Here is a 57671-nt window from a genome sequence, read left to right as displayed (position 1 = left end):
TGCAACCTGGCGGCGCACCTGCTGCGTCAACTGCCAAATTTCGACCTCATCTCGTGGTGAACTGTGCTTACCTAAGCGCTCGCAGTATAGACGGTATAACTCAGGGATGCTGTGGTCATCCAGCGCATCCATTTTAGAGAATAGCGTTGCCAGATTATGCTTTTGCTTACCTGACGCAAATAAACGTGGCAACCTGCGAATGCCATCACCATCCAAGGTGAATATCTTCGCATTTTGCTCATCAACCGAGCCATCTATTTGCAGTAAAAAGTTCTTCAGATACAAGTCTGTTTGCACCAGTCCCGCTTGGTGGTGCGCGGCAACTTCAAGCACTAACTTCTTGGCTAACTGGATGCGCGCAGATGCATCTAACGCCAATTCATTCCAACAAACTTCTGCATTTTTTGCTGACGTAATCGCCTGCAATATCAACACATGCTGCTGACTATCAGACGACAAACCAACGAACAATATCGGCGGTGTAGCTATATCAGCATATAGTAGCAACTCTATGCCTTGCTTATCACGCGCCAGATACTTGGCAGCGCCTTGGCCAAAAAAGAGTTTGGCATAGACTAATTGCCCACACCATAGCCCCTGACACACCAAGCGCTTGGCAGGCACAACACGCACAACATCCAAAACCTCCAACACGGCGCCATCGGCAAGTGTGATTGAAGGATTATTGATGCCAAATTGTTTTAACTTTAAAGCAGTTGCGGTTGTATTCATTAAAAATTAATACGCTAAGGCTTAATTACTTGAACAAACCGAGCAAGCTGTTTTTGATGCTGAGCAACTTTTGTTTAAAGGACTGCTGCTCATGGGCTTTAAACAGTTTTTTTGCGCGTTTCTCTCGTTTTTTTGCGAGCTTTTTAACGTCAGCTTTCACTTGCTCACTATCATTTGGCCTGGCCACGTACAGAGTATGTCTGGACTCTCCAGAATCATTGCCAATCGGGACGGCAGTATAGTAATAAAGCGCGATTGACCTGCGGCTAACGCCATCAGGCAGAGTCAACGGGTCTGGATGCCCATGAAAGCTGTCTTCATCTGTATTAAAAATCACGCAGCGGTTAAATATAGGGGCGACACTTTTCACCATAGACTTCATGTCTCTATCCCACAGTTCCAGCATACCGCCGTATGAGTCTTGCCAATCTTTATTGAGATAAATCAGCAGATTTACACGTCTTAAGGTTTGTAGCGACTCATTCACTCTAAAGTCGGCATGAATACCAAGCAAGCCGCCGTTGCTAGTCTCATGCAAACCGCCTCCAGAAAAATAAGGGTCTGGCAGCAAACCGCGAATATTGGTCACGCCTTCTAAAAACTGGAGCATTGGTGCCGAGTTGAAAAATGCAAACGCATTACGCATGTAAATATCGCAATCGTAAGGCAGTATCTGGCGCTTATGTGTACCACCATAACCTTTTTGATAGGTCTTATCGTGTGCTTTAGCATCCTCTGGGAAATGCGCTAACAATTGCTCCGCCATCTCGGCTGGCAGGAAGTTATCAATCACGATATGTGGGTACGGCTCTGCAAAGGCGTACTCGCCCATTAAATCTTCGCCTATCGAGCGCGATACCGCATGATCCAGCACAAAGCCATCATCAGTTTCAATTGGTAACAGTGATTTCACATCGCTCATCATTAACTCTCAAACTTTTTCAAAATTGATTTTTTTCTTTTCACGCGACGATTCATATCGCTATAAAGCGCTCGCAACCCAACCGTGCCAGCTTCAATATGATCCAAAAACTTAAACAACTTCATCGGTGACACAACTTTCAGTTTGTATCCGTCCTGCTTCAATTTATCTTGCAATGCATAACCCGGAATGCGATTTTCCATTAAAAATACGTAGCCCTGCTGCTTCATCAACTTAACATTCCACAAGGCAAAAAAGCTTTTCAAATATGCCTCAACATAAGGCTTAGGCTGCCTTGCATTCAAGCCCAAAAACAATCTAAATCTTCTTGTGTAATGCTTACAGAATCTTGAACTAATGCGCCATGCAGTACGTAAATATCCGCGATTCAATTGCTCCAGGCAACCGACTGCCGCGACTTTTTCATCAGCCAGACAAAACTTCAGCGCCCATTCAAAAACGCTGGCGTCATACACAAAAGTGTCCGTATGCATTAAAAACAAATAATCTGATTTGATTTGCTGCAAAATCAGATCTAAACCCCTGCCATGCGCAACAAAGCCCTCTTCATGCTCAGTGGGCGCTCTTTCAATCAAATGAATCCAATCCAGCGTGCGCAAGTACTCAACACTCTCATCTTGCGAATGATTGTCCACCACCCAAACATCCACGCTATTCGGGTCAAGGTCAGCGCTATCCAAATGCTTTTTTAACAACTCCAGGCAAATCTTAGTGAGTTCTAAAGTCTTGTAGTTAACAAGAGCGATGCTGAATTTAGGCAAAGGATGAGTAGGGGTAATGTTCAATTTAATTCCATGAATAGAATAGGTTTAATCTTATCTTCTTGAGCGCTTAATAATCAATCGACACAATACTTTGCTCAAAAAATTCAGTTTTTCAATATGCATATAGTGCTTGAAAAAAGCCAGCCTTTGCGTGAGTCGCCACCCCTCGGCATGGCGGTTTAATGCTGCCAAATCAAAGAAAGCTCGAAAAAAGAACCAGCGGCTGACTCTTGCCTTTTCCAAATCAATCAAGGCAATTTCTGGAGCGCCTTCTGCATTTTTAACAAAAATATGCTTAGGATACAAGGCTCTATGTACCAAGCCAAAGTCGTGAAAACGCCGAATCTCCTCAGCTACTTTTCGTATCAACACCATTTGCTGTTGGCGGCCAACTTTGGCACGAAAATCATCAGACAAAACATCCAGCGGTTGATATTCAGTTAATGCCTCAGTCATTAACACCGCACGCTGATTTTCACCGGTGCCGCGCTCTGCATAAAAAGCCACTTTAGGCGCATGAAAATGATGCGCCTCTAAAAACTGCAGCCATGCAAATTCTCGCCTAAAGGTTGGCTCACCGTTTAAAGGGTGTAATAAGGTTTTGCGGCCATGATTTTGCTGTTTTTTTACAAATAAGAATAGTGGCGTAGCACTGTCATTCTCAAGCGCGATGCGCCCCACGCCACTCCAGCCACCACGGCGCTGATTTGGTTCTTCAAACCATTGAATTTCAAAATCCCAAACTGCATCAAAGCTATTAAGCTGATGGCGCTTTAAAATGGGAGCATGCCGAGTTGAAGAAAATGGCGAAGTAAATGATGTTGTCATGAATGAAAATTTAGCTAATAATTCTTTTGCGTAGACCACTCTTTTGTGCGTACTCTTTAAATGTGCTAACTGGGCGATTATATCAGTTAATCCAGATTCACTCCTCTAGCCTTTACCCTCTGCTATGCTATGATTTCAACAATGTTTAAACTCCTACTCAAACCCCTCACTTTACTCCCGCTTCCAACTATCCATAAATTAGGTACCGCACTTGGTAACATCCTGTATTTATTGATGCCTCAAGCCAAGGCTGTCATTACAGAAAATTTAACGCAAAGCGGTTTAGTGCCCCAAGGCACCGAGATGAGTACGCTAATTAAACTGAACATGGCAGAGGCTGGGAAATCCCTACTTGAGAGCTTAGCACTATGGCAAAAAGATGAGCAGGAAGTATTATCATGGGTAAAACCTTGTACAGACTGGCATGTGGTTGAAGAAGCCATTGCAAAGAAAAAAGGGATTATTTTCCTCACGCCGCATATGGGCTGCTTTGAAATCACCTCGATTTTTTACGGTGCGCACCACCCTATTACCGTGCTGTATCGCCGCCCTAAACTACACTGGCTACACGCACTAACAGTGACTGGCCGTACCCGCCGACAGGTAAAGTTAGCGCCAGCCAACCTACAAGGCGTACGTAACCTAATACAAGCGCTAAAGCGTGGCGAGGCGGTTGGCATTTTGCCTGACCAAGTACCAGGCAGAGGTGAAGGCGAATGGGCGCCCTTTTTCGGCAAGCCTGCATACACCATGACATTGGTAGGCAAACTGGCAGAAAAAACTGGTGCTACTGTGATTATGGTGTTTGGCGAGCGCCTCAGTAACGGCGAGGGTTTTCAGGTACATATGACCAAACTTGAGGACGGTGCCATTGCCACCCCCGCATTGTTAAACCAAGCAATAGAGCAGCAAGTGAGCAAGAATATTACGCAGTACTTATGGCAATATCCTCGCTATAGAGTGAGAAACCGCGTACTAAAACGAGAACAGAAAAAGGCAGAAACCGAACTTTAAAACGCTAAGCTTAAAGCGACAGCTAGCTTAATGACATAGCCTGACTGCATGCAATCGCAACCAACGCCTTAATCTACTGAGGCATGCTCTTTTTGTAATCTCTTTTGAAATTTATCACTGTGAAATTTGGCGTATAACTTATCCGCTCTTGTTGCTACATTTTGCCAAAAGCCCAAGGTCACGCCATCAAAATTAGTTGCATAATGTCGCTTGAAGCGCAGGTAATCACGCGCAGTTAACCCAACATCCATACTAGAGAAATACAATCCAGCAATATCTTTCATCACCGCTTTCAGTGCGGGCTGCGCGCGAATCTGCATGCGATGCAAATCAATTAAGTACAACTTAATTTGGTTTTTCTGCAACGCCTGTGCATCTAAGCACAAATGGCAAAGGTAGAAGTCCCGATGATTCAGCCCACTTTTATGTAGATTTCTCGACAACTCAGCCACAGCAATGATTAAGCGTTTTTTAAACTCAGCATTCGGCGGGTTGCTTTTCCAAGCTGCACATAAATCTTCCAGAGAAATAATGTCGCCTAAATCTTTAGTGATGATAAAAGATTGCTGGGTCGCCGGATTGCAGCCACGCACTCCGTAACCAACCAAAGGTGTGGTGTCGATGCCAATTTCATTGAGTTTCCGAATCGCACTCACTTCTGTAAGTGCACCTAAAATTGGCACTTTAAAACTTAAAAAACTCTTAAAAATCTCGTTCCAGCCTACGCCAAAGTGCTGCTTAACAAAATAGCTTTCGTCACCAAACTGCACCTGCACAGTACGCCTGCCCGTGACGTTACGATACACCCGCCCCTGCAATTGCATGACTTGAGCAAAAGCATCCGCGCCTAAAAACTTACTGATAAAAGCCGGCAATTCTAGTTTAGTCAAGTGAGCTACCTCTGGTTTGCGCAAGCGCGATAATGTAATCCGCCTCAGCACTGTCTGACGATGTATTCTTGATATTGTTCGTGTAGTGCATACCGTTATCACGCCACTGTGCTTGCTGCGACGATTGCAGCATTTGCACTAATGCATGATTCATCTCAGTTTGGCTATACGGCGCAGGCAGCATCACGCCTGCATCCGCCTGTGCAATGTGCGGCGCATAACCGCAAACATCTGTCACCAACACCGGCAAACCAGCGGTCATCGCCTCAATCAACACCAGCCCAGCCAGCTCAGAGCGTGCAGGGTGCGCAAACACATCTGCGCCCACCATTAAATCCGCAACATCGGCACGGCCGCCTACATGCAGACATCGGTGTGCGATTCCTCGCTTTTCACAATAAGCCGCGATATTACTATTTGACTCATACTCCCCTATCGCAACCAGCCAGGTTTTACCTTGCAGCGCCTGAGGTAAAGCCGCCATAGCGTCGATTACCCGGTCCACTCCTTTGCGCATAAATGCAGAACCCACTGTCAGTACGATATTGGCATCTGACGGTAAGCCAAACTGCTGACGTGCGTAACTGCGGCACTGTTCACGATTTTTATTGGCAAATTTGTCCGATGGAATGCTGGGAGGGAGTAAATGAAATCTCGCATCAGGTGTGGCATACCACTGTTGAAAGCTAAGTTTCTCGCGCTCAGTGAGTAAGAGAATTTGGCAAGTACTTTGCGCCCCCATCACCGCTTTTTCTGCCGCTGCAAAAAAACGATAACGGCCGGTCAGGCGATAAAACCAGGATCGCTCTTCATACGCACGCTGAATGTAGCAAGGGTCTGCCGCGTAATACACATCCAAGCCCGCCATGCGATTAAAGCCGACGACTAAGTCCACAGGCTGCTGTTGCAACTTATGCTGCATTGCATCAATAAGCGACTGATGGCGCTGATGGTTTAACCAACCGCGGCTTGGCAAAATCTCCACGCGGATGCGTGCATCCGGCATATCGCCACGCCACTCACCTGTGTAAATAGTGACTTCGTGCCCAGCCCGCACACAGTCATGGGCGATACGCAACATATCGCGCTGTACGCCGCCATATGGAAACACTTTAAAAATGAGAAATGCAAACTTCAATGGGCTAACAGACTTTACACAGGTGATGAAAAAATCTAATTGTATGCGAAAATATCACATATGCTGAAACTGCTTATCGTTAAAACTTCGTCATTAGGCGATGTTATCCACAATCTACCTATTATCCATGACATCCGCACGCACTATCCGGATGCAGAGATTGACTGGGTGGTGGAAGAAAGCTTTGCTGACATTCCCAAACTGCACCCTGGGGTAAATCATGTGATTCCAGTTGCACTGCGCAGATGGCGCAAAGCAATTTTTAGCAAAAACACCTGGTCAGAAATTAATGCAGCAAAGCGCAGCATAGCCCAACAATCCTATGATGTAATTTTAGATACGCAAGGGCTGATAAAAAGCGGCTTGATTACATCAATCAGCCATGGGCACAAACATGGCTTTGATAAAAACTCCGCCCGCGAACCACTCGCCAGCCACTTTTACAACACTCGCCATCCAGTAGCGAGCAACCAACACGCAGTGGCCAGAGTTCGCGCATTAGCCGCCCTCAGCTTTGGCTACACAATACCTACTGACCTACCTAGTTACAGCATAATCGCGTCAGCGCAACCTAGCCTGAGCCTCAACGCTCCTTACGTAGTGGGTCTGCATGGCACTAGCCGCGACAGTAAACTATGGCCAGTCACGCATTGGATTAAACTAGGCACGGAATTAGCCAAACTAAATTTACAGCTCGTGCTGCCTTGGGCCAGCGCCGCTGAGTTTCAACGTGCACAGCAAATTGCAGGTGCGCTTAACAACGCCTCAGTATTGCCTAAGCAAAGCATTGCACAGCTAGCCACTATTATCAGCCAAGCCCAAGCTGCTGTCGGCGTTGATACCGGTTTATCACATTTAAGTGTTGCACTGAGCATTCCAACCGTTGCCATTTATACCGACACCAACCCTGCGCTTACTGGCGTCTATGCAGGCGCTCACGCCCCTGCCATTAACCTTGGCAACATCAATATAATTCCTGAACCGATACAGGTAACGGACGCCCTAAAAAATATTCTATAAAAATTTTGCAAGTTGGCTTGAATTTCAATTCGGCATCCCCACATTCACAGAAGTGTTAATAATGAACCGGGGACAAACATGCAAGACGAACAAGCTACGCCGCAACCTGAGCTAGAAACAACAACAGAAAATGTACAATCACCAGAGGCAAAAATTGCTGAACTGGAAGCTGCACTTGAAGAGGCAAAAGCCAGCGTACTTTATGTAAAAGCTGAAGGTGAAAACATCCGCCGCCGCGCGGTTGACGATATCGACAAAGCGCGTAAATTTGCTTTAGAGAAATTTTCAGGCGAGTTACTGGCAGTTAAAGATAGCTTAGATGCCGCGTTAGCAATTGAGGCGACTGAAGTGCAGAGCTACAAAGACGGCGTTGAACTGACCGCAAAACAATTATCCAGCGTATTTGAGAAATTCAACATTGCTGAAATCAGCCCATTGGGTGAAAAATTCGACCCAAATAAACATCAGGCAATTTCAATGTTAGAAAACAGCGGCGAGCCAAACACCGTGACTAGCGTACTACAAAAAGGCTACACCTTGAATGATCGCGTATTACGCCCTGCATTAGTGATGGTGGCCAAGTAATTCGTTTTTTCTAGATAAAAAGCACTTGAATTTAAAAAAACAATCTCCATCTAGCAAACAAGGTTATCAATTAAACTGCTTTTAAGCTTTAGCGCTAAAAGCAGTTGGAACAAATTTAAAGTAAAAGGAAATAAAATGGGAAAAATTATTGGTATTGACTTAGGTACAACGAACTCTTGCGTAGCCGTAATGGAAGGTGGCAAACCACGCGTGATTGAGAACGCTGAAGGCGCACGTACTACGCCTTCTATCATTGCATATCAAGAAGATGGCGAAATTTTAGCGGGCGCACCTGCAAAACGCCAAGCCGTGACTAACCCAAAAAACACGCTATACGCAGTAAAACGTTTGATTGGTCGCCGTTTTGAAGAAAAAGAAGTGCAAAAAGACATCGGCTTAATGCCTTACACTATTGCTAAAGCTGACAACGGCGATGCATGGGTAGAGGTGCGCGGTAGCAAAATGGCACCTCCACAAATCTCAGCTGAAGTTTTACGCAAAATGAAAAAAACAGCGGAAGACTACTTGGGTGAAGAAGTAACTGAGGCCGTGATTACAGTGCCTGCTTACTTTAACGACAGCCAACGTCAAGCGACTAAAGATGCTGGCCGTATCGCTGGTTTAGAAGTTAAACGTATCATCAACGAGCCTACAGCCGCGGCATTGGCTTTCGGTTTAGACAAACAAGAAGGTGACCGTAAAATCGCGGTATACGACTTGGGCGGCGGTACATTTGACGTGTCTATCATTGAAATTTCAAGCATTGATGGCGAGCATCAATTTGAAGTGCTTTCAACTAACGGCGATACTTTCTTAGGTGGTGAAGACTTTGATAATCGCTTAATCGACTTTTTGGCTGATGAGTTCAAAAAAGAAAATGGCTTAGATCTACGTAACGACTTATTGGCAAAACAACGTTTGAAAGAAGCGGCTGAGAAGGCAAAAATTGAGCTTTCTGGCGCACAACAAACGGAAGTGAACTTGCCTTACATCACTGCTGACGCAACTGGCCCTAAACACTTAGTGGTAAAAATCACTCGTGCAAAATTAGAATCATTAGTAGATGACTTGATCGAGCGCACCATGGCACCATGTAAAATGGCGATTAAAGACGCAGGCGTTTCAATCGACGAAATTACCGACGTGATTTTGGTTGGTGGTCAAAGCCGTATGCCAAAAGTGCAAGAAAAAGTAAAAGAAATCTTTGGTAAAGAGCCACGTAAAGACGTGAACCCAGATGAAGCTGTTGCAGTTGGCGCGGCGATTCAAGGTGGCGTATTGCAAGGTGACGTAAAAGACGTATTGTTGCTAGACGTGACACCATTGTCATTAGGTATTGAAACACTAGGTGGCGTGATGACTAAACTTATCAAGAAAAACACCACGATCCCTACCAAGGCATCACAAGTGTTCTCAACTGCTGATGACAACCAAAATGCAGTAACGATTCAAGTGTTGCAAGGCGAGCGTGAAATGGCGTCTGCTAACAAATCACTTGGTCAATTCAACTTGAGCGACATTCCACCAGCACCACGTGGTATGCCACAAATTGAAGTGACTTTTGATATTGATGCTAACGGTATTTTGCATGTTTCAGCAAAAGACAAAGCCACTGGCAAAGAAAACAAAATCACCATCAAGGCGAACTCCGGCCTTTCTGAAGAAGAAATCAAGAAGATGGAAGAAGATGCAATCAAGTACGCTGATGAAGACCGCAAGTTACGCGAACTTGTAGATGCACGCAACGCTGCTGATGGCGCTGTGCACTCTGTGAAAAAATCATTAACAGAACACGGCGATAAATTAGAAGCCGCAGAAAAAGAAGCAATTGAAACTGCAATTAAAGATCTGGAAGAAGCATTGAAATCAGATGACAAAGCTGAAATCGAAGCAAAAACAGAGGCTTTAACGACAGCGTCACAAAAACTAGGTGAGAAGGTTTACGCAGAGCAACAAGCGCAAGCAAACACTCAAAGTGCTCAACCTAGCCCAGAAGGTGAAAAAACCGTAGATGGCGACGTTGTAGATGCAGAGTTTGAAGAAGTGAAGAAAGACTAATTTTAGCGCTAGCTTATGGTCAATAGTCGTTAGCGTCAAAAGATGCTAACGACTTTTCCATTTAACCAGCAAGTCACAACTAACTACTACAGACTACATATATGGCAGCTAAAAAAGATTACTACGAGGTTCTAGGCGTTAATAAGGATGCCTCTGAAGAAGAGATTAAAAAGGCTTATCGCAAACTTGCGATGAAGTACCATCCTGACCGCAACCCAGACAACCCGAAAGCAGAAGATCAGTTTAAAGAGGCAAAAGAAGCCTATGAGATGCTCTCTGATGACCAAAAACGTGCAGCTTATGATCAATACGGCCATGCCGGTGTTGACCAAAGCATGGGTGGCGGTGCAGGCGGCTTTGGTGGCGCAGGCTTCGGCGATGCGTTCGGCGATATCTTCGGTGACATTTTTGGTGGCGGCGCGCGCGGCCAACGCAGCAACGTGTATCGCGGTGCAGATTTGCGCTACAACATGGAAATTTCGCTGGAAGACGCAGCCAAAGGCACTGAAACCAAAATTCGCATTCCAGTACAAGCCAAATGCGACCCTTGCAATGGCACTGGCGCAAAATCAGGCAAATCACCTGTCACTTGCTCAACCTGTGGCGGTCACGGCCAAGTACGTATGCAACAAGGCTTTTTCTCAGTACAGCAAACTTGTCCTAAGTGCCACGGCACAGGTAAAGTCATTAAAGACGAAGACAAGTGCCCTAGCTGCCACGGTGCTGGCCGCGTTAAACAAAACAAAACGCTCTCCGTTAAGATTCCAGCAGGTGTGGATGAAGGCGATAGAATTCGTTTAAGTGGTGAAGGTGAAGCCGGTGTTAACGGCGGCCCAACCGGTGATTTATATGTTGTGATCCACCTGAAAACTCACGAGATTTTCCAACGTGACGGTGGCAACTTGCACTGCGAAATGCCTATCAGCTTCAGCACCGCAGCACTCGGTGGCGAAATTGAAGTACCTACACTGGATGGTTCAGCAAAAATGAAGATTCCTGCTGAAACCCAAACCGGTGGCGTATTCAGATTACGCGGCAAAGGCATTAAACCACTACGCTCTAGTGAGTATGGTGACTTAATGGTGCATGTAGTGGTAGAAACTCCGGTAAAACTAACTACACGCCAAAAAGAACTGTTACGCGAGTTTGAAGAAAGCACGCAGGCAGACGCTGGCAAGCACAGCCCAAAAAATAAAAGCTGGGTAGATAAAGCTAAAGACTTTTTTGGATAATTAATGTTTAGATAAGTTGTTTAGCTAAACAAAATCTTTATGCTCAAATAAAAAGGCCTGCAATTGCAGGCCTTTTTATTTGACTCATGGCACGCTCTCAGCTTTATAGACAATCCTACCAACATAACAAAAAGGCGCTTCTAAAAACTCTTTAATTGATGTCGACTTTGGGCCGTTAGCAGTTATTAATGACCAATCCTACGCTTTAATTAAAACATGACCGCCATAACTTGGTAGTCCACGATTTCAAATTTCTATGTCCATAAAAAAGCCTGAATTATCAGGCTTTTCTACTAGTGCTTTATGCGGTTGGTGCTAGCTGTTTATGGGGTAAAACTAGTCGCTTATGGAGTGTCGCACAGGTGCCAAGAAGCTTTAGTTTAATCAATCTACTCTTAGTAATTAATATTCACTTACTTTCCCATCATGATTAGGCTATTATTTTTATAAAATATAAAAAGGATAACCAATGAAAGCCATTCAGGATGTTATTAATAATATTGAAAAAGTTATTATTGGTAAGCGGGAGGTTGTTGAGTTAGCCGTTATTTCATTGATCTCCCAAGGTCATGTTCTTATAGAGGATGTGCCAGGTACAGGTAAGACCATGATGGCACGTGCACTGGCCAAATCAATCGATGTCGACATGAAGCGATTGCAGTGCACTCCAGACCTGCTTCCTTCCGACATTACTGGAGTACCAATATATAACCAAAAGACCAGCGAGTTTGTCTTTCGTCCTGGCCCAGTATTCACAAACTTCCTGCTTGCTGACGAAGTAAACCGTGCAACCCCTAGAGCTCAATCGGCACTTCTAGAATGTATGGAGGAGTTTCGCGTCAGTGTAGATGGCGAAACACACGTTCTACCACCGTTGTTCATGGTGCTTGCCACTCAAAACCCCATTGATATGGCGGGAACGCATGTGCTACCAGAAGCACAACTTGATAGATTCTTTGTGCGCTTAAGCGTAGGGTATCCATCACTAGATGGCGAAATCAGCATCATGAATGCACAGACCTCTAAACATCCCATAGATGACCTTAAAGCGGTTGCCACTGAGGCATCTATACTTGAAGCCCGTGCAGAGGTAAGAAAGATTCATTTAAATGCAGACGTTGCTAGATATATAGCTGAAATAACTTCCGCAACTCGAAGCCATCCAGACTTAAGATTGGGAGCAAGCCCTCGAGGAACGCTTGCATTAGCTAGAGGTGCTAGAGCTTATGCGTATTTACGTGGGCGAGATTACGTTACGCCTGACATGGTGAAATCAATGGCTCATGCAGTCCTGGAGCATAGATTGATTATCCGCCCACAAGCTGCATCCTTAGGGAAAACAAGCAAAATTATTCTCAAGGAAGTGCTTAATCAGGTTACTCCGCCAATTTGATTTAGGATCAAAAAATGATTCTGAGTTCTATTAAAGAGCATCCAGTTTTACGTCACAAAAAGATTCTAATCATTACGGGGCTAACACTGGTCGCTTACTATATTGCTTTAAACCGAGAGCAAGCGTTTCCATGGCTCATCGCATCCCTGTTGCTATCCTCACTGATTGCTAGTTATTTTTTTCCACGCTTGCTTATTCGAAATGTATCAGTGTCTCGCACCGGGCCGGATAGAGCCAAAGAGAACGAACATATCTTTTTTGATATTAAAATCAGCAACCATGGAACCATCCCGCGATTCATGATTCAAGCTATAGATAAGCTACCTTTTATTCACAGTTTAGATGGCATTAAATCAAACGCTCAAATACTTGGTGTGGTGGCATATATTGGTAGCGGTGCAACGCATAGTTTTAAGGTCTCAGTGGGCTGTGAAAAGAGAGGGCTCTATCAATTAGGGCCTGTTGGCATATCTACGAGCTTTCCTTTTGGCTTACTAGAGGCCCATCAAAACAAAAATGGAGGAACCCAAACCCTCACGATATATCCCGACCTCTTTCCTATTGTACGTCTACCACTTTTAGGTACCCCCAGTGAGATTCACCGTGGTGGCTTTTTGTTACCGAAAGGTGCAGGCTCTGCCGAGTTTTCAGGACTGCGAGAATATCGTCAAGGCGATAATCCACGTCATATCCATTGGCCAACTACAGCGAGAACTAATGAGCTTATGCTCAAAGAATTTGAGCCCCTAGCTTCAGCCAATCTTCATATCATTTTGGATCAATCTAAAATCTCGAATGTAGGCACAGGTAAGCATTCTAGCTTTGAATATGCGGTCCGCATTGCTGCGTCAATCGCTAGATATGCAACTAACAACGGTATGTCTATCAATGTTTCACCGTATCAGGGAGAAGACTCGATAGGTTTGGGCTCGGGCGAAATGCATTTTCGAGAAATTATGGACTATCTCGCTATTATTGATGCCAATAGTGATGTCACTTATTCGACTGTCATACAAGAAGTAGCGATGTCAATGACTGAGGGGCAGACCGCTATCGTATTTCTCTCAGAACCAAGCGCTCGGGCTTCAGAGACACTCCAGTCGCTTGCCTTATTGAAAGCCAGAGGGGCAAATATTATTGCCATTCATTTAGATAGAGCTAGTTTCATGGGAACACACTCTGAGTCCCATTCGCTATGGACGGGTATATTTGATTTGGACATTGGCTATTTTTCGATTAGAAAAGATGACAACCTCACCAGTGCTTTTAACTCATGAGTATTGAACTAAAACATAAGTCCATTTACGTTGGATTACTTATTAGTCAGCTTTTAGCGGTGACTTGTAATGCATTTCTTGATATTCGGTATGGGTATTTTTCTTTCGAAATGTCTTTTTGGATTTTATTATATGGATATTCAATAAGAGTTGCGATAAAGCAGAATGGGGTCTTAACTGAATACGGCACGACAAGAATGCGCCGACTTGTCATTTTTGGCGCGGTTATCAGCATCTTTATCTTTATTCCCACATGGGGCATCTTTCGCGCCGTTGTTTACATCTTAGCTATATTGCAGGTTGCTTATAACTGCACCACGACAACGCGTAGGCAACTGTATCTTAGTATTTTAGTATCTTTGGTGATGGTCGTTTTTGCATCGTCTCACTATCGTGCAGATTGGACGATGTTGTTTTATTTGATTCCCTATGTCATTTTTGTGGTTGCTACTATCGTTGCAGAACAAATCAATAGCAAATCAGACGAGTTACGCACACGGAGCTTGTCAGCTCCAATACTAGTGGGGCAAACAATAGCAATAATCACAGCTACTTTATCGATTCTACTGCTGGGTTTTTTACTTTATTTAATCACACCTCAAAAAACGATTGACCAACTCAATCATACATTTGGCAACCCTACAGCCATTGGTGCTAGCCTCCATACATTGGAGGCAGGAGCAGGCAACCAGTCATACTTGCCCATTCAAGAGCCTGGCATGAAAAACTTACTATCAAATTGGCCGAGTCCAGATGAGATGCGTTTGGCAGCTAAGCGTGAAGGAATGCCTAAATGGCAGGCAGATGCAATCAACTCGCTCGCGGACATTTCAGGTAATTTAAGCAAAGGCTTTACGCAAACGAAAAAGCGTTTCGACAGCTTATGGGGTGCTTTTAAAAAGTGGATTGAAGAAAATCTACGACAGATAATTCAAGTAATGATTCTTTGCCTTCTGTTATGTTTGGCGATTGCTTTTATTTTTTTTACGCGGGAGTTAAAAGTAACCACTTGGATTAGATCGAGATTTGATTATCTATACTTAGGCATTTTTAAGATTCATTGCAAGCAAGGATATGCAATATCAAACTACTACTATGCAACCGAACGTTTATTTGAATTGCAGGACATACCACGACATCGCCGCATGACGGTTAAAGAGTATTTTGAGGAGGCTAGTAATTTCAATACTGAAATTAAAGCGGAGTTGAAGATGATAGCAAGAAGCTTTGAGGATTATCGTTATGGAGAAAAGCCATACAATAAAAGTGAATTAGAGACTCTCAACTCACTTTACAAAAAAGTCTATCGTACTTTATCTAAGTAACTAGACCTAAAGTAAAGCACAACTTCTAACGTCTGCTTGGGGCTGCTCTAAGTGGCTATCTAGCTCAGCCCTACGCGAGCTAGCTACACAGCAAAACATATCAATTTAAGAACAGATGTGCTTGCATCTGTTCAACAACAGCGTGACGTGATAGTTTTCGTATTGCCTTAGTTTCAATATAAATAAGAAGTAAACCGTTTCTACTAATTAAAAAGGAAAATGTGATGGTGACTACGACAACGAATAGTAATTGTGCTGATACAGGTAAACTCATACTACGTGCAACGCTGGCAATCCTGATTCTGTTACACGGCATTAGCAAGCTAATGAATGGCGCCGACTTTGTGACCGGTTTGGTAGCGCAGGCCGGCCTGCCCGCAGCGGTAGGTAATCTGGTTTATGTGGGTGAGGTGCTGGCTCCCTTGCTGGTACTGTTCGGCCTATGGGCGCGTATAGGCGGCCTTATCATCGCCATCAATATGGTAATGGCGATTCTGTTGGTGCATACCGGTGATCTTCTGCATCTTAACCAAACTGGCGGCTGGGCGCTGGAGTTACAAGGCATGTTCCTTGCCACGGCTTTAGCTGTGTTTTTCCTTGGTGCTGGCCGCTTCAGCATTCAAGGTAATGGCAATCGCTGGAATTAACAGAATAAATTGATGATGAAAGCGGGTTACTCGTTTCTGTAAGAGTGACTACGCTTTTACTTACATCAAACTTATATATTTAGCCCCTGAGGCACTAAGCCATGGGGGCTAAATATAGCAATACCAATCGCTGATATGCTTAGTTGGCTGCTCTGTGTTATTGATATGTGTAAGTAATTAAATATATTGAGATACCTAAAAACTTAGGTATCTAAGCGCAGCATTTAATTAATCAGTTTCAAGCTTCATTAGAACCTCTTCATCAGCAACCATATCCAAGACTTCCTCGGTAAACTCATCGGGACATTCGCTCGACCACTCAGCACCTGCTTTAAAGTCTGATGTCATCATAGGCAAGAAGCTCATGTGCATATACTGCCCATTATCCATCTTAATTGCTTGTACTTGGTCGGGATGCTCTACCAAGTCCCATGTGTCAGGAATGTCTAGCTCTAATTGGATTGTTACTAATAGTTTTTTCATGCGGTGTCCTTGTGTTAAGTTTTCTGTATTGATTTGGTCATAAAGATAGGGGGCGCCTGAAACATTGGCACATGCGCAGGCAATACGGTCTTAATGTTTATTAAATGTACCACTTAACTATATAAGTCATTCCTACCCCAAAAAACATAGATATAACAAAATAAATAAAGCTTTCGATTAATTCTTTCCTTAACTTTTGGCCATCTTCATTTAAATACACATTCGTTAAAACAATGAATGAGCCAATTGGTGGCATGTCTTGCAAGTTAAGGTTCGCATTTTTACACTTTATCATTTCAGTAAAAAATAATTGGTTGTTTCACTAAAAATGCCAAAACAATTAACCAACTACAAAAAAGAGAAGCAATCAAAAAACTAGCAATCATTCGTGATGCTCCTACAATTGATGGAAGGGAAGAGCTTGAATAAAACCTATAAAAAAATAATAAAGCTGTCATTTTTAGCCATAAATACTCTCTTTAAACTCGATTGATCAGTAACAAATGGGGTGATTCAGTTGTTGAAGTGGCGATGTGCAGCCACTCTGCCGATTATTTAAATATAAATGAGAGGAAGCATGTCAGAGCAGCCTATTAATGGAAACATATCTCTGGCTTCTTGATTTGGAAGCATAAAGCTGCCTTTAGGACAAAGTTATGCTTCCACAATTTGTCACTGAGATAAATTCCGCAGACTCTTCTGGAACCAATATATTGCCTTGAGACGTAGATTCCCACTAGATTTTCGAATTAATTTTTATTAATCAGAAAGCATTATTTTGCCATGGGACGATAGCGGTAGCATTACTTTGCCACGGGACGAAATTTAATATCGTAATACCCGCTTGTTTCAATCTTCATTTAGATAGACCCCCACTAACTTCTAGTTTTTTCTCAATTATTTTTGGAGTAATAAAATACGAGAGACTAGTTTCGGCCCAAAGCTGACATTCACGCCCTAGTTAGCCGGCGCTGGAGCGCGAAGCGCGTAGGCTAATTCTGTAAATATAACCTTGAACTGACTTGGTTTGAGTGCGCACTAAACTCTTGTAAGCACCCTTGGTAGTCCAGCTGAAATGTTTGGCTGCTATTCCCATAGTGCCTCTGGTAGGCGAGTTCCAGTGGACTTTGCTAGTTGATTGAGGCTCAAATTTATTGCTTCGTAGTCTTTTCTTCCCGCCATCAGAGCCCATGCAGCCTTAAGCTCCTTAACTTGTTGGTCTGATATTTTTGGCGCCAAAACAGTAACTCTCTGATTGAATGAGGCGTTAAGTTGAAGTTCAATGAAGTTGCTTGTTATGGAGCTGATCCCAGAAAGGAAAAATACGAATAGCAGTATGGCGCTTATGACCCTCTTATATCGTGCGGGCTGGGTGATTTTTTGGGCGTTCTTGTGTATAAATCTTGCGGACATGACTCCGGCCATGACGCCTGTTATTCCTGAAAGCAGGAATAGGAGTGTCATGAATGAGTATTTTTCTCGCAACCCCAGTGCGGCACTCATGTAGAGGGATTTTGTGAAGCTCTCTGATAAGTTCGCTCCAAGCCACATAATGCTGTTCGCTGACCATTTAAGTAATGGCTCTATGAATATAAGTACTAGAACTGATGTAATAATACTTACGATGAGATTTTTTTGGAAATTGGGGTCGTTGATCATATTTTTGGAAATTGCTGATACTGGAAGTATAACGTTTGAATTAAGGAGCGCCGTTAGGCGTCCCGCTTGAATGATGGGTTAGCAATCACCGAAATACTCGCTGAATAACCCCATCTCCATCTGTTTTGGCGGAATACCTGGGTCAAGGTAGGTGCTGATGTGACTGAAGACTTCATCAAGGTCTTTCAAGTCTGTATCGGTGAAATGAAGGACTGGGATCTTGTATTTCTTAAAATAAGCCCGAGCCTTATGTACCTCAGCTTCAAAATTTTCGCGCGCCTCCTTGTTTAATTCTATTAGAGTTTTATGTTTCCCAGAGAGGGCTCCATGCGTAGACCATGGTGAAATTTCGAAGCCTACCTTTTCCATTGTGAATGGATTGATGATGAGGAAATCTAGCCGATGCCTGTGCTTTCGCCCGCTACCGTCGTAACGAAGCTCAGGGATAAGAAGAGGAATATCGAGAGGGTGCTCAGATGACTCAACGAACTCGATGTATTTATCGACTATGCCGATCTGATACTGCGACTTCGTTAGTCGCGCCTGCGCCTTAAGAAATGCCAAGTAGTCCTCTTTCTTCGAGAATTCATACTTGTCGTCTTCGTCTGGATAACACAGACCAGTTTGAAGTACATGGCCGATTGTCCAGTATTTGAAGCGCACGGCCCTTATCTCGGATTTGTCATTTTCCCAAGCTGAACCATTCCATCGAGGAGTCACAAAGAGTCCATAGTGCGCGTCGTTGACGCCAAACCAAATCTCCGCATCTCCAGTCTCAGGACGTTTCTTACAAAGCTCGTTGTAGTGCTTCAGGAAACTTCTTCGCAAGAACATAAAGACGTATTTCTTGAAGCTCTTGTTCTTTTTGTTCTGAAGCAGCGTCTGAATTTCAACAGACGCTGACTTGGCTTGCTTTTCCATGCCAGCAATCCATTTATGTACGTAGTCTTCTGGCGTAGTAATGACCTCATGTTTCAAGTCAATGAAGTCGTCAGCCTTTGATCCAATGAAGGCATTTAAAGACGCTTCGTCTCTACGCCCTGACTCCTTGAAGCAAGCAGGTTGGAGAGGTTTCATCTCTTCAGTAATTTGTGCAATGGCCTTGTTTCGGGCTGTTACGTTTGGGTCGCGTTTTGCCATGGAGGAGCCTTGAGTTGAGAGTGCTTGTGATTGCTAACGTTTGAATTAAGGGGCGCCGTTAGGCGTCCCGCTTGAATGATGGGTTAGCGATGGCTGAATACTTTCTCGTAGCCACTGAACCAGATTATTGGGAATCGCGAACGCTCCATCTTCAAGACCACCGATAAGGACACCTAATTCTGGACGTAGCAACTCGACAAGTTGTGCGCCAGTGACCTTTATTGCTTCACCGCTTTGTACATTATCGAGACGCTCCAAGTGCTCAGAGATAAGAACATAGGGCTGGTTGTCGACAGGATTGTTGAAAACGGAGAATCTAAAATCTTTCGTTTTTGGCTCACTGTCATGACGAATAATAACTACAAAGAATTGTGTATTCACAAACTGTTCCCAAACCGGCATTAGCTCGTTGGTTTTCTTCGATGCATAAAGTACGGATTCGAAGATAGTTTGTGCTGCTTGTGTCGTGGGCGTGGCAATCGCCATAAGACCCAGGGCTGCACCGATAGTAGAGAAGAGTTTTTTCATGATCGCTAACAGTTAATATAGAGACCCATGGGTCCGTATATTAATAATTGAAAATTCGTGGCACATGGCTGGAATCCCTTGTCTTTTCTTAGTTTTATTGTTTCTCGGTCTCTATATTGAAATATTAATATAGAGACGCAGCATGATCGAATTGATTGTAATTGAATTTGAACAATTATTAAATAAATGACTGACCGCTTTGGGCCGAAATTAGTCACTCAGGTTTAATCACTTTAAAAATAATCTAATTTTTTGAGAAAAACCTACACTGCTATTTAGGCGCGAACTGGTTCACGACAAATTTAGACATGCCAATCGCCAACTCCTCTTCCCCATAAAACACTGTACCTAATTTATCTTTGCGCAATAATTCGGACTCATCTTCATTATGTGTCCGTAACACAATCTCAATTTCAGGTCTAAGCGCTTTCGCAGTATCCACCATCTTGCGCACGTCAATCGGCTCTGGCGTTGCTACGACTAACATAGAGGCATTCGCAATATGCGCCTGGATTAACACCCCAGGTTCAGACGCATTACCTGAAACGGCAGGAATGCCTTTTTTCCTCAAGCTTTCCACAATGGCACGATTTTGCTCGGCAACCACAAAAGGGATATTATGCTCTTTTAGCTCGTTGGCAATCCGGCTACCAACCCGTCCATAGCCCACAAGCACTACCTGCCCTTCTAAATATTTACGCTCAGTACTCATGGGTAGTTCAGCAAATGGGTCTACCCTTTGCTCTAACTCTCTCGCCAAGCTGGAGAGGCCTACCAGCCACTTTCTAAATGGCTTAATGGCTGAGAACAACAAAGGATTAATCGCGATAGAAATTAATGCACCAGCCAGAATCAGGCTCATGCCTTCGGCTGGCAAAATACCGAGCGACACACCTAGGCCAGCCAAGATAAAAGAGAACTCACCGATTTGCGCAAGGCTTGCAGCTACGACTAGCGCTGTATTAAGCGGGTAACGGAATGCTAGTGTAATCGCCATCGCTGCTATTGACTTACCAACAACAATTACCGCAACTACCGCAAGCACGCTCAATGGCTTAGTTAGCAGAATTGACGGCTGAAACAGCATTCCCACTGAAACAAAGAAAAGCACCGCGAATGCATCTCTTAGCGGCAATGACTCCTGCGCGGCACGATGGCTAAACTCAGACTCACGCATCACCATGCCCGCAAAGAATGCGCCTAACGCAAACGAAACACTAAACAGCACTGCGGCACCGTAGGCAATACCAATAGCGGCCGAGATCACAGATAGCGTAAAAAGCTCACGTGAGCCTGTTTTAGCTACGTGCCATAGCAGCCATGGCAACAAACGCTTACCAACCACTAACATAATCACGATGAATGCCACTACCTGCAATAGTGTCAGGCCGAGGGTTTGCCAAATCGAGGTTGCTCCGCCATCCACCGCCGTACCACCTAATAAACTTGCCAACGGAGGTAACAGCACAAGCACCAGTACCGTCAGCAGGTCCTCCACCACTAACCAGCCTATCGTAATTTTAGCGTTGATGCTTTGCATCAAGTTTCTGGATTCCAACGCTCTTAGCAGCACCACTGTACTGGCGCAAGACAATGCTAGGCCAAATACCAGCCCTTCACCAAACGTCCATCCCCAAGCGTTGGCAACGTACATGCCAAGTACAGTAGCGATACTCATTTGCACAATTGCACCCGGTATTGCGATACGCTTAACCGACATTAAATCATCAACGGAAAAGTGCAGCCCCACGCCAAACATGAGCAACATGACGCCGATTTCTGATAATTGAGAGGCAATATGGGCATCGGCCACAAACCCAGGGGTCGCAGGTCCAATCACCATGCCGGCGACTAAGTAGCCCACCAAGGCAGATAGCTTAAAGCGCTCGGCAATAAAACCAAAAATTAAAGCAAGGCCAAATCCGGCGGCGATAGTACTAATGAGTGTGACGTTATGATCCATAGGCCTTTACAACTTTATCGAGCCAACTTATCAGTTGGCGTTTATTTGAATTATTTTCTTGATGATGTTTTAAGCACTGGTACTGCAAGCGTTTTTACTTGCCTAACACTTTAGCTCAGTGGCCGCCTGACATAGCAATACGCATCAAGCAGCTTTATTATGACGACCAATTAAATGTCGTACATATAGCAGACAAGGGGCATCTGCATATCGTTCTTATTATTTAGATTAAACTTTGGAGTATCGCGCCCAACTCTGCCTCAATATCAGAAAAGTCCTGATAACTACGCCCTGCGCTACGGCCATACCAGTACTTGCTATTCCACTCATCGCCTTCTATTTTATGCAGCACCGCATGCAGCCAATTAGCGGAGGGGCTACTACAGTCTTGCGCGACCTGATGCGCAGCATCCCAATCCCCCGCCTGTGCGGCCTGCACTGCTTTGAGTAAAGCTACTTTATCCATCATTAACACCCTCAAAAAAATTGAGTTTTTTATGTCTGGGTAGACTTTTCAACTGCGCCTCGGCAACGCTTGCAGTCGAGCGATCTGGATAAGGCTTTGAAGCTAGAATTTTAATAGGCGGGTTGGCGCGGGTATAGCGCGCGCCTTTACCGGCCACATGCGCAGAAAACCTTGATGCTAAATCATTGGTAATTCCTGCATAGTAAGCACCGTTCTTACATTCCAGCAGGTATAAGCACCAAGTCATTTCACCAGCATTAACATGAATTCTTGTTGGCAATTAAACGGGCAACACCATGCACGCCCTTTGCCGATAAGAGTTAAAAAGTACCGGCCTGAATGAACTCGACTTTGTAACCATCCGGGTCTTCAATAAATGCAATCACGGTTGTGCCGTGCATCATCGGGCCAGCCTCACGCACCACTTTGCCGCCAGCATTACGCACAGCTTCACAGGCTTTGTAAGCATCATCAACCTCGATGGCAATATGGCCGTAAGCCTTGCCCATGTCATAGCTTTCTACACCGTAGTTGTAGGTCAACTCTAATACGGTATGGTCACTCTCAGCACCATAGCCCACAAAGGCCAAGGTAAATTGACCATCTGGGTAATCATGCTGACGTAACAACTTCATGCCTAACACTTTGGTATAAAACTTAATTGAGCGCTCCATGTTACCAACACGAAGCATAGTATGTAGCATGCGCATTTGCTTATCCTTATTATTAATTAGATGCTGTTAATTGATGATATTTTTCAAGAAGTTGCTCTTTAGATTCCACTTTATCTGGGTCTAGCGGAATACAATCTATCGGGCACACCTGCTGGCATTGCGGCTTATCATAGTGCCCTACACATTCGGTACATAAATCCGGGTTGATCTCGTAGATCTCTTCACCCTGATAAATTGCACTATTCGGGCATGCCGGCTCGCACACATCGCAATTAATGCATTCATCTGTAATCATCAACGCCATAAACTAAAGACTCACTTTTAATTTTTTCACAATCGCATCTTCAACTGATTTAGACACGAACTGATCTACCGCACCGCCTAATTTAGCCACTTCACGCACCAAGCTTGAAGACACGAACATATATTGCTCTGAAGGCGTTAAAAACAGGGTTTCTAGTTTTGGATAAAGCTTACGGTTCATACCAGCCAGTTGAAACTCGTACTCAAAGTCAGAGGCTGCACGTAGGCCGCGAATCACAACCTGCGCAGCTTGGTCTTGCACAAACTGCATCAGCAAACCGCTAAAACCAACGACTTTTACATTGTTGTAAGAGGCGAACAGATTTTGTGCCAGTGCAACACGCTCTTCCAAATTAAATAAGGTATTTTTATTGGTACTACCCGCTACCGCGACCACAACCTCATCAAACAAATAGGCGGCGCGGCGCACAAGATCTTCATGCCCCAACGTAATCGGGTCAAAAGTACCGGGGTAAACAGCAATGCGTTTTTTAGTTTGTGTCATCGCGCAATTTTATCAGATGATAAAAGACATTACCTGCTTTACTCTGCTTAAATACTTGCCAAGTTTCGTCATCGGCCAATGTATATTCAGCCTCCACATAGACCACGCCTTGTGCATTTAAATGCTTAGCCAGTTGTGCTAACACTTTATCCAGCCAGCCTTGGTGATATGGCGGGTCCACAAAAACCACATCAAACAACTCCTGATTTTTATCTAAAAAAACCAAGGCATCCATGTTAAGCACCTGCGCGGCATCGGCTTTGAGCATAGCCTTATTGTCTAACATAGCGCGATATACTGCGGTGGTTTTCTCTACCAACACCACGGACTTAGCATTGCGCGATAGCGCTTCAAACCCCATCACCCCAGTGCCGGCAAATAAATCTAAGCATTTTTTACCGGTTAGGTCTTGCCCCAGCCAGTTGAATACCGTTTGCCTGACGCGCTCTGGCGTTGGGCGTAAGCCTTGTGCATCAGGAAACTTGAGTAAACGGCTCCGCCATTCTCCCGCATTGATGCGTACAGTATTTAGTTTTTTTTCGGCCATATTAAATGCGGTGCGATTAATTGCAATAAAACCGCATTTTACTATCAATTCTCATCACACCCCATGCCAATTAAAACCCTTGCTACCATCGCAATAAAAACCGGCCACTGATTTAAACATAGCAAGATGACACAACAGTTACTGCGCGCTAGGGTCGCCCACAATCACTGTAACAAAGTTTTGCGGATTAAGGCGGCGATTAAAAGCGTCTTTAATTTGCGCAGCGGTCACGTTTTCTACGCTTTTATTGTACCCATCCAAATAATTCAACGGTAATTTATAAAAACCAATCACACTCAAATAATCTAAAATCTTCTTATTGCTATCAATACGCATAGGGAAACCACCAATGATATTGGCTTTGGCAGCCTTAAGCTCCGCCTCGGTAACACCATTTTTAAGAAATTTTTCCAGTGTTTCACGCACCAGCGCCAATGCAGCCTCGGCTTGATCTTTTTTGGTTTGCAAACCAATCTGGAACGGCCCTGCCTCAGCCATAGGCATGAAATAACTGTACACGCTATACACCAAGCCTCGCTTCTCGCGCACCTCTTCTGTCAGCCTAGAGACAAACCCACCACCCCCTAAAATATAGTTACCTACATACAATGGGAACAGATCAGGGTCATTACGTTTAATGCCTGTATAGCCCAATAAAATATGCGATTGAGATGCCGGGTGCGCAATACGCTGCTCTTTTGCCTGGCTTGGTGCAGCAACAGCCGCAATCGGCGCTGGTGCAGGCGATGCTGGCAGCCCAATGCTGATGCTTTCAGCAATCTGCTGCGCTTGCTCGCGCGTCACATCGCCAATAATTGCAATGACCGCGCCCTTGGCGCCGTAATATTGCTGATAGAACTTGCTTAAATCATCACGCTTAATGGCTGCTACGGTATCAATTTCACCGCTATCATCCAGACTGTACGGATGCGCACCATACAGTGCTGTCATAAACGCTTTGCTTGAAATACTTTCTGGCTGAGTGGCAGACTCTTGCAAGCCTGAAATTATGCGTGCTTTTTCACGCGCCAGCACTGCATCGGGAAAGTCTGGCTTTTGCAGAATCTGCGTAAACACATTAAGTGCCTGCAAGCGCTCGCGCTCACTGCTTAAAGTACGTAGCGATAATGCAGCACGATCTGCATCAAAACTACCGCCCAACACTGCGCCTACGTCGGCAAATTTATTGGCAATCGCTTCATCGTTCATGCCGGCGGCACCTAGTGTCATCAAGTAGCGCGTAATGCTTGCTACGCCAGACTTTTCTGCCGTATCACGTGCACTGCCCGCCGCAAAATTTACGCTAAGGTCTAAAATCGGTAAGTCATGATTTTCTACGAAATACACCGCTGAGCCGGCAGTGGTTTGCCACTGCTCAATCTTAACCGCTGCTTGTACGCTGGTTGCTGAAAACATTGCCCCAGTGCTGACAATTAAAAAACCAGATGCCACTATTCTTTTTATATATTGCAAACTCATTATTTTTACCTTAAGAATCAAAGTGTAATATTTAATTAATGTACGTGCGGTTTACCCTGAGGCTTTGCATTAGGCGCAATCGGTTGCGGGTCTAGTGTCGCAATCGTTAGGTTATCTTGGTGCAAATATTTTTTTGCAACCGCTTGCACTTGCTCTGCCGTCACTGCGCGCAATTTGTTAGGGTAATCTTCTAGCATTTTCCAAGAGAGCCCGATGGTTTCAATCGTACCAAGCTGCATGCCTTGATAAAACATGGAGTCGCGCTGGTACACATCCGAAGCAATCACACCAGCTTTGACTCGCTCGAGCTCTTGTTGCGAAATACCTGTTTTCTTAATTTTTTCTACCTCTTGGATTAAAGCCTGCTCCAATTCAAGTACGGTTTTACCTTCACTTGGCGTACCATCCAATGAAAATAAGCTTTGACGACCACGCGCTAATAAATCGTAACCCGCATCCACATCTATCGCTAATTGGGTATCTCGCACTAGGCTCTGATTTAAACGTGCTGCAGGATTGCCACTCAATACGCCTGCCAACACCTCCAAAGCATAAGGCTCCCAATCTGACTCAGGGTTAATAACGGGCGGTACATGGTAGCCCATCAACAGGTAAGGCAACTTTGCCGGCGCTTTCACTACCACGCGCCGCTCACCCAGCTGAACTGGCTCTACTTGCGGCTTACGCTCAGGCAATACCTTGGCTTTTATTTTGCCAAAATATTGCTTTGCCAACTGATAAACATCATCAGCTTTCACATCGCCCACCACTACCAAGGTAGCGTTATTAGGCGCATACCAATTGTGATACCACTCCCGCGCATCGGCAACGGTCATATTTTCTAGATCATTCATAAACCCAATCACTGGGCGTGAATATGGGTGCGCGCGATACGCCACCCCTTGAAACGCCTCATTCACCTGCGATTGCGGCTTATCATCGGTACGCCAGCGCCGCTCTTCCATCACCACTTTAATTTCTTTAGCGAACTCTGCTTCACTCAACTGCAGATTCTCCATGCGGTCAGCCTCCAGTTTGAACGAGAGGGGTAAATGTGATTTTTCTAGCTGTTGGAAATAACAAGTGTAGTCAGTACTGGTAAAGGCGTTTTCTTTACCACCGGCAGCGGCAACAAGACGTGAAAACTGGCCTGCCGGTACGTTTTTTGTGCCTTTAAACATCATATGCTCAAGCACGTGTGCCACACCGGTTTTACCATTTACTTCATCTAGACTACCTGCGCGATACCATACCTGAGACACCACAACTGGTGCACGATGGTCTTCTTGCACAACCAATTTAAGGCCGTTATCCAACTTAAACTCTTTAATGAGTGGATTAGCAAAAACAGTAATAGGCATTACTAACAAAAGTAGTAAAAAGCTTTTTGTACGCACAGGACTTAATCTCCAGTTATTTTTATCAATATTCAACGGGTATAAAACTATCGGCTCAGCTGAGCCATTGAATCAACTTTTGGGACAAGGATACCATTGACTTAGTTCAGACGAGTAAGCATCTATATAAATTACAATCGCCTTGCCAAGGTAGGTCAATATTAATATTTGGCAACACACAATTAAAAATACATATATTCATTAACATACATCAAATGAACTGGTTTGCCACAAGCGAAATTAAGCTAAAATAGTGCTACTAAACTCAGTTAAAAATTTATGTTCGATTTTTTCAAAAAAGACAAAACACCAGCCACGCCAGAGGCCAGCCCTGTAGAAGCAACCCCAAGCCAAAGTTGGGCTGCACGGTTAAAACAGGGCTTAGCAAAAACCAGAAACCAGTTGGGTAACCAACTCGCCAGTATTTTTGGCGGCGGCAAAATTGACGCAGAGGTCTATGAAGAATTAGAAACCATATTACTCACCTCAGATGTGGGCATCAATGCCACGCAACACCTGCTAAATGACATTAAAAGCCGTGTAAAACGCCAAAGCCTTGATGATACGGTACAGCTCAAAGCGGCATTAAAAGATGCGTTATCAGACTTACTTTCTCCATTAGAGCAGCCATTAGTCACAAACAAGAATCAACCATTTATCATTATGTTGGCTGGCGTCAACGGTGCGGGCAAAACCACCACCATCGGCAAATTAGCCAAACTATTTCAGTCAGAAGGCAAAAGTGTACTGATTGCTGCCGGCGATACCTTTAGAGCTGCCGCACGCGAACAATTACAGATTTGGGGTGAGCGTAACAATGTGCATGTGGTTGCGCAAACCAGCGGCGACCCTGCTGCCGTGATGTTTGACGCCATCAACTCAGCACGCGCTAAAAATATCGATATTGTGCTGGCAGATACCGCAGGGCGCTTACCAACACAAATGCACCTGATGGATGAAATTGCAAAAGTAAAACGCGTGATGGATAAAGCGCTACCTGGTGCACCGCATGAAGTATTACTGGTATTAGATGCGAACACTGGGCAAAACGCAGTATCTCAAGTGAAAATTTTTGATGACGCCTTGGGTGTAACGGGCTTGGTACTCAGTAAGCTGGATGGCACAGCCAAAGGCGGCGTGATTGCGGCTATCGCCCAGGCGCGCCCAATTCCGATTCGTTACATTGGCATTGGTGAAGCCATTGACGATCTCAGACCATTTAATGCCAATGAGTTTATTGACGCGATGATTGAGTCGTAAACTATTTTTAATCCGCGTGCATATATTAAGACTAAAATACCAGCATGATTCAATTTGATAAAGTCACCAAGCGCTACCCAGGTAGCGATGAAATACTCAAAAACATTAGCTTTAACATTGATGCTGGTGAGTTTGTGTTTCTGACCGGTCACTCCGGTGCCGGTAAAAGCACGCTGTTAAAACTGATTGCAGCCACAGAGCGCCCCACTAGCGGCACAGTATTGATTGCCAATCAAAATGTCAGCCAATTAAAACCTTCTGCCATTCCATTTCTACGCCGCCGCTTTGGTTTAATTTTTCAGGACCACAAGCTACTGTATGATAGAAACTGTTTTGAGAATGTAATTTTACCTTTACATATCAATGGTATATCCGGACAAGAAGCCGCCAAGCGTGTACGTGCCGCGCTAGATAAAGTAGGTTTATTGCATAAAGAAAAAGCCATGCCCATCACATTATCCGGTGGTGAACAGCAGCGCTTGGCAATCGCACGTGCAGTGGTCAGTCGCCCGTCTATCCTGCTGGCGGATGAGCCTACCGGCAATTTAGATGCAAGCTATGCGGCAGACATCATGGCAATTTTCTACGCCTTCAATCAAGTGGGGGTCACAGTGATTATGTCTACGCATGACGCCCTAGGCATGAGTGCCACACAGAACCGCGTGCTGCATATTAACCAAGGTTCACTGAGCGAGCCTTTACTAAACACACCCAACTTTAACCAAGAGTCATCCTCTATCGAGCCTTTTACATCATGAGTAACTGGCTAAACCAACATATACAAACCCTTAAGCTGGTACTTAAGCGCATGCAAGCCAATATGCTGTCAACGTTTATGATTTGCCTGGTGATTGGGGTTGCAATGTGTCTGCCCAGCTTATTTTATTTAGCGGTAGATAACTTATCCAAACTCACAGACCACATACAAAAAGACACAGAAATCAGCCTGTTTCTCAATGTGGAAGCTGGTGCTGGCGCGATTAAAACAATTGAACGTCAATTAGCCCAAAATAAAGAGATTGAGCGCTTTCACTTAGTGACAAAAGAAGAAGCCTGGCAACAGTTGCAGCTTAAGTCACAAAGCAATCAAGACGTGAGTGATGCCGTATCGCAGCTAGGCAAAAATCCATTGCCAGATGCATTTTTCATTCAAGCAAAATCTGCCGACCCAGATCGCTTGATTCAACTCAAAGACACACTGCAAAACCTACCTAACGTAGAGCTGGCATTATTGAATACCGAGTGGGTAAAACGCCTGTCATCGTTACTGAGCTTAGGCAAAAAACTCATCTCGATGATTGCCGGCTTATTGGCTATCGTACTGCTGGTGATTATCGGCAACACGATACGCATGCAAATCTTAACGCAAAAAGATGAAATTGAAGTAAGCAACCTAATCGGTGCGACCAGTAGCTTTATACGCATGCCATTCTTATATGCAGGGGCGCTGTACGGATTATTTGGCGGATTAATGGCAGTACTAATGCTCATGGGGATTACTCTCGCATTTAATTTCTCTATGGCGCAAATCGCCCATTTATATAGCAATGATTTCAGCGTATCGCTATTTAATTTACAGCTATTCCTAGCTGTCATCATTGTGGCAATATGCATAGGCTGGGTAGGCTCATACATCGCCGTGTCACGTGCGATTGCAAGCTACAAAATCAACTAGCGCCCACCTCACTACAAAGTACGCCTGAACGCCTGAGCACATCAGGCGTCCATTAATATACACATCAGCATTAAGCTTGAGTTAAGCTTACGCATGCACAATACATGACCATTACTTTCACTCGGAGTTTTTGACTAAGGCAGTAACTCGCCCTATGCAAATCAAACACACTATGACGAAAAAACTCGGTATTTTTGTATTGTTAACTGCAGCATGCGTATTGTTAGCAGGCGTTTTTGTTTTCACCAACACTACGGCAAAAGCTGATATTAATCAGCAAACGGCACGCCAATTATTAAGTGCAGGGAAAATACTTCCTTTAGAAAAAATCACGAAACTAGCAAAAGAAATTAAACCTGGTGAAGTGTTGGAAACTGAGCTGGAGCACAAAAAAGGCATATATATTTATGAGGTAGAACTGCTGGATGCACATAGCCAAGTTTGGGAAATAAAACTGGATGCAAAAACTGGTAAGCTCATCAAAATGGAACTTGAGGATTAACCCATGCGCCTGCTCCTAGTTGAAGACGACCCCATACTCGGCAAACAACTGCAAACTAGCCTGCAACGTGCGGGTTATGCCACAGATTTAGCCACAGATGGCGTAGAAGCGGAAATACAAGGTGAGTTAGAGCCTTATGATTTAGCCATACTAGACTTAGGCCTGCCCAAACGCAATGGGCTGGAGATATTGTCACACTGGCGCAACGCACAAGTGAACATGCCCGTCATCATTCTCACCGCCAGAGGCGGATGGCAGGACAAGGTAACGGGGTTTAACACTGGTGCAGATGACTATGTCAGTAAACCGTTCCAAATTGAAGAACTGCTGGCACGTATCAGTGCAGTGCTAAAACGCAGCATAGTTAATCATGCCAGCGAGTTACACTCAGCCCAATTCAAACTGAACGAACAGACGCAAACCGTGATATTTGAGGATGGCACTCAGCACAACCTCACCAATGTAGAGTTCAGACTACTGCGATACTTTATGCTGCACCCTGGGCACATTCTTTCTAAATCAGTACTAACCGAGCATGTTTATGAATATGATGAAGATAAAGACAGCAATGTGATTGAGGTATATATCAACCGCCTGCGCCAAAAGATTGGTAGCCATCGCATACAAACTAGGCGCGGCCAAGGCTATGTGTTTGGGGTTGCACCTTAATGCGCTCACTCAAGGGCAGGTTATCATGGAGCATCACGCTTAGCTTGGTGTTGCTGCTATCACTACAATGGCTAGTGGTTAGCTATGCGATTAATAAACTCAGCGAAGATCAGCTTATTAAGCGCCTACAGCACGAAGGGGAAAGCCTCCTTGCCAGTGCCCGATTAAATGCATCGAACCAACTGGAAATTGACGCACAGCGTCTAAGCGCCATTTACCAGCGGCCATTCTCCGGTAACTATTATGTGGTCATTTCTGGGCAGCAACGCTTAATTTCTCGTTCATTGTGGGATACCGACATGAGAGTAGGCCCCTTGGCAGCAGGAGAGCAGCAATTAGTTTACAGCCAAGGCCCGGAACAACAATCCTTGCTGATTGTGGCGCATGGCTACCAAAAACAAAGCCTGTCGATTACGATTGCAATCGCTGAAAATCTAGGCCCGCTAAAAGCGAGCATTGAACACTTTCAGCTGATTTATGCCGCAATCTCATTGCTTGGCCTTATCCTCTTATTAGCGATACAACGGCTGATGATACATCGCGCACTCCTACCGCTAAAAGAGATGCAGAGCGACATTGCTAAACTGGAGCGTGGTGAGGCTGACCAAATTGCATCAAAAGGGCCGGAAGAAATTGCGCCACTAATTACAGAGCTCAACCACCTATTGCATACAGTTCAGCAGAAATCCAAACGCTCCCGAGAGTCTTTAGGCAACTTAGCACACGCCCTCAAGACCAAACTCACACTGCTAAATCAGACTGCAGAGCGCACAGAAATTGATGACCTGCCCGAGATTCGTGCATCCATTTATGCGGTAACAGCGTCATTGGACCAAATTATCGAACGTGAACTCAAACGTGCACGCTTAATGGGTAATGCCAAGCCCATGCAACAGGTAGATTTAAAAACCGAGATTGCGCAGCTAACGCACACCATGCGGATGATTTACAAAGCCAAAAATGTGAACATCACCTGGGAAGTTGCAAAAGGAACACGGTTTCATGGCGATGGCGAAGACTTATTAGAAATACTGGGCAACTTGCTGGATAACGCCTGCAAATGGTGTGCACGCAATGTATCGCTTACAGTAACAGGCAGTGAAGCGCCCATCTTTGTCATAGAAGATGACGGACCAGGCTGCCCGGCGCATGAGTTAAACTCACTCACACAACGCGGCTTTAAAGCCGATGAAACGGTTGCGGGTAGTGGCTTAGGGCTAGCCATCGTATACGATATTGCAAATAGCTACGGGGCCAACCTAAGCTTTAGCCGCTCAGCCGCACTTGGCGGCTTACGCGTTGAAATTAGATTTACCCCTCGTACGGATTAACCTAAAACCACTCGCGGCTTACATCACGTACCGCTCCTGTTTTTGCATCCACTAAAACCTCCCACTCACGTCCATCAGCATCCACGATCTCGAACTCGTAATCCCAGCCTTTGCCAAATTTTCTATTTTCTAAATCAACATCGGCTACCGCACCAGGCTTTGCAGCTAGCGCCTTTGTTTTTGCCTGCTCTAAGGTAATTAAGCCCAGCTCTTTAGAAATGGCTTCAATTTCATGAATATCGTCATCAGCAAAAGCTAATGGCGATAATAAGCTTAATGAAATAAGTGACGCTACAGTAAATGTATGGATTGAATTTCTCATGATGTAACTCCTTTAATAAATGGTGAACATCACTTTATGCGCCCAAGCTTAAATCAAGCTTAAAAAACCTATCACAACATTTACTTATCCATATACTCAATAGGGTCACTTTACCTGCGTAGACAATTTTGCTAGAGTTGAAGCATGTACTAAAGCCAACATTTCAAAACAGCTGACAGACATGCAAATGTCTCCTCATTGATATAGAAATTTGGCCTATAGTCAATTGTCACACGCCGTGGCAAGAACTGAGAAAACACTTGTTCACAAAACTACACATCAAAGATGACCTAGGCATCGCTCAAGCACTCACTTGGCGTTACGTACTTGCACTATCTCTCGTCGCAACACTTTCAACCGCAGCTTGGTATAGTCTTAAGCTTGTCATCTCGGAGCAAAATGGCACCGCGGCTGTGGTCAACGTAAGTGGGCGACAACGAATGTTAAGCCAGCGCACCGCGCTATTTGCCAATTTATTAGTCACGGCACCCAACAGCGAACGCTCAGCCATCCGCCACAAGTTGGAAGAGTCTGTGGAACTAATGGCTGTCTCACATCACGGCTTACTGCATGGCAACCCGAGCATGGGGCTACCCAGCACCATGTCCCCTGCCATCAAGGCTATGTATTACAGCGGTGAGCAGCCACTCAACCAGCAAGTCAGAACTTACATTAATACGGTACGTGCATTAATTGCTACCAATAATGACAAACTGGCGATAGATAACCCAGCACTGCGCTATATCACCCTCACTGCGCCCAGCACTTTAGTTTCATCGCTAGATAAGGCAGTACACCAATATCAATTAGAAGGTGAAGCAGCTATTAAGCGCTTAGAAAAAGCAGAAACCACCTTGTGGATTATTACCTTATTCTTGCTTGCATTAGAGGCTATGCTGATTTTCCATCCGTTTATCAAACACATTAAAGTAGTGTTAGATAAACTCAAACATGCTACTGACGAAATTTTGCTCAATCAAGAAACCCTTGAAGAGAGAATTAAACAACGCACCTCCGAGCTTGCCAACAGAAGCAAAGCACTGGCAGAAAGCGAGCAAAAACTATCGGTGCTATTAAACAACACCAATATACATATGTGGGCATTTGATGGCTCAGTGTTCACCTATACTAATAGACAGTGGTTTGACTTTACTGGCCAAGACCCAGAAAACAGCCTAACCATAGAAAAATGGGCTTCAGTTGTGCACCCAGAGGACTTAACTGAGGCACAGAAAATCTGGCAAGTAGATTTTGAAAAGAAATCTGGCCATGACCATTACTTTAGATTAAAACGGCACGATGGCGTGTACCGTGACTTCTATTGCCGTGTCACACCGATTAAAGGCGAAAACGGGGCTCTGCTCTATTTGCAAGGGCACAATTTAGATATTACAGACCGTAAACAGCTAGAAGACGAAGTGCGCCAGCTAGCGTTTTACGATGTATTAACCACACTCCCCAACCGGCGCTTACTCAAAGACCGCTTGAGCCATACCATGGCATCAAGTAAGCGTAATGGCCGCTACTGCGCACTCATGTTCTTGGACTTAGATAACTTCAAGCCTATCAACGATACTTATGGCCATGCATTTGGGGATGCCTTATTGCTAGAGGTAGCAGAGCGAATCAAAAGCTGCGTGCGTCAAACTGACACCGTAGCTCGATTTGGCGGTGATGAATTTGTTGTACTGCTCAACACGTTAACCACCGATAAAGAAAAATCAGTGCTCCAAGCCAACCGCATTGCAGAGAAAATACGCAAGACATTATTAGCGCCATATTTACTTTCATTAAATGCGAAAGATAGCAAAACCCAAATTGAGCATTTGTGCTCTGCCAGCATAGGCGTGGTTGTCTTTATTAACCACGAGTCAAATGAAGATGAAATTTTGAAACGTGCCGACGATGCCATGTATGCGGCAAAAGCCGCGGGTCGCAACCAAATTAGACTTGACAGCGACTTCATTTAGCCACCACAAAAACCTCAAGATATTGAAATCTTGGGTCAATAAATCGCGCCCATAAAAAAAATATCATTTTTATTTAAATTAAGTGAAAAAGGTGTTGATAACATGCCGCATTGTCTGTAATATGCGGCCTTCGTTAGTGCTGCAGGGTGCTTAGCTCAGTTGGTAGAGCGTCGCCCTTACAAGGCGAATGTCAGCGGTTCGACCCCGTTAGCACCCACCAAAAATTTGCACTGACGAAAATTTGAGCTTTAACTGAATATGTATAGATTTTATCAATACATAAAGTTCAAGGAGTGGTAGTTCAGTTGGTTAGAATACCGGCCTGTCACGCCGGGGGTCGCGGGTTCGAGTCCCGTCCACTCCGCCAATATTTTAAAACCCTTATAAGTGAAAACTTATGAGGGTTTTTTCTTTTCTATAGTCCAAAATAGAGCCAACGTTTTTCGACCCTAACCAATACCTATGTTATCAACTAGGCTTGTCGCCATACGGCTAAACAGTGAGGGCATAAGCGCAACAAAACAACCTATGCCCTACATCACACCTTTATAGTGATTGCGCCTCAGCAATCGGCATCAATATATAGTGCATGCCGGTATCGCTAAACATTTGCTTGAATTCAACTATCAACTCTTGCAACTCAGCAAAACCAGCATGTATCATAAACTGCACACGCTGCTGGCGACCTGCAACTTGCTCCACCAGACTAAGCCCAGCATGCTGCCTACCATGCCCGCTGACATGACTTGTAGTAAAACCAGAGATCTGGTCTTTTTGTAATAACAAATCAACCAATGCTTCTTCTAAACTCACTGGCGCCATCAGTATTAATAAGCCCTGCGCACTAGGATATTGGTTCATTTTGCAGCCCCATTAAAAAACCTGCGATAAAAAATTGGCAGCAACACCAATGTCAGTGCAGTTGAGCTTACCAAGCCGCCAATCACGACAATGGCCAAAGGCCGCTGAATCTCAGACCCAGGCCCTGTCGCAAATAACAAGGGAATCAAGCCAAAAGCCGCAATGCTTGCAGTCATCAGCACGGGCCTTAACCTACGTTTGGCACCCTCCACCACAATAGAAGCCATTGCCATGCCCTGTGCCTGCAGTTGGTTAAAATAACTGACCATCACCACGCCATTCAGCACAGCGATGCCTAGCAAGGCGATAAACCCTACTGAAGCAGGTACGGATAAGTACTCCCCTGACAACCAAAGCGAAAACACGCCACCGATCATTGCGAACGGGATGTTAGACAAAATCAATACGGCCTGCTTAACTGACCCAAACGTCGCAAACAACAATAAGAATATCAATCCGATAGCCACTGGCACCACAATTGCTAAGCGTGCGGATGCTCTTTGCTGGTTCTCAAACTGGCCGCCAAATTTTGCAGCATAGCCTTCATCAAACTTAACCTCTGCCTGCACACGCTGCTTGGCTTCTTCCACAAAACTCACCAAATCACGATCACGTACATTGGCTGTCACCACCACGAAGCGTGCGCCGCCTTCCCTATCCACCTTCACCGGGCCTTCTTCACGTTCAATTCTAGCAACAGCCGAAAGCGGTATATTTGTACCATTGTCTAGCGTCAGCATTAAATTGCCAAAGTCTGCGGGGGATGCACGTAAATCCTGGCTACCACGAATCAACACAGGGGTGCGTTTTTGTCCTTCCTGCACTACGCCCAACTGCTTACCCTCAAGCTGGGCTAGCAATATGGCCTCTATCTCGGTGACACTCAAGCCGAGGCGCCCTGCCGCCATTCGATCAATTTTGATTTGTAAATACTGCACACCGCTGTTTTGCGGGGTGTACACATCCTGGCTACCCGGAATAGACGTTAAAATTTTAACGATCTGCTGTGCTTTTGCATTAAGTGTGGTGAGGTCCGGCCCAAAGATTTTAATCGCCAAATCACCACGCACACCTAAGATCATTTCATTCACACGCATATCAATTGGCTGCGTAAAACTATAGGCTAGGCCAGGCAACTGATTCATTACCTTACGCAGCTCATCAATCAGTTGCTCTTTGGTCGCCACACGCCACTCTCGCATTGGCTTTAGTATCAAAAAATTATCCGTTTGATTTAAGCCCATCGGATCCAGCCCCAAATCATCTGAACCAACACGTGAATATACGCCTTTCACTTCCGGCACTTGATTTAATATCGCGCGCTGCACATTCATGTCTGTGATGATGGTTTGATTAAGATTAATCGACGGTAACTTCTCCACCCCAATAATAATGTCGCCTTCATCCATCACAGGCATAAAGGTTTTACCAATCTGGGTGTACACAACGCCAGTGAGCGCAAGCATCACCAACGCGGCAACGACTATCACCCTTGCATGCGCCAAACACCAAATCAATACTGGCTCATAAATCGCCAGCGCCTTACGCACCAACCATGGATTATCGTGGCTCACTTCTTTTAACAAAAATGAAGACAGCATAGGAATCACCGTCAACGATAATAGCAACGACCCGGCTAAAGCGAACATAATCGTCAATGCCACTGGGGTGAATAACTTACCCTCCAAGCCCTGCAAGGTGAGTAAAGGTAAAAATACCGTAATAATGATTAGCAGCCCGGCGGTGACCGGCACGCTAACCTCGCGTACAGCGCGATAAATAATATGCATACGCGGTAACGTACCAGCCTGCTTTTTATCTGCCAGATGCGATACCACATTTTCTACCACCACCACTGCAGCATCCACCAGCATGCCGATGGCAATGGCGAGCCCGCCTAAGCTCATTAAATTGGCAGACATACCGAAACTGCGCATCAATAAAAAAGTAAAGAGTGCAGAAAGCGGCAAAATAAAAGCGATGGTCAGCGCGGCTCTAAAGTTACCCAAAAACAGTACCAGCAAAATCAGCACCAACACTACGGCTTCTAACAAAGCCTTAGTCACGGTATTAACAGCACGCTCGACTAAACTACCTCTATCATAAAACACATTAATCTTGACGCTTTTAGGCAACTGCGGCGCGATCTCTGCCAGTCTGGCTTTTACGCCTTCCACCACTTTCTGTGCATTGGCACCACGTAAGCCTAACACCAAGCCCTGCACGGTTTCATTCTGACCATTACTGGTCACGGCACCATAGCGCGTAATTGATCCAATACGTACCGTAGCAACATCAGCCACCCGCACCGACATACCATGATCGGTACGCACCACGGTGTTCTCAACATCTTCAATGGTTTTAAAACCACCCTCCGTGCGTACCAATAAAGAGCCTTCACCATCGTTCAATCGCCCAGCACCACCATTGCGATTATTCGTTTGTAGCACTTGCTGTAACTGATCTATCGCCACCCCTCTTGCGTACATGCGCGCATTGTCCGGCACGATTTCAAAACTACGCACTAAACCACCTAGCGCATTGACATCAGCGACACCTCCAACTGTGCGTAACTGTGGGCGAATCACCCAGTCCAGCAGGCTACGTCGCTCTTGCAGGCTCAGTTCATCGCTCTCCACGGTGAACATAAACATCTCACCTAACGGTGTTGTCATCGGCGCCATACCGCCAGACACGTTTTCAGGCAAATTGGGCCAGACAGCACTTAGGCGCTCTGACAACTGCTGCCTGGCCCAGTAAATATCGGTACCATCTTCAAAATCAATCGTAATGTCAGTGAGTGCATACTTAGCCACAGAGCGCACCCCCACTTGATGTGGCACCCCTAACACTTCAACTTCTATCGGTGCAGTAATTCTTGCCTCGACCTCTTCTGGTGTCATACCAGGGGCTTTAACCACTATCTTAACCTGCGTAGAAGACACGTCTGGAAAGGCATCAATCGGTAACGCCCGATAAGCCACCGTACCTGCAGCCGCCAAGCCGAGTGTGGCAATCACCATTAATAACCGTTGCGTCAGGGCAAACTGAATCAGCTTAGCTAACATCATTCACCCCCTAACCCCAACCAGGTGCCTTTAATTGCAGAAACACCCGTCACTGCAATTTGCTCGTTACCGGTAAATGGCGCATCGACAACAGCCTCGTCCACTTGCTCAGAAATAACCGTCACTTTAATCGGCTTAAAGCCAGCTTTCGTTTGCACAAACACCAAGGCACTGTTACCTTGCCTTGCAAGCGCTGACTTTGGCACACTAAAATACTTAGATTGATCGCCTAAGTTGATTTCAGCCTCCACAAACTGTCCTGGTGATAGTTTTTCTGCGCCTTTGGTAATTTCAGCGCGCAAATGTAGCGTCTGGTCAGCTTTATTGACGCTACGAATCACAGCAATAAGATGCCCGCTTGCTTGCAGCTTAGGCACCTGCACTTGCATCCCTTCCTTCACAAATGGCAAGCCTTCAAGTGGTGCATGAATCTCAAGCCACAGCGGAGATAATTTGGCAATGCGGTATAAAGGCATCGCCATATCAACACGCTGCCCAGTCGTTACCATTTGCTCTAACACTTGGCCGGAAATCGGCGCTACCAAACTAAGGCCGCTAGCCATGCCAGTTGATGGGCTTAACTTTGCAATAGCCGCGTCACTCACACCGGCCAACCTTAACACTTGCCTGCTCTGTGCTAAGTTGGCGCTAGCCTCATCATGTGCACTTTCGGTTTCTAAATATCTGCGATGAGCGATAACGCCTTCCTTTAACAGCTCCGTATCACGTGCCAATGCCTTTGCAGCTAGCCTGTTCTGCGTTAACGCCTGCAGATAATCACGCTGCAAACCTAGCAAATCCGAGCTGATTAAATGCGCAATTACCTGCCCTTTTTTAACCGTTTGCCCTGCTGCCACATGCATCTGATCTAACAAACCTGACTGGGGTGCGCTGACAATGCGCTCCTGACCGACTGGGATCACAATTTCTGCCGGGAAACGGCGGCTGCTCAATAAAGTATTTTTACCAATTGGGGCAACTACCACACCCAGACTTTTTTGTTGCACCAAGCTCATCACAACATCAGCGGCCTGCGCATTGCCGCTAAAAAATACAAGCGTGGTGATTAATACGAGAAAATAGTTCACGAAAGCACTCCTAAAAAAGCAGAAAACCATTCGTGACAAGCACGAATATTAAATCTAGAACTTTTAGGAGAATAGAGGTGGAGCGCGTGGCCCCGCTACAGACTGGAGAAAAGGAGGAATACTGATATGCGCGGTAAACGCATATTTGTGGCGCCTTGTGGAAACTACCAACAACGGAATAATAAATAACATCAAAAATAGAGGCACAGGCAATACCTCTAAATTTTTAGTTTTAGCTAAAGCTTTATCTACCCCAACCACTTGCACATCATTAACGCTCTTAAGTGTGTGTACAGTATCTAATGATTGAAATAAATCAGCCTCATGCATATGCAAACCATGTCCATAGGCAGAAGTATCTGCCTGAACATGTGCATGGATAAATGGTGAAAAGGCTTGCAAGACCGCAAACCAAACCACAATCAGCAACAATAGTTTTTTATTAAAACCTCTTAGCATGGAATAAATGTATCAGCTATTAAGGATGATGACAAACGCTCTAGTTAATAGGTTCTTTTTCTAGGAGTGAATGTGTGCTGATTATCAATATGTCTAAATGTGATACGACCATTGTTAACATCATAAGGAGATAACTCTAGTGTGACTTTATCGCCCGCTAAAATACGAATGTGGTTTTTTTTCATCTTTCCACCAGTATATGCAATCAATACATGGCCGTTATCTAATGTCACGCGATAACGTGAATCAGGTAGAATCTCTGTTACTACGCCACTCATTTCAATCAACTCTTCTTTTGCCATTGCTTTGCTCCAAAATCATGTAAGACCCGTGTTAAAGCTAAAAGCTAATCAAAAGTTGATGCAATCGTAAAACATTGGGAATTTTGTGTATAAAAATAGTTTACGCACGCACTATCTAACGCACGCGCACTATAGCCCCAGAAGCCTAATTTAGCAAGCTAATCAGTTAAATAAGTGTCTGATTTTAATCACTATGACGCATGACGCCACAAAGATAATTAAAAATGTGCTTGACAGCCTCTCAATTTGTCCGTAAAAAGCAATGTAGGCGTTTGAATTTTTAATTTTTTAGTCTTTCGTAGATTGATTGCATTTAAAAACCCGAACTTTCAGGGTGCCTCCCTTTTTTAAAAAGTATGGAATAAGATATGGCAACAGGTTTAGTAAAATGGTTTAATGACTCTAAAGGTTTTGGTTTCATTACTCCTGACGCAGGCGGTGACGATTTATTCGCACATTTCTCAGCTATCAACGATAGCGGTTACAAAAGTTTGAAAGAAAATGATCGCGTATCTTTCGACGTGACTGACGGACCAAAAGGTAAACAAGCTTCTAACATTCAGAAGGTTTAGTACTTAAAGAATCCATTTAAAATGACCCTTTATCGGGTCATTTTTTTTGTCTATATATTTAGCATTTGCACGATCAAGCAATGAGCGTTTATTCTTATACTTAAATAATTGTCGCCAAATTGACTCCAGAGTAAGATGACAGCTTGTTACAAGGGTAACATCATGTAACAATCACCCAAAAGGATTAATCAGTCGGATCTTATGGAACAAAAACTCACACCACTTGAAATTGCTCGCCAAACTTTAATTCAGCTATCAAAGAGCCAAAAACCGCCTACGCCGGAAAACTACAGCAAGGTTTACGATGAGATTGCAGGGACTGCTTCATTAAACGGTAAAGCTTTACTAGATATTACACTCAATAAAGTACTCACAGAAAAAGGCAAAGAGCATCCAAAATATGCCGCGATTGCAAAACGCATTCCGAATCTGATTGAAAAAAATGATGCCGTTAATCTAGATGCACAACTGCGTGCACTTATTCTTAACGATGCAAATAACGATAGTGATGTTCAGTGGGGCTCACTATTACGCTACTTGCTTAAACAGCTAGAGCTTAACCATACAGAATTAACGCCTTCAAACAAAAGAGATGGGTTAAATCGTGCCATCTCAGCATTTGGCAATGATCCGATGCAACTGGCCGAAAAGATTCAGACCCTCATCACCTCTTGGGGCGAGGGGAAATCTGCAGATATTGAAATATCTGCCAATCATACCCCAGCGCTCAACCATCATGAAGTGCAAGTTACTAAGCATGTGCCATCGCACACAGGCAATAATAATTCCACCGCTGCAGATATCGCTGCTGCCTGGCGTGACATATTGGTTAGAACCATTCGGATTATTGTTATGCCAAAATTTGCGGATTCACCCAGTGCCGCAAATCGCGTGGAAGAGCTGATTAAAGAAGCTGAATCCTCTCAAACATTAGCTCAAATCGAAGAACTGAACGGTGCGCTACGCTCAACCTTGCTCCGAGCAGAAATGCAAACTGACGCACAACGCAGAATGCAAGAAGCGCTGATAGAAATATTGCGCTTACTTGTATCAAGCATGGCGGAACTAACCATTGAAGATGAATGGCTGCACGCACAAATTGCAATTGTTAAAGAGATTGTTTCCAAGCCATTAAAGATTGATACGGTATATAACGCAGAAAGCAGCCTCAAAGAGCTCATTTTCAAACAGGCACAAATTAAGCCGGGGCTGATTGAAGCTAAAGAAACACTGAAAAGCATGGTGAATACTTTTGTCAGCAGACTAGCGGACATTACCTCCTCTACCGGCAACTACCAGAGCAAGATTCAGGAGTATCACAACCAAATTAATGCCGTCAACGACATTACTGAACTCAATACGATACTAGAGCATTTAGTAGATGATATTGGCGAAATGAATACTGAAGCCAAAGCCAACCATGAGACGCTGCTAGAGTCTCAGAAGAAGGCACAAGAGGCTGAAAAGAAAATTAACGAACTCACCCTCAAGCTGGATTACATTAGCGAAGCAGCGCATGAAGACTTCCTCACTGGCGCATTAAATAGGCGCGGCATGGATGAAGCCTTGATTCGCGAGTTTGAGCGCTCTGACAGACACGGCACATCGCTCTCGCTGGCGATGCTGGACGTTGATCACTTTAAAAAGATCAATGACACCATGGGCCACTCTACAGGCGATAAAGCACTTGCCCACTTATCCAAGGTGGTGAAAGGTATTTTACGCAGTACCGATGTCTTAGCGCGCTACGGTGGCGAGGAGTTTGTAATTCTGCTGCCGGGCTCCAACCAGAATGACGCCGTCACGGTAGTTTCTGGCTTACAGCGTGACCTCACCAAAAATTTCTTTCTACACAATAATGAACGTGTGCTGATTACGTTTAGTGCAGGCGTTGCAGAACGCGTGCACGGTGAAACTGTAGACAGCGTTCTACCAAGAGCCGATGCCGCACTGTATTTAGCCAAGCAATCGGGCCGCAATCGCGTTGTGGGGGCAGAACCACCCAAGGCACATACTGAATAAAGTCTCGTGAATAATATCTAAGATATGCTGCAGCAGTTTTCAGCATTTAAATCGAAAGCAAGCAGCGTAAAGGCCTGTAGAGAAGTAAGCATTTACAATTGTCAATAAAAAAAGGGCCAACCTCGCGGTTGACCCTTTTCTTTTATGACAGAATACTCAAACAGCTAGGCCTGCTTAAGTACCCATTTCACAATCGTTTTAATGTCATCATCTTTTACTTGTGGGCTGTTAGGTGGCATCGCCATTTTTCCCCAAACACCACCGCCACCCGCTTTCACTTTTGCAATCAAACGCGCTTCTGCAGCTGCATCACCTTTATATTTGGTGGCTACATCTTTGTAAGATGGGCCAAGAATTGCATTCTGTATACCATGACACATTAAACATCCACTCTTTTGTGCAAGACTTTCTGCTGGGTCAGCAGCATTAGCCGCTTGCGCACTCAAGAGCAATGCACTTAATAAAACTGTTTTCTTTAATAATTGATGCATCTTATATTTCCTTATGACTTAATAAGTTACAGACTAAATACGTTCATTGCGCCACCACCAGGTGCAGCATTGTATTTCACTAGATCTTTATAACCGCCAGCAGCACCCAAGCCATCTGTTGAGTTAGTTAAACCTAGGTTCATTGCCACGCCTGCCCAGCCACCAATACCAGATAACACGCCAACATATTGCTTACCTTTGTTACTGTAAGTGATAGCATTACCAACTACGCCTGAACCTACTTGGAATTTCCACAACTCTTTACCATTGTTGGCATCTACCGCTTTAAACCAGCGATCTAATGTACCGTAGAACACTAAATTGGTTGATGTAACCAATGCGCCACCCCAAGCTGAGAACTGCTCTTTTTTGTACCAAGCTGACTTTCCTTTTAAACCATCCCAAGCCATAAAGCCACCCATTACGCCATCTGGACCAGGGAACATGGTTAAGGTTGAACCTACCCATGGCTGACCTGCAACGTATTTAGATTCCACTGGCTCATACGTCATACATACGTGGTTAAGCGGTACGTAGAACATGCCTGTTTTTGGTGAAAATGCAGCAGGCTGCTGATCTTTTACCCCAAGCGCAGAAGGACAAATACCTTGTGCGTTGTAATCTTGGTGAGTTGAGAATTTAGGGTCTTTATTCGGTATACCAGTTTTAAGGTCTACATTAAATGCCCAGTTCACAAACGGATGCATTTTGTTTGCAACTAGCAATGAGCCATTAGTGCGGTCGAATGTATAGCCGAAACCGTTACGGTCAAAGTGGCTAGCTAGCTTCTTACCTTTAGTTTCCCACAAGATGATTTCATTCATACCGTCGTAATCCCACTCGTCATGCGGCGTCATTTGATAGCCCCATTTCGCCTCGCCAGTATCGACATCACGTGCAAAAATAGTCATCGACCATTTGTTGTCACCTGGGCGCACATCTGGGTTCCAAGTACTTGGGTTACCTGTACCGTAGTACATCAGGTTTAATTTGGGGTCATATGAGTACCAACCCCAAGTTGGGCCGCCACCGTTTTGCCAGCCGTCTTTTTTGGCTTGTGGTTTAAGCCAGGTTTTCATGCCTAGGTCTTTTTCAGGAAATTTTAATTGGTCTTTAGGTAAAGCTTTAAATGAACCGCCGATTTTATTACCGCCGTTCACATCTTGGTAAAGTGATAACGCGCTGTAGTGCGGATTATCCTTATTGAAATCATTACCAATCAATACGTCTTGGTCTGAGCCTGTGCTGTATGCACGCCATACCAAAGCACCATCTTTAATGTTGTAAGCGCTGATATAGCAACGTACGCCGTATTCACCACCTGAACAGCCTGTAATCACTTTATCTTTAATCACGTGCGGTGCATTGGTGTTTGATGCGCCTTCTTTAGGGTTTGTTACTTGCGTATCCCATAGTTTTTTACCTGACTTAGCATCTAACGCAACTAATAAGCCGTCATTTTGTTGCAAGAAAATCTTGCCATCACCATAGCCTAAACCACGGTTAACGTTATCACAGCACAGTAAAGCCTGTGTTGATGGGTCTTGTTTCGGGAAATAAGACCAAAGAATTTTCTGGTTGTCATTAAGATCTAACGCGTAAACGTTATTAGGGAATGCAGTGTGCACATACATCACGCCATTCACTACTAGCGGCGCACCTTCATGACCACGGTTAACACCGGTTGCAAAAGACCAGGCAAGTTTCATGTTTTTCACATTGCCTTTATTGATTTGGCTCAAACGGCTATAACCAGAATTGCTAAAATCTTTACGTGGGTGCACCCACTGACTATCATCCTTCATGAGGGTTGATAATTCATCTTCAGCAAAAGCTGGAGTACTTAGCATGCCAAACAGGCCTGCACTTAAAGCTAGGCTAACGCCAAATTTACGTTTAAATAGATGATTCATGTTGCATCCCCAAATTATAAAATTATTTAAGTTCTGTATTACTAATCTCATGCATTGAAACGATATTGGTAACAGTGCTAATATTGCAACAGGCATGCCAACACAATAAAAAGCCGCAAACTTAAATAAAATCTCATTAGAAATTTATTTAAAATCAACAAACTAGAACTTTCGTGGAAATAAATGCCTCTTCAACACAGAGCGCATTTAACTTTTGATACTGTGTCAGAATTGAACAATTGTCACGTGACAGGTGTTCAATTAATTTAAGGTAGTTAGCCAACATATGAGTAATGCTGCATCAGATAAAACCCCTGCCATCCTGCAAGCTAGAAAAGAATTTCTGAGCAATGGCAACGTGGAGCAAGGGGCCATTGCAGAAGCGATTGAGCGCTCATGGCGACGCTGCTTGGCTAATGGTATCGATACCAACTCACCATCCAGTTTAGAGGTAGTCACCGCACAGGAACTGGCGCTCAAACGCGAACAAAACCAGCAGTTGCTTAAGCTGGCACAGCCAGAGATGGAAACACTCAACGAGCAAATTGCCCATACCCGTAACGTAGTGATACTGACCGACGATGAAGGCGTGATTCTGCATAGCTTGGGCGGCCATCATTTTTTAAATGAGGCACAACGCATTGCCTTATCTGCCGGTGCATCTTGGCATGAAGATCACAGAGGCACCAACGCTATTGGCACGGTACTGATTGAGCAATCTGCGCTCACCGTACAAGGCGCTGAACACTTTATGGCATACCATCACTCATTAAGCTGCTCTGCTGTGCCTATTTTCGGCGCAGAGAATCAGCTGATTGCCACATTGGATGTCTCCAATGACTCGAATATGTCGCAGCAGCATACGTTAGCACTAGTCAAAATGTCTGCACAGATGATTGAGAACCGCCTGTTTTTGGCAAGCCATCAAGGCGAGATTGCATTGCACTTTCATGCGCGCCCAGAGTTTATTGGCACCCTATGGGAAGGCGTTGCTATCTTTACAGACGGCGGCCAACTGGTTGCGACCAATCGTAGCGGCCAATTCCAACTGAGCTTAAACACCAGCAAGGCAGCATCGCAGCAAGGCATTAATTTCAACAATCTGTTTGATGTCCCATTCACAAGCTTATTAAGGCAAATCGGCGGCACCGATAAATTAATCGTGCCATTAAGATTAAACAATGGCGCGCGTATTTATGTGCAAGTTGAACTACTGCAGAAGAAACCGCAGATTAGCGCCACGCCCCCTTCAGTTGTAAAAAGGACCAGCGCCGCCAATTTAGATTTACTCGATAGTGGCGATGCAAAAATCTCACGGGCGGTACAGCAAATCAAACAAGTGCTGTCGCGTGATATTCCGATTCTGATTCAAGGTGAAACTGGTGTGGGTAAAGAGCTATTTGCACGTGCGATTCACGAAGCCAGCGCACAGCACAAAGGCCCGTGGATTGCGGTAAACTGCGCAGCATTGCCTGAAGGCCTAATTGAGGCCGAACTGTTTGGCTATGAAGAAGGCGCATTTACTGGCGCGCGCCGTAAAGGTAGCCCGGGTAAAATTGAACAGGCCAATGGCGGTACTTTATTTTTGGATGAAATTGGCGACATGCCGCTCTCATTACAAGCACGCTTACTGAGAGTGCTACAAGAGCGTACCGTGACCCCGCTCGGCAGTACAAAAACCATCCCGGTCAACTTTTCACTGATTAGTGCGACCAATCTAAAACTAAAAGAAAAAGTAGAGGCTGGCGAGTTCCGCAGCGATCTTTATTATCGACTCAATGGCCTCAGTGTCGCACTGCCGCCGCTACGCGAACGCTCTGACCTGCAAGCGCTGATTGATGTCATTTTACATATTGAGCAGGCAGGCACAGTAAAAATTACACCTGAAGTGCTGGCGATATTCCAAACGCACTCATGGCCAGGCAATATCCGCCAACTACATAACGTACTCAGAACCGCCATTGCGCTAGCAGATGGAGAAGCCATCAGTACGTTACACCTCACGCAAGATTTTATTGATGAGATGTCGCTAACCAAGCCAAGTTTGAGCAGTAACGCAACATCCAGTTCATTGGATTTAGACGACCTAACCAGCCAAGCCATCAGGCAAGCCATGCAAGCTGAGGCCGGCAATGTTTCCGCAGTTGCGCGCCAGCTCGGTATTAGCCGCAATACGCTATATCGCAAACTTAAAGCGATGGGCATTGCTTAGGCTAGGTGTTTGCGTTGGGCTTTATGTCTTACTCAATGCTGGTAGCTGTATGCCAAAAGCTAAGCGTGCCAGACCATAAGCACTTACACTGGAACTTCTCATGATAGGCATTTTACTGGCGGCTGGTTTTTCCCGCCGCTTTGGCCCAAGCAATAAACTTTTAGAGCCGATGGCTGATGGCCGCTCAATCGCACTAACCTCGGCAGAAAACCTGCTGCAAGCCATACCGACCTGCGTTGCTGTGGTACGGCCAGAAAACAGAGCGCTGGCAACCCTATTACAACAAGCTGGTTTAACCGTATTTGCCTGCAAAGAGAGTGAACAGGAGATGGCAGATAGCCTATCTGCCGCTATTCGCTTTTCAGCAAATTTTGAGGCAACCAAGCATGGTTTTGTGATTGCTTTAGCTGATATGCCTTATATTCAGCCAGCAACTATACGCACGGTTGCTAATCGATTAAACAGCAGTGAGTCTATCGTTATCCCTACCTATCATGGGCAGCGTGGGCATCCGGTTGGTTTTGCTGCAAAATACCGCAGCGAGCTAGAAAACCTGCAAGGAGATGAAGGTGCACGCTCTATCGTCAAAGGCTATGCCGATGCAGTTTGCCTGCTACCGTGTGAAGATAGTGGCATTTTGGCAGATATTGATACACCGCAAGATTTAGAGCGTATCAATTTAAAACGCTAGAAATTTAGAACGTTAAGCGGCACAACTCACTTCGCGCACCAAGCCTATCGTCGTTTGCTGTGCCCGTACCTGTATCAACTCGGCAAGAATGGCCACGGCGATTTCTGCGGGAGTGCGGCTGCCGATACGTAAACCCACGGGGCCGCGCATGGTGGCGATTTCCGGCTCACTCAGGTCAAACATGCGCATACGCTCACGCCGCTTTTCCTGATTTTTTTGCGAGCCTAACACCCCAACATAAAACGCATCTGATTTTAGCGCCTCAAGCAAAGCCATATCATCGAGTTTAGGGTCGTGTGTCACCGCCACAATGGCAGTATGCGCATCCGGCGCGATATCCAGCACTACATCATCCGGCATGCCATAAACCCATGTTACGCCATCCACATGCCACTCATCTCGAATCTCCTGGCGCGGCTCACACACCAGCACTTCAAAATCCAAAGCTTGCGCCATGCTAGCCAACGTTGCCCCTAACTGATTAGCACCGATAATGAGCAAGCGCCATTGTGGGCCAAAGTAGGTATGAAACCAATCGCCCTCGATGCGTGGTGCACCCTCAGGCAACACTTCTGTTAAGGTGATTTCGCCGGTACTGATACGGGTTGAGCGCTTGGTGAGCTTTCTATCACGCAGATTCTGAACGATGGGCAGCAATTGTGAGGCATGCTGTAATGGCTCAACAAAAATCTGCAACCTGCCACCACAGGGGATTCTAAAGCGCTGCGCATCCTCGCGACTAATGCCATATTCCATAATGCTAGGTTGGGTCGGTAGTGCTTGATTACGCGCTTTATCAGCTAAATCATCCTCAATACAGCCACCGGATACCGAGCCGATTAAATGCCCGTCATCTCGCACCACCAGCACCGCACCGGGCAAACGCGGGGCTGAACCCCATGTCTGCACCACGGTAAACATATGCGCTAGATGGCCATGATTCAGCCAATCAAGCGCACGCTCTAATACCTCTAAATCCGCAGACTTCACAACACTAAGCCAGCTGGTTGCCAATCGGCAATTGACGAATACGCTTACCCGTTGCCGCAAAAATAGCGTTGGTCACAGCAGGTGCCACTGGTGGCAAACCTGGCTCACCTACACCGCCCATTTTCTCGGTACTTGGCACGATATGTACATCTACCTTAGGCATATCTTTCATACGCAGGACGAGATAATCATGGAAGTTAGATTGCTGCACTTTACCTTCCTTAAAGGTAATTTCACTTTGCATGGCGGCACCCAAGCCAAACGAAATGGACGACTCCATTTGCGCTTTCAGCGAGTCTGGGTTCACTGCCAAGCCACAATCAATAGCACACACCATACGATGCACTTTCACCTCACCCTGATTCACAGACACCTCTGCCACTTGCGCAACAAAGCTGCCAAAGGACTCGTGTACTGCAATCCCGCGATAAACCCCTTTAGGTAAAGGCTTACCCCACTCAGCTTTTTCAGCAGCGAGATTAAGCGCAGCTAAATGACGCGGATGACCTTTAAGCAATTCACGGCGATAATCCAATGGGTCTTTATTCGCAGCATGTGCAAGTTCATCAATTAAACTTTCCATCACAAATCCAGAGTGGCTATGCCCAACGGAACGCCACCAAAGCACAGGAATGATCGCCTTCACCGTATGTAAACTCACATGATAGTTAGGGATGCCTTTCAAATATGGCGAATCGGCAATGCCTTCTACTGAGGTCGCATCCACCCCATTTTTAATCATAAACGCTTCAAATGGCGTGCCTAACATAATAGACTGCCCTACCGTCACGTGCTCCCAAGCCACTGGGGAACCATCTGCATTCACGCCTACTTTAGCCTGATGCAAATACATTGGGCGGTAATAACCGCCATGCACGTCATCCTCACGGCTCCAAACTGTTTTTACCGGCACCCCTGCAGCCTTGGCTACATGTACCGCTTCAGAAACAAAATCCGCCGCTGGGTTGGCACGACGGCCAAAACCACCACCAAGGAACAAGGTGTGCATTTTGACTTGCTCAGGCTTAAGACCCAATATTTTTGCCGCAGCTTGCTGGTCTGTGGTCTGCATTTGCGTGCCGGTCCAGATTTCACATGCGTCTTTATCAATACGCACTGAGCAGTTAAGCGGCTCCATCGGCGAGTGTGCCAAATATGGCAGTGCATATTCGACCTCTATAGATTTTGCTGCCTTAGGTAACTCAGCTTTACTGTCACCAAGTTGCGCAGCCACTAAACCTGGCTTGCTCGCCAACGCTCTATACTCTGTCAACATCACTGCTGAGTCTAAATTTGCATTAGGGCCTAAATCCCACTCTACTTTAAGTGCATCACGTCCTTGCTTAGCCGCCCAGTAATGATCCGCAATCACGGCCACGCCAGTTGGCACTTGCACGACATTACGCACACCTTTAATTTGCTTAGTTGCACTAGCATCAAATGACTTAACCGTACCGCCAAACACTGGCGAACGTGCCACCATGGCTGTCATCAAACCATCGAAATGAATATCTTGACCAAACACGGCGGTACCATTAATTTTCTCTGGACCGTCTAAACGCTTGGTCGCTTTACCTATCACTTTCCAATCTTTAGGGTCTTTCAGTGCAACCGTTTTAGGTGTTTCTAATTTAGCCGCAATCTCTGTCAGCTCACCATAGCTAACCTTGGTATCACCGCTAATCACAAACCCGTTTTCAGTTTTAAGCGTTTCTGCAGCAACCCCTAACTTTTCAGCCGCTGCGCCAATTAATAACTGACGTGTTAAAGCGCCAGCTTGGCGGTAGCGGTCAAACTCAGACCAAGTAGTAGAAGAACCACCAGTGATTTGAATGCCATAAGCTGTGTGTACATACGCTGGTGCAGCAGCTGCATGCTCAACTTTAATCTTGCTCCAGTCAGCATCCAGCTCCTCTGCAATCAGCATAGGCAATGTCGTCCAGATGCTTTGACCCATTTCACTATGAGCCAGCATCACTGTAATCGTGTTATCAGTACCAATGCGCAAAAAGGCATTTGGTTCAGGCAGTTTAGGAGTGGCAGCACCAGCGTTATCTTGTGCAGCACCCGGCATTAAAAAGCGTTTAGCGGTGGGGATAGAGAAAGCAATTACCAGCCCGCCTACAGTAAGTGCTGTAGCTTTCAGGAAAGTACGTCTTGAGATATTTAAAGGGGAGTTCATGTGATGGCTCCTTAAGCTAGCTTAGTGGCAGCAGCATGGATCGCTGCACGGATACGCGGATAAGTACCGCAACGACAGATATTTCCGCTCATTGCCGCATCAATATCAGCATCGGTAGGTGCTTGATTCGTAGTGAGCAAAGCTGTCGCTGCCATAATTTGGCCAGATTGACAGTAACCACACTGCACCACATCAATTTCACTCCACGCAGCCTGCACCGCTTGGCCCACTTTATCATTCTGCACGTCTTCAATCGTCACGATTTTTTTACCAACCGCTGCAGAAACTGGCGTAATACATGCGCGGGTAGGTTGCCCATCAACATGCACAGTACATGCCCCACATTGCGCCATACCACAGCCAAACTTGGTACCGGTAAGATGCATCACATCTCTTAATGCCCATAAAATCGGCATATCATCAGATACATCCAACTGCTGCTCTTTACCATTGACATTCAAAGTAATCATGATGGTCACCCTCTAATCTGTTGTTTTAATATTGATTTTTATAAACTGATGCAGAAACTACCGTTTTAACACTAATAACAATTTATGCAAAAATAGCACTATCGCATACTGTTAGCTATCATTATATGGAATAATCTGGAATTGATAATTCCAGATTATGGATAGTACGAGTCATGCAAAATCAATTAGAAATGCTACGCATATTTCAAGCCGTAGCAGAATCCTCCAACTTTAAAGAAGCCTCAATCAGGCTGGGCATCTCACCGCAATCCGTCACCCGGGCAATTAAAGAACTTGAAGAGCGCCTAGGTGAACCATTGTTTTATAGAAGCACACGTAACACTACCATTACCGAATTTGGTAAGCAAATGGCGCTCAAAAGTGAGGGCGTGATTGAGCAAGTGGATGCGTTATTCCAGCTCCACCAACACGCACAAACGCCGCAGGCGATCGCTGGTTCAGTCAAAATTACCATGCCAAGTACATTGGGACGCCTATATTTACTACCGGCTCTCATTGAGTTCTCAAAAGACCATCCAAACATTCAGCTTGACCTAAGGTTCTCCGACCTGATTGACAATGTGGTGGCTGATCAAATGGATATTGGAGTGCGTGTAGGTTTCTTTAGCAACAATCGGAACGTGGCAAGGCGTGTAAATGAAATTAAATTTCAAATTGTTGGAGCGCCTGCACTCATTGCAAAAACTGGCGAGCCTAAACAAGTGAATGACCTGTGTGCAATGCCGTACACAGGATTTATTGACCAAAATACCGGCAGAATGTGGCCCTGGTCTTTTGCAGATGAGCCAGACTGCTACCCCAGCGCACCAGCGTTCATTGCAGATGACATCGAAGCAGAGTTGGCGGCAGTGCTCGCTGGAATTGGCTTTGGTCAGCTCCCTAATATTATATGTGAGCAATATATCAAAACTGGGCAACTTGTCCCTGTACTAGAGAATCAAACACCCGCCCCTTGGGGTATTTATGTTTATCGCCCTCAACGAGGCCCAGTTGCAGAACGCGTTCGTGTACTGTTTGACTACCTGGCAAAAACACTGAGTGAGATGAAATTCGGCTAAGCACATAAATGATTGATTAATACATACTGCCTAACTGCGCAATGAACTAAGTGCGCTGGTGAAAGACAAAACACCCATACTGTTTAAAATCTAGTAAGCCCATTTAAAAAATGTTGCGCATACTACTTAGCATTTAGGAGTCGTTGATGTCAGAAAATTACCAAGTATTAATCACAGGCGCCAACCGCGGCTTAGGCCTGGAATTTGCCAAGCAATATGCACAAGATGGCTGGCAGGTATTGGCATGCTGCCGTGCACCACAGCATGCTGCCTTGCAAGCATTAGCAAAAATACATAGCAACATTCAAATATTGCCATTAGATGTCGCGGATTTTGCACAAATTGACGCATTGGCACTACAGCTAAAAGATTTAAAAATAGACGTGTTGATTAATAACGCAGGCATTTATCCTGATAGCAGCACCACTCACATCAATACCGATGATTGGCTAGACGCATTCACCGTGAATAGCATCTCCCCATATAAAATCACCACCGCCTTTACCCCACATATTGCAAAAAGCCGTCTTAAAAAAACTGCCACGCTCACCAGCAAAATGGGCAGCATAGACGACAACACCAGTGGTGGCAGCTATATTTACCGAAGCTCCAAAGCGGCTGCCAATATGGTGATGAAAAGCCTATCAATCGACCTAGAGCCGCTAGGGGTCTCGGTCGTTACATTACATCCTGGCTGGGTGCAAACTGACATGGGTGGCAGCAATGCGCTGATTGACACAAAAACAAGTGTTACCGGCATGCGGCGTGTCATAGACCATTTAAACCTAGCCACAACTGGCCGCTTTATTGCCTATGATGGACAAGCCATTCGCTGGTAAACAATTCCTACACTTACAGCAGAGTAATGTAAAAAATACCGACAACTTTAATTTTAGATGCATCTAATAGTCTTTTATCTGCCAATTAAAACTAAAAACTGCGGTTAGCCTATCATAAACATTTAGTTAATGATTTTTCACCATAAATACCAACATGTTATTGGTGATTTGCAAAATCACCTCTTTAGAGTTACTTATGTAAATCATAGAGATATTAACTTCATTAGCGACCAGCTTTAAAAATGGCAGGTATAGCTTTCAGAGTAAGCGTCTATTTAACATACACCGTTAAAATGCCTCCCACTCTCCATCTTTAGTTTCAACCTTATTCACTCGGGAGCTTAGTGCCCTCATGGACGGAATGTGTTTTGGTTGAGAAACAAATGGAGACATTGCCATTACTTTAGGTTGATTAAGCTCTTTAGCTGAGGTTTTGAACCCATTAACCGCTTCAACCATTTGATGAGCCTGCTCCATTAATGACTCTGCGGCCGCGGCTGCTTCTTCCACCAAAGCAGCATTTTGCTGAGTTGTTTCATCCATGCTGGTGATAGCCGCATTCACTTGGTCAATGCCAGAGCTTTGCTCTTGTGACGCAGCACTAATTTCACTAATAATATCTGACACGCGTTTTACAGACGTCACGATCTCATCCATAGTATTCGCTGCCGATTCCACTTGCTTGCTACCTTCGGACGTTTTCATCACCGAGTCAGCAATTAAGCCCTTAATTTCCTTGGCGGCACCTGCGGAGCGCTGTGCCAAATTCCTAACTTCGGCCGCTACGACCGCGAAACCACGGCCCTGCTCACCAGCTCTTGCCGCTTCTACCGCCGCATTCAATGCAAGAATATTTGTTTGAAATGCAATGCCATCAATCACTGAAATAATATCTTCAATTTTCTTAGCACTATAGTTAATAGCACTCATGCTATCAATCACCTCTTTTACAACCTCACCACCTTTAACTGCAATCATAGAGGCTGCAGATGCAAGCTGGTTTGCTTGTTTTGCATTCGCCGCGTTTTGCTTCACAGTAGAGGCTAACTCTTCCATGCTGGACGCAGTTTCCTCCAACGAAGATGCCTGCTCCTCAGTGCGTTGTGACAACGAGTTATTGCCAGAAGCAATTTCCTGAGCCGCCGTATTGATCGTCTCTGCCGCTTCTTTGATCGTAATAATAGGCTCGGTAATTAACGCTAGCGTTTGATTGATACCCTCAACGATTTTACGGAAATCTCCTTGATGCACATTTACATCCGCACGTTGATATATTCGCCCACTTTTTGCGGCATCAGCTAACGCACCTGTATCTTTAACCAACAGATTAATCGCATGAATACAAGTATTAAGGTTGTTCTTGATAGTAATGAAGTCGCCCTGATATTGAGCACTTATCGGCTGGGGAATATCCCCAAGAGCAATACTTTCCATGCATTGAGCTGCTACATTTAAGGGGCTGATTACTGAATCTAAAGTATTGTTAACACCCTCAACAATCTTCTTATAATCACCCCAATGTTGAGATGTATCCGCTCGCACAGACAACTGCCCCTCGGCAGCAGCATTCGCCAATCGCTGAGCATCGTTTACCAGCGCCTTTAATGCCGTTACACAAGCGTTTAAGTTGTCTTTCAGCACATTAAAATCACCGTTAAAGTTTTCAGTGATTAATTCTGGGATATCTCCATCTGCGAAGTGTTTAACGTATTCCGCCGCAATACTAATCGGGCCCACCACTGCATCAAGCGTAGCGTTAAACCCTTCCACAATTTTACGAAAATCTCCTTGATGCGCTGTTATATCAGCCCGCGTGTGCAGGTTTCCTGCTAAAGTGGATTGGGATAGCAAGTTTACATCCACAATTAGGCTCTTTAAGTTAGCCCTTACTTGCTCAACAGTATGATTGATGAATACTTTTTTACCGGGAAAATCTTCCAGCGGCGCATTAAAATTGCCCTCACCAAACGCTTTTACAACTGCCAAGGCCTTTTTATTCATATCAATATGACCATGCACCATTGAGTTAATCCCAATGACCAAAGTATTGAATGACCCTTCAAACTTTTCTACCTTAAGCACATGGTCAATCTCACCTTCATCGTGTTTTTTAGACATTTCGTTGAGCTCATTCACGATTGCCTGTATTACACCACTCATATGCTGCATTTCTGTAAGCAACCGTCCTGTTTCGTCTTTATAAAAGTGATCAACCGTTGAATCCAAATCTCCCTTTGCAATACTCTGAGAAATCTTCAACGCTTTCCTCAAAGGCTCTGTGATTGAATAGGTAATAAAAAACGCGGTTGCAATACCTATTACCACTGCCAATAATGCAATGATGCCAATTTCATTAATAGTACTTTTCACAATATTCGAAAGTGCAACTGAGGAAGCTACGGTGCTTTCATTATTGAGCTTCATTAACGCTTTTAATGCTAAACCCAAGGGTTTATCAGCGCCTTTTATTGAGGAATCAATTTCAACAATGGATTTACCCTCTTCTTTAAGCAATACCGCCTTATTCAGCGCCTCTTGGTACGCAACAGCACCGTTCAAAATATCATTTAAGTGACTAAGCTCTTCATTACTTAAATGACCTAACGCTTTGTACTCTTGAACGGACTCATTAATAGCCTCCATATTTTGGGTAAACTTTTGAGAGTAGTCACCACCTCGAAGTACATAGTTTTTAAAATAATGTACACCGTTACCCAGCGCATTGGATGCCTCTTCGATATAGGCCCGCTTTTGCAATGTGATAGATTCAAAATCAGACCATGTGGACTGCACCCTAGTGAAACCTTGGTAAGAGAGTATTGAAATCACTACTGACAAACCAATAATGATTAGATAACTCACCCCCAACCGAGACCTAACACTTAAGTTCATAAAGAATGAAACCATCACATACCCTTTGCATAAACACTTTAAATTTGCCTGACATTGATTCTTACCAACACCAGTTTAATAGCGCGTAGAATCATTCACATGATTAATCAAAACTTCATTATGAATAGCGTAATGGGATTATCGGTTAAATCAGACATATATTAATTAAATACGACACTGTCATAAAAATTTAATATTTCAATCTTTGGCTGGAGATGAAACCTGACATAGGTATCATCTGAAATGACATACTTAGAGCGGCACAAAAAATCTTCGGACACTCCTAACTTTAAAGAACGGCTATGTCGTTAACGCCGAATCTTTCGACTTTTAATATCAGAGAACAAAGACCAACTACTCTCTGATATTAAAGTCATTTACACCCTCAACCACGAACTCAACATCGAGTTCTATTAGACTTCCCACACATTGATGGTCATCGCTATAATTTATGTTTTCAAGTTTCAGCAGTCGGCCTAATCGAGACGTTCGCTTTAATTAACTTAATGACAGCTAAACCCACCCCTCAAAACCGACAGTCATCTATCCGCTAGAGCTATTCACACCATATGATTAAGTCGTCTTTTTTGCATCCACTTCCATCAATCTAGGCAAGCTGACGGTAATTGTAGTCGTATTTTCCTCGTCAGATACATCTAATGCTATCTGCCCATTTTGAGCCTCTGCGAGTAATCTAGCTGAGTAAGTTCCTAAGCCCGTACCCCCAGACTTCCCTTGCGTCACATACTTTTCAAAGAAACGTTCGCGAATTGCGCCGGGCACTGTGCCCTTATTTTGGATTTTAATTAAGATGGGGTTCT

At 44.9% G+C, this 57671-nt stretch carries 54 protein-coding genes and 2 tRNA genes (2 of these 56 cut by a window edge); 24 read left to right on the top strand and 32 right to left on the bottom strand.

Annotation, left to right across the window (positions count from 1 at the left end; all coding sequences use genetic code 11):
* The 4 genes in view from ACSSU7_RS00495 to ACSSU7_RS00480 are tightly spaced (at most 30 nt apart) and all read right to left on the bottom strand, a layout consistent with a single transcriptional unit that may run on beyond the window.
* Positions 1 to 732, bottom strand: partial view of a lipopolysaccharide kinase InaA family protein gene (locus ACSSU7_RS00495; RefSeq protein WP_492516805.1) — the start only. The gene continues 786 nt to the left of window position 1, outside the view; the window shows 732 of its 1518 coding nt (coding positions 1-732); the start codon lies at positions 730 to 732; the stop codon falls past the left edge of the window.
* Between the two features lie 25 nt (positions 733 to 757).
* Positions 758 to 1657: a 2OG-Fe(II) oxygenase gene (locus ACSSU7_RS00490; RefSeq protein ID WP_492516804.1), complete on the bottom strand. Its 900-nt coding sequence runs from the start codon at positions 1655 to 1657 to the stop codon at positions 758 to 760.
* Positions 1657 to 2460 (bottom strand): glycosyltransferase, encoded by an 804-nt coding sequence (locus tag ACSSU7_RS00485; protein ID WP_492516803.1) that lies wholly within the window; start codon positions 2458 to 2460, stop codon positions 1657 to 1659. The genes ACSSU7_RS00490 and ACSSU7_RS00485 overlap by 1 nt, the downstream gene beginning before the upstream one ends.
* 30 nt (positions 2461 to 2490) lie before the next feature.
* Positions 2491 to 3267, bottom strand: coding sequence for a lipopolysaccharide kinase InaA family protein (locus ACSSU7_RS00480; RefSeq protein WP_492516802.1), 777 nt, complete (start codon positions 3265 to 3267; stop codon positions 2491 to 2493).
* Between the two features lie 141 nt (positions 3268 to 3408).
* Here ACSSU7_RS00480 and ACSSU7_RS00475 point away from each other — a divergent pair, with 141 nt between their 5' ends.
* Positions 3409 to 4281, top strand: coding sequence for a lysophospholipid acyltransferase family protein (locus ACSSU7_RS00475; protein ID WP_492516801.1), 873 nt, complete (start codon positions 3409 to 3411; stop codon positions 4279 to 4281).
* A 68-nt stretch (positions 4282 to 4349) separates the two neighbouring features.
* Here the strand turns inward: ACSSU7_RS00475 and rfaP are convergent, their stop codons facing one another.
* Positions 4350 to 5171, bottom strand: a complete 822-nt coding sequence (gene rfaP / locus ACSSU7_RS00470; RefSeq protein WP_492516800.1) for a lipopolysaccharide core heptose(I) kinase RfaP — start codon at positions 5169 to 5171, stop codon at positions 4350 to 4352.
* Entirely contained in the window at positions 5164 to 6309 is a 1146-nt protein-coding gene (locus ACSSU7_RS00465) for a glycosyltransferase family 4 protein (RefSeq protein WP_492516799.1), read from the bottom strand. Before ACSSU7_RS00465 ends, rfaP begins: the two co-directional genes overlap by 8 nt.
* Positions 6310 to 6369: 60 nt before the next feature.
* On the opposite strand from ACSSU7_RS00465, the gene waaC reads away from it, so the two are divergent.
* From waaC to ACSSU7_RS00425, 8 genes are all read left to right on the top strand, one after another.
* A complete protein-coding gene (gene waaC, locus ACSSU7_RS00460) occupies positions 6370 to 7329 on the top strand; it encodes a lipopolysaccharide heptosyltransferase I (RefSeq protein WP_492516798.1) in 960 nt (319 codons plus the stop codon).
* A gap of 78 nt (positions 7330 to 7407) precedes the next feature.
* Positions 7408 to 7914, top strand: coding sequence for a nucleotide exchange factor GrpE (gene grpE, locus ACSSU7_RS00455; RefSeq protein WP_492516797.1), 507 nt, complete (start codon positions 7408 to 7410; stop codon positions 7912 to 7914).
* 135 nt (positions 7915 to 8049) lie between these two features.
* The gene (gene dnaK / locus ACSSU7_RS00450) at positions 8050 to 9972 is read left to right on the top strand and encodes a molecular chaperone DnaK (protein WP_492516796.1); all 1923 of its coding nucleotides are present in this window, start codon (positions 8050 to 8052) and stop codon (positions 9970 to 9972) included.
* Between the two features lie 101 nt (positions 9973 to 10073).
* Complete coding sequence (dnaJ, locus tag ACSSU7_RS00445; RefSeq protein WP_492516795.1) at positions 10074 to 11204, top strand: molecular chaperone DnaJ; 1131 nt, start codon at positions 10074 to 10076, stop codon at positions 11202 to 11204.
* Between the two features lie 469 nt (positions 11205 to 11673).
* Complete coding sequence (locus ACSSU7_RS00440) at positions 11674 to 12597, top strand: AAA family ATPase (protein WP_492516794.1); 924 nt, start codon at positions 11674 to 11676, stop codon at positions 12595 to 12597.
* 14 nt (positions 12598 to 12611) lie between these two features.
* Complete coding sequence (locus ACSSU7_RS00435) at positions 12612 to 13874, top strand: DUF58 domain-containing protein (RefSeq protein WP_492516793.1); 1263 nt, start codon at positions 12612 to 12614, stop codon at positions 13872 to 13874.
* Positions 13871 to 15199, top strand: coding sequence for a DUF4129 domain-containing protein (locus tag ACSSU7_RS00430; RefSeq protein WP_492516792.1), 1329 nt, complete (start codon positions 13871 to 13873; stop codon positions 15197 to 15199). The genes ACSSU7_RS00435 and ACSSU7_RS00430 overlap by 4 nt, the downstream gene beginning before the upstream one ends.
* Before the next feature lie 224 nt (positions 15200 to 15423).
* The gene (locus ACSSU7_RS00425) at positions 15424 to 15846 is read left to right on the top strand and encodes a DoxX family protein (RefSeq protein WP_492516791.1); all 423 of its coding nucleotides are present in this window, start codon (positions 15424 to 15426) and stop codon (positions 15844 to 15846) included.
* Positions 15847 to 16074: 228 nt separating this feature from the next.
* Here the strand turns inward: ACSSU7_RS00425 and ACSSU7_RS00420 are convergent, their stop codons facing one another.
* The 13 genes from ACSSU7_RS00420 to ACSSU7_RS00360 form a co-directional block, all read right to left on the bottom strand.
* Positions 16075 to 16329, bottom strand: a complete 255-nt coding sequence (locus ACSSU7_RS00420; protein WP_492516790.1) for a hypothetical protein — start codon at positions 16327 to 16329, stop codon at positions 16075 to 16077.
* Between the two features lie 1086 nt (positions 16330 to 17415).
* A complete protein-coding gene (locus ACSSU7_RS00415) occupies positions 17416 to 17988 on the bottom strand; it encodes a hypothetical protein (protein ID WP_492516789.1) in 573 nt (190 codons plus the stop codon).
* 78 nt (positions 17989 to 18066) lie between these two features.
* Positions 18067 to 19128, bottom strand: coding sequence for a hypothetical protein (locus ACSSU7_RS00410; protein ID WP_492516788.1), 1062 nt, complete (start codon positions 19126 to 19128; stop codon positions 18067 to 18069).
* 45 nt (positions 19129 to 19173) lie between these two features.
* Positions 19174 to 19656: a hypothetical protein gene (locus ACSSU7_RS00405; RefSeq protein ID WP_492516787.1), complete on the bottom strand. Its 483-nt coding sequence runs from the start codon at positions 19654 to 19656 to the stop codon at positions 19174 to 19176.
* Between the two features lie 271 nt (positions 19657 to 19927).
* Positions 19928 to 21619, bottom strand: coding sequence for a cation:proton antiporter domain-containing protein (locus ACSSU7_RS00400; RefSeq protein WP_492516786.1), 1692 nt, complete (start codon positions 21617 to 21619; stop codon positions 19928 to 19930).
* A gap of 223 nt (positions 21620 to 21842) precedes the next feature.
* Positions 21843 to 22088, bottom strand: a complete 246-nt coding sequence (locus ACSSU7_RS00395) for a hypothetical protein (protein WP_492516785.1) — start codon at positions 22086 to 22088, stop codon at positions 21843 to 21845.
* Positions 22078 to 22332 carry a GIY-YIG nuclease family protein gene (locus ACSSU7_RS00390; protein WP_331020175.1) on the bottom strand — a complete coding sequence of 85 codons (255 nt, stop codon included), beginning with the start codon at positions 22330 to 22332 and terminating at the stop codon, positions 22078 to 22080. The genes ACSSU7_RS00395 and ACSSU7_RS00390 overlap by 11 nt, the downstream gene beginning before the upstream one ends.
* Before the next feature lie 73 nt (positions 22333 to 22405).
* A complete protein-coding gene (gloA, locus tag ACSSU7_RS00385) occupies positions 22406 to 22795 on the bottom strand; it encodes a lactoylglutathione lyase (protein WP_492516784.1) in 390 nt (129 codons plus the stop codon).
* A gap of 16 nt (positions 22796 to 22811) precedes the next feature.
* On the bottom strand, positions 22812 to 23063 hold the full coding sequence (locus ACSSU7_RS00380) for a YfhL family 4Fe-4S dicluster ferredoxin (RefSeq protein WP_331020173.1): 252 nt from the start codon (positions 23061 to 23063) through the stop codon (positions 22812 to 22814).
* A 3-nt stretch (positions 23064 to 23066) separates the two neighbouring features.
* Positions 23067 to 23567: a pantetheine-phosphate adenylyltransferase gene (coaD, locus tag ACSSU7_RS00375; RefSeq protein ID WP_492516783.1), complete on the bottom strand. Its 501-nt coding sequence runs from the start codon at positions 23565 to 23567 to the stop codon at positions 23067 to 23069.
* Positions 23554 to 24114, bottom strand: a complete 561-nt coding sequence (gene rsmD, locus ACSSU7_RS00370) for a 16S rRNA (guanine(966)-N(2))-methyltransferase RsmD (RefSeq protein WP_492516782.1) — start codon at positions 24112 to 24114, stop codon at positions 23554 to 23556. The genes coaD and rsmD overlap by 14 nt, the downstream gene beginning before the upstream one ends.
* Before the next feature lie 138 nt (positions 24115 to 24252).
* Positions 24253 to 25593 carry a M16 family metallopeptidase gene (locus tag ACSSU7_RS00365; RefSeq protein ID WP_492516781.1) on the bottom strand — a complete coding sequence of 447 codons (1341 nt, stop codon included), beginning with the start codon at positions 25591 to 25593 and terminating at the stop codon, positions 24253 to 24255.
* A gap of 35 nt (positions 25594 to 25628) precedes the next feature.
* A complete protein-coding gene (locus tag ACSSU7_RS00360) occupies positions 25629 to 26954 on the bottom strand; it encodes a M16 family metallopeptidase (protein ID WP_492516780.1) in 1326 nt (441 codons plus the stop codon).
* 315 nt (positions 26955 to 27269) lie between these two features.
* Between ACSSU7_RS00360 and ftsY the strand changes: the two genes are divergently transcribed.
* From ftsY to ACSSU7_RS00330, 6 genes are all read left to right on the top strand, one after another.
* Positions 27270 to 28250 (top strand): signal recognition particle-docking protein FtsY, encoded by a 981-nt coding sequence (ftsY, locus tag ACSSU7_RS00355; protein WP_492516779.1) that lies wholly within the window; start codon positions 27270 to 27272, stop codon positions 28248 to 28250.
* 44 nt (positions 28251 to 28294) lie between these two features.
* On the top strand, positions 28295 to 29008 hold the full coding sequence (gene ftsE, locus ACSSU7_RS00350; RefSeq protein WP_492516778.1) for a cell division ATP-binding protein FtsE: 714 nt from the start codon (positions 28295 to 28297) through the stop codon (positions 29006 to 29008).
* A complete protein-coding gene (gene ftsX, locus ACSSU7_RS00345; protein WP_492516777.1) occupies positions 29005 to 29925 on the top strand; it encodes a permease-like cell division protein FtsX in 921 nt (306 codons plus the stop codon). The genes ftsE and ftsX overlap by 4 nt, the downstream gene beginning before the upstream one ends.
* A gap of 154 nt (positions 29926 to 30079) precedes the next feature.
* On the top strand, positions 30080 to 30427 hold the full coding sequence (locus tag ACSSU7_RS00340) for a PepSY domain-containing protein (protein ID WP_492516776.1): 348 nt from the start codon (positions 30080 to 30082) through the stop codon (positions 30425 to 30427).
* A 3-nt stretch (positions 30428 to 30430) separates the two neighbouring features.
* Positions 30431 to 31096, top strand: a complete 666-nt coding sequence (locus ACSSU7_RS00335; RefSeq protein ID WP_492516775.1) for a response regulator transcription factor — start codon at positions 30431 to 30433, stop codon at positions 31094 to 31096.
* Positions 31096 to 32427, top strand: coding sequence for a sensor histidine kinase (locus ACSSU7_RS00330; protein WP_492516774.1), 1332 nt, complete (start codon positions 31096 to 31098; stop codon positions 32425 to 32427). Before ACSSU7_RS00335 ends, ACSSU7_RS00330 begins: the two co-directional genes overlap by 1 nt.
* A 1-nt stretch (position 32428) precedes the next feature.
* Here the strand turns inward: ACSSU7_RS00330 and ACSSU7_RS00325 are convergent, their stop codons facing one another.
* Positions 32429 to 32749, bottom strand: coding sequence for a PepSY domain-containing protein (locus ACSSU7_RS00325; protein WP_492516773.1), 321 nt, complete (start codon positions 32747 to 32749; stop codon positions 32429 to 32431).
* Positions 32750 to 33009: 260 nt separating this feature from the next.
* Between ACSSU7_RS00325 and ACSSU7_RS00320 the strand changes: the two genes are divergently transcribed.
* The 3 genes from ACSSU7_RS00320 (at position 33010) to ACSSU7_RS00310 (ending at position 35086) form a co-directional block, all read left to right on the top strand.
* A complete protein-coding gene (locus ACSSU7_RS00320; RefSeq protein ID WP_492516772.1) occupies positions 33010 to 34719 on the top strand; it encodes a diguanylate cyclase domain-containing protein in 1710 nt (569 codons plus the stop codon).
* Between the two features lie 144 nt (positions 34720 to 34863).
* Positions 34864 to 34939, top strand: a tRNA-Val gene (locus ACSSU7_RS00315).
* Between the two features lie 70 nt (positions 34940 to 35009).
* Positions 35010 to 35086 (top strand) — tRNA-Asp (locus tag ACSSU7_RS00310).
* A 179-nt stretch (positions 35087 to 35265) separates the two neighbouring features.
* Here ACSSU7_RS00310 and ACSSU7_RS00305 read toward each other — a convergent pair.
* From ACSSU7_RS00305 to infA, 5 genes are all read right to left on the bottom strand, one after another.
* Positions 35266 to 35580 carry a DUF3240 family protein gene (locus ACSSU7_RS00305; RefSeq protein ID WP_492516771.1) on the bottom strand — a complete coding sequence of 105 codons (315 nt, stop codon included), beginning with the start codon at positions 35578 to 35580 and terminating at the stop codon, positions 35266 to 35268.
* Positions 35577 to 38648 carry an efflux RND transporter permease subunit gene (locus ACSSU7_RS00300; protein ID WP_492517801.1) on the bottom strand — a complete coding sequence of 1024 codons (3072 nt, stop codon included), beginning with the start codon at positions 38646 to 38648 and terminating at the stop codon, positions 35577 to 35579. The genes ACSSU7_RS00305 and ACSSU7_RS00300 overlap by 4 nt, the downstream gene beginning before the upstream one ends.
* Positions 38648 to 39736, bottom strand: a complete 1089-nt coding sequence (locus ACSSU7_RS00295) for an efflux RND transporter periplasmic adaptor subunit (protein WP_492516770.1) — start codon at positions 39734 to 39736, stop codon at positions 38648 to 38650. The genes ACSSU7_RS00300 and ACSSU7_RS00295 overlap by 1 nt, the downstream gene beginning before the upstream one ends.
* Positions 39737 to 39799: 63 nt before the next feature.
* On the bottom strand, positions 39800 to 40195 hold the full coding sequence (locus tag ACSSU7_RS00290; protein WP_492516769.1) for a hypothetical protein: 396 nt from the start codon (positions 40193 to 40195) through the stop codon (positions 39800 to 39802).
* Between the two features lie 44 nt (positions 40196 to 40239).
* Positions 40240 to 40497 (bottom strand): translation initiation factor IF-1, encoded by a 258-nt coding sequence (gene infA / locus ACSSU7_RS00285; protein ID WP_015832705.1) that lies wholly within the window; start codon positions 40495 to 40497, stop codon positions 40240 to 40242.
* Between the two features lie 368 nt (positions 40498 to 40865).
* Here infA and ACSSU7_RS00280 point away from each other — a divergent pair, with 368 nt between their 5' ends.
* Positions 40866 to 41069, top strand: coding sequence for a cold-shock protein (locus tag ACSSU7_RS00280; RefSeq protein WP_019897632.1), 204 nt, complete (start codon positions 40866 to 40868; stop codon positions 41067 to 41069).
* A gap of 201 nt (positions 41070 to 41270) precedes the next feature.
* Positions 41271 to 43091 carry a sensor domain-containing diguanylate cyclase gene (locus tag ACSSU7_RS00275; protein ID WP_492516768.1) on the top strand — a complete coding sequence of 607 codons (1821 nt, stop codon included), beginning with the start codon at positions 41271 to 41273 and terminating at the stop codon, positions 43089 to 43091.
* 164 nt (positions 43092 to 43255) lie between these two features.
* On the opposite strand, the gene ACSSU7_RS00270 is transcribed toward ACSSU7_RS00275, so the two are convergent.
* Together ACSSU7_RS00270 and ACSSU7_RS00265 are read right to left on the bottom strand one after the other, a co-directional pair.
* A complete protein-coding gene (locus ACSSU7_RS00270) occupies positions 43256 to 43582 on the bottom strand; it encodes a c-type cytochrome (protein WP_492516767.1) in 327 nt (108 codons plus the stop codon).
* 26 nt (positions 43583 to 43608) lie between these two features.
* On the bottom strand, positions 43609 to 45495 hold the full coding sequence (locus ACSSU7_RS00265) for a methanol/ethanol family PQQ-dependent dehydrogenase (RefSeq protein ID WP_492516766.1): 1887 nt from the start codon (positions 45493 to 45495) through the stop codon (positions 43609 to 43611).
* 286 nt (positions 45496 to 45781) lie between these two features.
* Here ACSSU7_RS00265 and ACSSU7_RS00260 point away from each other — a divergent pair, with 286 nt between their 5' ends.
* Both ACSSU7_RS00260 and ACSSU7_RS00255 read left to right on the top strand, forming a co-directional pair.
* On the top strand, positions 45782 to 47707 hold the full coding sequence (locus tag ACSSU7_RS00260) for a sigma-54-dependent Fis family transcriptional regulator (RefSeq protein WP_492516765.1): 1926 nt from the start codon (positions 45782 to 45784) through the stop codon (positions 47705 to 47707).
* 100 nt (positions 47708 to 47807) lie between these two features.
* Complete coding sequence (locus ACSSU7_RS00255) at positions 47808 to 48398, top strand: nucleotidyltransferase family protein (protein WP_492516764.1); 591 nt, start codon at positions 47808 to 47810, stop codon at positions 48396 to 48398.
* Positions 48399 to 48410: 12 nt separating this feature from the next.
* On the opposite strand, the gene ACSSU7_RS00250 is transcribed toward ACSSU7_RS00255, so the two are convergent.
* The 3 genes from ACSSU7_RS00250 to ACSSU7_RS00240 are packed head-to-tail and all read right to left on the bottom strand — an operon-like array spanning position 48411 to position 52040.
* On the bottom strand, positions 48411 to 49388 hold the full coding sequence (locus ACSSU7_RS00250) for an XdhC family protein (RefSeq protein WP_492516763.1): 978 nt from the start codon (positions 49386 to 49388) through the stop codon (positions 48411 to 48413).
* A 4-nt stretch (positions 49389 to 49392) separates the two neighbouring features.
* A complete protein-coding gene (locus ACSSU7_RS00245; protein ID WP_492516762.1) occupies positions 49393 to 51570 on the bottom strand; it encodes a xanthine dehydrogenase family protein molybdopterin-binding subunit in 2178 nt (725 codons plus the stop codon).
* An 11-nt stretch (positions 51571 to 51581) separates the two neighbouring features.
* Positions 51582 to 52040: a (2Fe-2S)-binding protein gene (locus tag ACSSU7_RS00240; RefSeq protein WP_492516761.1), complete on the bottom strand. Its 459-nt coding sequence runs from the start codon at positions 52038 to 52040 to the stop codon at positions 51582 to 51584.
* 173 nt (positions 52041 to 52213) lie between these two features.
* Between ACSSU7_RS00240 and ACSSU7_RS00235 the strand changes: the two genes are divergently transcribed.
* Positions 52214 to 53119 (top strand): LysR family transcriptional regulator, encoded by a 906-nt coding sequence (locus ACSSU7_RS00235; RefSeq protein WP_492516760.1) that lies wholly within the window; start codon positions 52214 to 52216, stop codon positions 53117 to 53119.
* Between the two features lie 146 nt (positions 53120 to 53265).
* Positions 53266 to 53958 carry an SDR family oxidoreductase gene (locus ACSSU7_RS00230; RefSeq protein ID WP_492516759.1) on the top strand — a complete coding sequence of 231 codons (693 nt, stop codon included), beginning with the start codon at positions 53266 to 53268 and terminating at the stop codon, positions 53956 to 53958.
* A gap of 288 nt (positions 53959 to 54246) precedes the next feature.
* Here ACSSU7_RS00230 and ACSSU7_RS00225 read toward each other — a convergent pair whose 3' ends face one another.
* Positions 54247 to 56865 carry a methyl-accepting chemotaxis protein gene (locus ACSSU7_RS00225; protein WP_492516758.1) on the bottom strand — a complete coding sequence of 873 codons (2619 nt, stop codon included), beginning with the start codon at positions 56863 to 56865 and terminating at the stop codon, positions 54247 to 54249.
* Between the two features lie 558 nt (positions 56866 to 57423).
* A protein-coding gene (locus ACSSU7_RS00220) for an ATP-binding response regulator (RefSeq protein ID WP_492516757.1) crosses the window boundary here: on the bottom strand, positions 57424 to 57671 show its 3' end. The gene runs 1342 nt beyond the window's last position; the window shows 248 of its 1590 coding nt (coding positions 1343-1590); its start codon lies beyond the right edge, outside the window; it ends in the stop codon at positions 57424 to 57426.

The sequence above is a fragment of the Methylotenera sp. E1MeOHC1 genome (assembly GCF_058745595.1).
Note: the sequence above shows the minus strand (reverse complement) of the source record. Positions and strands in the feature narration are given on the sequence as shown.

What these genes read in the sequence shown, in the direction of transcription:
- ACSSU7_RS00490 (WP_492516804.1), bottom strand. Translation starts at nt 1,657, where the DNA reads ATGATGAGCGATGTGAAATCACTGTTACCAATTGAAACTGATGATGGC.
- ACSSU7_RS00480 (WP_492516802.1), bottom strand. Translation starts at nt 3,267, where the DNA reads ATGACAACATCATTTACTTCGCCATTTTCTTCAACTCGGCATGCTCCC.
- ACSSU7_RS00475 (WP_492516801.1), top strand. Translation starts at nt 3,409, where the DNA reads ATGTTTAAACTCCTACTCAAACCCCTCACTTTACTCCCGCTTCCAACT.
- waaC (WP_492516798.1), top strand. Translation starts at nt 6,370, where the DNA reads ATGCTGAAACTGCTTATCGTTAAAACTTCGTCATTAGGCGATGTTATC.
- grpE (WP_492516797.1), top strand. Translation starts at nt 7,408, where the DNA reads ATGCAAGACGAACAAGCTACGCCGCAACCTGAGCTAGAAACAACAACA.
- dnaK (WP_492516796.1), top strand. Translation starts at nt 8,050, where the DNA reads ATGGGAAAAATTATTGGTATTGACTTAGGTACAACGAACTCTTGCGTA.
- dnaJ (WP_492516795.1), top strand. Translation starts at nt 10,074, where the DNA reads ATGGCAGCTAAAAAAGATTACTACGAGGTTCTAGGCGTTAATAAGGAT.
- ACSSU7_RS00440 (WP_492516794.1), top strand. Translation starts at nt 11,674, where the DNA reads ATGAAAGCCATTCAGGATGTTATTAATAATATTGAAAAAGTTATTATT.
- ACSSU7_RS00435 (WP_492516793.1), top strand. Translation starts at nt 12,612, where the DNA reads ATGATTCTGAGTTCTATTAAAGAGCATCCAGTTTTACGTCACAAAAAG.
- ACSSU7_RS00430 (WP_492516792.1), top strand. Translation starts at nt 13,871, where the DNA reads ATGAGTATTGAACTAAAACATAAGTCCATTTACGTTGGATTACTTATT.
- ACSSU7_RS00425 (WP_492516791.1), top strand. Translation starts at nt 15,424, where the DNA reads ATGGTGACTACGACAACGAATAGTAATTGTGCTGATACAGGTAAACTC.
- ACSSU7_RS00420 (WP_492516790.1), bottom strand. Translation starts at nt 16,329, where the DNA reads ATGAAAAAACTATTAGTAACAATCCAATTAGAGCTAGACATTCCTGAC.
- ACSSU7_RS00415 (WP_492516789.1), bottom strand. Translation starts at nt 17,988, where the DNA reads ATGATCAACGACCCCAATTTCCAAAAAAATCTCATCGTAAGTATTATT.
- ACSSU7_RS00410 (WP_492516788.1), bottom strand. Translation starts at nt 19,128, where the DNA reads ATGGCAAAACGCGACCCAAACGTAACAGCCCGAAACAAGGCCATTGCA.
- ACSSU7_RS00405 (WP_492516787.1), bottom strand. Translation starts at nt 19,656, where the DNA reads ATGAAAAAACTCTTCTCTACTATCGGTGCAGCCCTGGGTCTTATGGCG.
- ACSSU7_RS00400 (WP_492516786.1), bottom strand. Translation starts at nt 21,619, where the DNA reads ATGGATCATAACGTCACACTCATTAGTACTATCGCCGCCGGATTTGGC.
- ACSSU7_RS00395 (WP_492516785.1), bottom strand. Translation starts at nt 22,088, where the DNA reads ATGATGGATAAAGTAGCTTTACTCAAAGCAGTGCAGGCCGCACAGGCG.
- ACSSU7_RS00390 (WP_331020175.1), bottom strand. Translation starts at nt 22,332, where the DNA reads ATGACTTGGTGCTTATACCTGCTGGAATGTAAGAACGGTGCTTACTAT.
- gloA (WP_492516784.1), bottom strand. Translation starts at nt 22,795, where the DNA reads ATGCGCATGCTACATACTATGCTTCGTGTTGGTAACATGGAGCGCTCA.
- ACSSU7_RS00380 (WP_331020173.1), bottom strand. Translation starts at nt 23,063, where the DNA reads ATGGCGTTGATGATTACAGATGAATGCATTAATTGCGATGTGTGCGAG.
- coaD (WP_492516783.1), bottom strand. Translation starts at nt 23,567, where the DNA reads ATGACACAAACTAAAAAACGCATTGCTGTTTACCCCGGTACTTTTGAC.
- rsmD (WP_492516782.1), bottom strand. Translation starts at nt 24,114, where the DNA reads ATGGCCGAAAAAAAACTAAATACTGTACGCATCAATGCGGGAGAATGG.
- ACSSU7_RS00365 (WP_492516781.1), bottom strand. Translation starts at nt 25,593, where the DNA reads ATGAGTTTGCAATATATAAAAAGAATAGTGGCATCTGGTTTTTTAATT.
- ACSSU7_RS00360 (WP_492516780.1), bottom strand. Translation starts at nt 26,954, where the DNA reads ATGCCTATTACTGTTTTTGCTAATCCACTCATTAAAGAGTTTAAGTTG.
- ftsY (WP_492516779.1), top strand. Translation starts at nt 27,270, where the DNA reads ATGTTCGATTTTTTCAAAAAAGACAAAACACCAGCCACGCCAGAGGCC.
- ftsE (WP_492516778.1), top strand. Translation starts at nt 28,295, where the DNA reads ATGATTCAATTTGATAAAGTCACCAAGCGCTACCCAGGTAGCGATGAA.
- ftsX (WP_492516777.1), top strand. Translation starts at nt 29,005, where the DNA reads ATGAGTAACTGGCTAAACCAACATATACAAACCCTTAAGCTGGTACTT.
- ACSSU7_RS00340 (WP_492516776.1), top strand. Translation starts at nt 30,080, where the DNA reads ATGCAAATCAAACACACTATGACGAAAAAACTCGGTATTTTTGTATTG.
- ACSSU7_RS00335 (WP_492516775.1), top strand. Translation starts at nt 30,431, where the DNA reads ATGCGCCTGCTCCTAGTTGAAGACGACCCCATACTCGGCAAACAACTG.
- ACSSU7_RS00330 (WP_492516774.1), top strand. Translation starts at nt 31,096, where the DNA reads ATGCGCTCACTCAAGGGCAGGTTATCATGGAGCATCACGCTTAGCTTG.
- ACSSU7_RS00325 (WP_492516773.1), bottom strand. Translation starts at nt 32,749, where the DNA reads ATGAGAAATTCAATCCATACATTTACTGTAGCGTCACTTATTTCATTA.
- ACSSU7_RS00305 (WP_492516771.1), bottom strand. Translation starts at nt 35,580, where the DNA reads ATGAACCAATATCCTAGTGCGCAGGGCTTATTAATACTGATGGCGCCA.
- ACSSU7_RS00300 (WP_492517801.1), bottom strand. Translation starts at nt 38,648, where the DNA reads ATGTTAGCTAAGCTGATTCAGTTTGCCCTGACGCAACGGTTATTAATG.
- ACSSU7_RS00290 (WP_492516769.1), bottom strand. Translation starts at nt 40,195, where the DNA reads ATGCTAAGAGGTTTTAATAAAAAACTATTGTTGCTGATTGTGGTTTGG.
- infA (WP_015832705.1), bottom strand. Translation starts at nt 40,497, where the DNA reads ATGGCAAAAGAAGAGTTGATTGAAATGAGTGGCGTAGTAACAGAGATT.
- ACSSU7_RS00280 (WP_019897632.1), top strand. Translation starts at nt 40,866, where the DNA reads ATGGCAACAGGTTTAGTAAAATGGTTTAATGACTCTAAAGGTTTTGGT.
- ACSSU7_RS00275 (WP_492516768.1), top strand. Translation starts at nt 41,271, where the DNA reads ATGGAACAAAAACTCACACCACTTGAAATTGCTCGCCAAACTTTAATT.
- ACSSU7_RS00270 (WP_492516767.1), bottom strand. Translation starts at nt 43,582, where the DNA reads ATGCATCAATTATTAAAGAAAACAGTTTTATTAAGTGCATTGCTCTTG.
- ACSSU7_RS00265 (WP_492516766.1), bottom strand. Translation starts at nt 45,495, where the DNA reads ATGAATCATCTATTTAAACGTAAATTTGGCGTTAGCCTAGCTTTAAGT.
- ACSSU7_RS00260 (WP_492516765.1), top strand. Translation starts at nt 45,782, where the DNA reads ATGAGTAATGCTGCATCAGATAAAACCCCTGCCATCCTGCAAGCTAGA.
- ACSSU7_RS00255 (WP_492516764.1), top strand. Translation starts at nt 47,808, where the DNA reads ATGATAGGCATTTTACTGGCGGCTGGTTTTTCCCGCCGCTTTGGCCCA.
- ACSSU7_RS00245 (WP_492516762.1), bottom strand. Translation starts at nt 51,570, where the DNA reads ATGAACTCCCCTTTAAATATCTCAAGACGTACTTTCCTGAAAGCTACA.
- ACSSU7_RS00240 (WP_492516761.1), bottom strand. Translation starts at nt 52,040, where the DNA reads ATGATTACTTTGAATGTCAATGGTAAAGAGCAGCAGTTGGATGTATCT.
- ACSSU7_RS00235 (WP_492516760.1), top strand. Translation starts at nt 52,214, where the DNA reads ATGCAAAATCAATTAGAAATGCTACGCATATTTCAAGCCGTAGCAGAA.
- ACSSU7_RS00230 (WP_492516759.1), top strand. Translation starts at nt 53,266, where the DNA reads ATGTCAGAAAATTACCAAGTATTAATCACAGGCGCCAACCGCGGCTTA.
- ACSSU7_RS00225 (WP_492516758.1), bottom strand. Translation starts at nt 56,865, where the DNA reads ATGGTTTCATTCTTTATGAACTTAAGTGTTAGGTCTCGGTTGGGGGTG.